Origin of the sequence: Chlorogloea sp. CCALA 695 (genome assembly GCF_003003885.1) — a bacterium.
Taxonomy (GTDB): domain Bacteria; phylum Cyanobacteriota; class Cyanobacteriia; order Cyanobacteriales; family Chroococcidiopsidaceae; genus Aliterella.
The window spans coordinates 1-44,003 of sequence record NZ_PVWN01000037.1 but is presented as its reverse complement, the minus strand read 5'-3'; the positions used below and the strand labels follow the sequence as shown (position 1 = coordinate 44,003).

At 42.5% G+C, this 44,003-nt stretch carries 49 protein-coding genes and 2 riboswitches; of the genes, 23 read left to right on the top strand and 26 right to left on the bottom strand.

Annotated elements, in window-relative coordinates:
* The 6 genes from C7B70_RS28830 to C7B70_RS16915 form a co-directional block, all read left to right on the top strand.
* Nucleotides 1–346: hypothetical protein (locus tag C7B70_RS28830; protein WP_369831894.1), on the top strand; the 346-nt coding region annotated here is incomplete at its 5' end.
* Nucleotides 346–516 (top strand): hypothetical protein, encoded by a 171-nt coding sequence (locus C7B70_RS26420; RefSeq protein WP_158260512.1) that lies wholly within the window; start codon nt 346–348, stop codon nt 514–516. The genes C7B70_RS28830 and C7B70_RS26420, both read left to right, overlap by 1 nt.
* The gene (locus C7B70_RS28825; protein ID WP_106370188.1) at nt 440–691 is read left to right on the top strand and encodes a transposase; all 252 of its coding nucleotides are present in this window, start codon (nt 440–442) and stop codon (nt 689–691) included. The genes C7B70_RS26420 and C7B70_RS28825 overlap by 77 nt, the downstream gene beginning before the upstream one ends.
* Nucleotides 692–825: 134 nt before the next feature.
* Entirely contained in the window at nt 826–1,542 is a 717-nt protein-coding gene (gene drmC / locus C7B70_RS16925; protein ID WP_199192321.1) for a DISARM system phospholipase D-like protein DrmC, read from the top strand.
* An 89-nt stretch (nt 1,543–1,631) separates the two neighbouring features.
* The gene (locus tag C7B70_RS16920; RefSeq protein ID WP_106370182.1) at nt 1,632–1,925 is read left to right on the top strand and encodes a type II toxin-antitoxin system RelE/ParE family toxin; all 294 of its coding nucleotides are present in this window, start codon (nt 1,632–1,634) and stop codon (nt 1,923–1,925) included.
* Between the two features lie 25 nt (nt 1,926–1,950).
* Complete coding sequence (locus C7B70_RS16915) at nt 1,951–2,253, top strand: HigA family addiction module antitoxin (RefSeq protein WP_106370181.1); 303 nt, start codon at nt 1,951–1,953, stop codon at nt 2,251–2,253.
* Nucleotides 2,254–2,492: 239 nt separating this feature from the next.
* On the opposite strand, the gene C7B70_RS27085 is transcribed toward C7B70_RS16915, so the two are convergent.
* Nucleotides 2,493–2,846, bottom strand: coding sequence for a hypothetical protein (locus tag C7B70_RS27085; RefSeq protein ID WP_199192320.1), 354 nt, complete (start codon nt 2,844–2,846; stop codon nt 2,493–2,495).
* Nucleotides 2,847–3,300: 454 nt separating this feature from the next.
* A complete protein-coding gene (locus C7B70_RS16905) occupies nt 3,301–4,515 on the bottom strand; it encodes an acetamidase/formamidase family protein (protein ID WP_233220968.1) in 1,215 nt (404 codons plus the stop codon).
* Nucleotides 4,516–5,043: 528 nt separating this feature from the next.
* Here C7B70_RS16905 and C7B70_RS26015 point away from each other — a divergent pair.
* Complete coding sequence (locus tag C7B70_RS26015) at nt 5,044–5,223, top strand: hypothetical protein (protein ID WP_146134081.1); 180 nt, start codon at nt 5,044–5,046, stop codon at nt 5,221–5,223.
* 161 nt (nt 5,224–5,384) lie between these two features.
* On the opposite strand, the gene C7B70_RS16900 is transcribed toward C7B70_RS26015, so the two are convergent.
* The 8 genes from C7B70_RS16900 to C7B70_RS16865 all read right to left on the bottom strand — a co-directional run bounded on the left by C7B70_RS16900 (nt 5,385) and on the right by C7B70_RS16865 (nt 12,539).
* Entirely contained in the window at nt 5,385–6,077 is a 693-nt protein-coding gene (locus C7B70_RS16900) for an urease accessory protein UreF (RefSeq protein ID WP_106370180.1), read from the bottom strand.
* Nucleotides 6,078–6,148: 71 nt separating this feature from the next.
* Complete coding sequence (locus tag C7B70_RS16895) at nt 6,149–6,658, bottom strand: urease accessory protein UreE (protein WP_106370179.1); 510 nt, start codon at nt 6,656–6,658, stop codon at nt 6,149–6,151.
* Complete coding sequence (locus tag C7B70_RS16890; protein WP_106370178.1) at nt 6,655–7,512, bottom strand: urease accessory protein UreD; 858 nt, start codon at nt 7,510–7,512, stop codon at nt 6,655–6,657. The genes C7B70_RS16895 and C7B70_RS16890 overlap by 4 nt, the downstream gene beginning before the upstream one ends.
* Nucleotides 7,509–8,132 (bottom strand): urease accessory protein UreG, encoded by a 624-nt coding sequence (gene ureG, locus C7B70_RS16885; RefSeq protein ID WP_106370177.1) that lies wholly within the window; start codon nt 8,130–8,132, stop codon nt 7,509–7,511. The genes C7B70_RS16890 and ureG overlap by 4 nt, the downstream gene beginning before the upstream one ends.
* Nucleotides 8,133–8,138: 6 nt before the next feature.
* A complete protein-coding gene (gene ureC / locus C7B70_RS16880) occupies nt 8,139–9,851 on the bottom strand; it encodes an urease subunit alpha (RefSeq protein ID WP_369831895.1) in 1,713 nt (570 codons plus the stop codon).
* A complete protein-coding gene (locus tag C7B70_RS16875; protein WP_106370175.1) occupies nt 9,848–10,228 on the bottom strand; it encodes an urease subunit beta in 381 nt (126 codons plus the stop codon). The genes ureC and C7B70_RS16875 overlap by 4 nt, the downstream gene beginning before the upstream one ends.
* 13 nt (nt 10,229–10,241) lie before the next feature.
* Nucleotides 10,242–10,556, bottom strand: coding sequence for an urease subunit gamma (locus C7B70_RS16870; RefSeq protein ID WP_106370174.1), 315 nt, complete (start codon nt 10,554–10,556; stop codon nt 10,242–10,244).
* A gap of 213 nt (nt 10,557–10,769) precedes the next feature.
* A complete protein-coding gene (locus C7B70_RS16865) occupies nt 10,770–12,539 on the bottom strand; it encodes an iron uptake porin (protein ID WP_106370173.1) in 1,770 nt (589 codons plus the stop codon).
* A 125-nt stretch (nt 12,540–12,664) separates the two neighbouring features.
* On the opposite strand from C7B70_RS16865, the gene C7B70_RS16860 reads away from it, so the two are divergent.
* Complete coding sequence (locus C7B70_RS16860; RefSeq protein ID WP_106370172.1) at nt 12,665–13,066, top strand: glutamyl-tRNA amidotransferase; 402 nt, start codon at nt 12,665–12,667, stop codon at nt 13,064–13,066.
* Here C7B70_RS16860 and C7B70_RS16855 read toward each other — a convergent pair.
* On the bottom strand, nt 13,047–13,736 hold the full coding sequence (locus C7B70_RS16855) for a cysteine hydrolase family protein (protein ID WP_106370171.1): 690 nt from the start codon (nt 13,734–13,736) through the stop codon (nt 13,047–13,049). The two genes, C7B70_RS16860 and C7B70_RS16855, sit on opposite strands and share 20 nt — an antisense overlap.
* Nucleotides 13,737–13,943: 207 nt before the next feature.
* On the opposite strand from C7B70_RS16855, the gene C7B70_RS16845 reads away from it, so the two are divergent.
* Nucleotides 13,944–15,025, top strand: a protein-coding gene (locus C7B70_RS16845; protein ID WP_106370185.1) for an ISKra4 family transposase whose coding sequence is annotated in 2 segments (ribosomal slippage) — nt 13,944–14,100 and nt 14,100–15,025 — 1,083 coding nt in all. Because the reading frame shifts where the segments join, the coding sequence is not laid out codon by codon here.
* On the opposite strand, the gene C7B70_RS16840 is transcribed toward C7B70_RS16845, so the two are convergent.
* From C7B70_RS16840 to uraD, 10 genes are all read right to left on the bottom strand, one after another.
* Nucleotides 14,996–15,286, bottom strand: coding sequence for a cupin domain-containing protein (locus tag C7B70_RS16840; RefSeq protein WP_106370170.1), 291 nt, complete (start codon nt 15,284–15,286; stop codon nt 14,996–14,998). The two genes, C7B70_RS16845 and C7B70_RS16840, sit on opposite strands and share 30 nt — an antisense overlap.
* Complete coding sequence (locus tag C7B70_RS16835) at nt 15,286–16,845, bottom strand: ABC transporter ATP-binding protein (protein ID WP_106370169.1); 1,560 nt, start codon at nt 16,843–16,845, stop codon at nt 15,286–15,288. The genes C7B70_RS16840 and C7B70_RS16835 overlap by 1 nt, the downstream gene beginning before the upstream one ends.
* 10 nt (nt 16,846–16,855) lie before the next feature.
* Nucleotides 16,856–17,539 (bottom strand): cysteine hydrolase family protein, encoded by a 684-nt coding sequence (locus tag C7B70_RS16830; RefSeq protein WP_106370168.1) that lies wholly within the window; start codon nt 17,537–17,539, stop codon nt 16,856–16,858.
* Nucleotides 17,523–18,557 (bottom strand): formamidase, encoded by a 1,035-nt coding sequence (locus C7B70_RS16825; protein ID WP_106370167.1) that lies wholly within the window; start codon nt 18,555–18,557, stop codon nt 17,523–17,525. Before C7B70_RS16825 ends, C7B70_RS16830 begins: the two co-directional genes overlap by 17 nt.
* Nucleotides 18,558–18,573: 16 nt before the next feature.
* Entirely contained in the window at nt 18,574–19,500 is a 927-nt protein-coding gene (locus C7B70_RS16820) for an ABC transporter permease (protein WP_106370166.1), read from the bottom strand.
* Nucleotides 19,501–19,530: 30 nt separating this feature from the next.
* Complete coding sequence (locus C7B70_RS16815) at nt 19,531–20,628, bottom strand: ABC transporter permease (RefSeq protein ID WP_106370165.1); 1,098 nt, start codon at nt 20,626–20,628, stop codon at nt 19,531–19,533.
* Between the two features lie 2 nt (nt 20,629–20,630).
* Nucleotides 20,631–21,812: a BMP family ABC transporter substrate-binding protein gene (locus C7B70_RS16810; protein ID WP_106370164.1), complete on the bottom strand. Its 1,182-nt coding sequence runs from the start codon at nt 21,810–21,812 to the stop codon at nt 20,631–20,633.
* 358 nt (nt 21,813–22,170) lie between these two features.
* A complete protein-coding gene (locus tag C7B70_RS16805) occupies nt 22,171–23,631 on the bottom strand; it encodes a uracil-xanthine permease family protein (RefSeq protein WP_106370184.1) in 1,461 nt (486 codons plus the stop codon).
* A gap of 632 nt (nt 23,632–24,263) precedes the next feature.
* Nucleotides 24,264–25,169, bottom strand: a complete 906-nt coding sequence (gene puuE, locus C7B70_RS16800) for an allantoinase PuuE (RefSeq protein WP_106370163.1) — start codon at nt 25,167–25,169, stop codon at nt 24,264–24,266.
* Nucleotides 25,170–25,179: 10 nt separating this feature from the next.
* Nucleotides 25,180–25,677, bottom strand: a complete 498-nt coding sequence (gene uraD / locus C7B70_RS16795; RefSeq protein WP_106370162.1) for a 2-oxo-4-hydroxy-4-carboxy-5-ureidoimidazoline decarboxylase — start codon at nt 25,675–25,677, stop codon at nt 25,180–25,182.
* Nucleotides 25,678–25,875: 198 nt separating this feature from the next.
* Here uraD and C7B70_RS16790 point away from each other — a divergent pair, with 198 nt between their 5' ends.
* A complete protein-coding gene (locus tag C7B70_RS16790) occupies nt 25,876–26,898 on the top strand; it encodes an aromatic ring-hydroxylating dioxygenase subunit alpha (protein ID WP_106370161.1) in 1,023 nt (340 codons plus the stop codon).
* A gap of 119 nt (nt 26,899–27,017) precedes the next feature.
* On the opposite strand, the gene uraH is transcribed toward C7B70_RS16790, so the two are convergent.
* Both uraH and hpxO read right to left on the bottom strand, forming a co-directional pair.
* Complete coding sequence (gene uraH / locus C7B70_RS16785; RefSeq protein ID WP_106370160.1) at nt 27,018–27,371, bottom strand: hydroxyisourate hydrolase; 354 nt, start codon at nt 27,369–27,371, stop codon at nt 27,018–27,020.
* Between the two features lie 3 nt (nt 27,372–27,374).
* Nucleotides 27,375–28,538, bottom strand: a complete 1,164-nt coding sequence (gene hpxO / locus C7B70_RS16780) for an FAD-dependent urate hydroxylase HpxO (RefSeq protein WP_106370159.1) — start codon at nt 28,536–28,538, stop codon at nt 27,375–27,377.
* A 29-nt stretch (nt 28,539–28,567) separates the two neighbouring features.
* Nucleotides 28,568–28,644: riboswitch (Glutamine riboswitch) on the top strand.
* A 37-nt stretch (nt 28,645–28,681) separates the two neighbouring features.
* Between hpxO and C7B70_RS16775 the strand changes: the two genes are divergently transcribed.
* From C7B70_RS16775 to C7B70_RS16750, 6 genes are all read left to right on the top strand, one after another.
* Nucleotides 28,682–28,927: a hypothetical protein gene (locus tag C7B70_RS16775; RefSeq protein ID WP_106370158.1), complete on the top strand. Its 246-nt coding sequence runs from the start codon at nt 28,682–28,684 to the stop codon at nt 28,925–28,927.
* A 765-nt stretch (nt 28,928–29,692) separates the two neighbouring features.
* Nucleotides 29,693–29,938 (top strand): hypothetical protein, encoded by a 246-nt coding sequence (locus C7B70_RS16770; protein WP_106370157.1) that lies wholly within the window; start codon nt 29,693–29,695, stop codon nt 29,936–29,938.
* A 20-nt stretch (nt 29,939–29,958) separates the two neighbouring features.
* Nucleotides 29,959–30,354, top strand: coding sequence for a hypothetical protein (locus C7B70_RS16765; protein ID WP_106370156.1), 396 nt, complete (start codon nt 29,959–29,961; stop codon nt 30,352–30,354).
* Between the two features lie 87 nt (nt 30,355–30,441).
* Nucleotides 30,442–31,641 (top strand): ISAzo13 family transposase, encoded by a 1,200-nt coding sequence (locus C7B70_RS16760; RefSeq protein ID WP_106370183.1) that lies wholly within the window; start codon nt 30,442–30,444, stop codon nt 31,639–31,641.
* A gap of 65 nt (nt 31,642–31,706) precedes the next feature.
* Nucleotides 31,707–33,437, top strand: coding sequence for an iron uptake porin (locus C7B70_RS16755; RefSeq protein ID WP_106370155.1), 1,731 nt, complete (start codon nt 31,707–31,709; stop codon nt 33,435–33,437).
* A 9-nt stretch (nt 33,438–33,446) separates the two neighbouring features.
* Complete coding sequence (locus C7B70_RS16750; protein WP_106370154.1) at nt 33,447–34,178, top strand: aspartate/glutamate racemase family protein; 732 nt, start codon at nt 33,447–33,449, stop codon at nt 34,176–34,178.
* Here C7B70_RS16750 and C7B70_RS16745 read toward each other — a convergent pair.
* Together C7B70_RS16745 and C7B70_RS16740 are read right to left on the bottom strand one after the other, a co-directional pair.
* Nucleotides 34,175–34,591, bottom strand: coding sequence for a gamma-glutamylcyclotransferase (locus tag C7B70_RS16745; protein WP_106370153.1), 417 nt, complete (start codon nt 34,589–34,591; stop codon nt 34,175–34,177). The genes C7B70_RS16750 and C7B70_RS16745 overlap by 4 nt on opposite strands.
* A gap of 12 nt (nt 34,592–34,603) precedes the next feature.
* Nucleotides 34,604–35,308, bottom strand: a complete 705-nt coding sequence (locus C7B70_RS16740) for a GntR family transcriptional regulator (protein ID WP_199192319.1) — start codon at nt 35,306–35,308, stop codon at nt 34,604–34,606.
* A gap of 128 nt (nt 35,309–35,436) precedes the next feature.
* Between C7B70_RS16740 and C7B70_RS16735 the strand changes: the two genes are divergently transcribed.
* From C7B70_RS16735 to C7B70_RS16715, 5 genes are all read left to right on the top strand, one after another.
* Entirely contained in the window at nt 35,437–36,609 is a 1,173-nt protein-coding gene (locus C7B70_RS16735; RefSeq protein ID WP_106370151.1) for an ABC transporter ATP-binding protein, read from the top strand.
* Nucleotides 36,610–36,616: 7 nt separating this feature from the next.
* The gene (locus C7B70_RS16730) at nt 36,617–37,903 is read left to right on the top strand and encodes a PotD/PotF family extracellular solute-binding protein (RefSeq protein ID WP_106370150.1); all 1,287 of its coding nucleotides are present in this window, start codon (nt 36,617–36,619) and stop codon (nt 37,901–37,903) included.
* A gap of 131 nt (nt 37,904–38,034) precedes the next feature.
* On the top strand, nt 38,035–39,612 hold the full coding sequence (locus C7B70_RS16725) for an iron uptake porin (protein WP_199192318.1): 1,578 nt from the start codon (nt 38,035–38,037) through the stop codon (nt 39,610–39,612).
* Between the two features lie 26 nt (nt 39,613–39,638).
* The gene (locus C7B70_RS16720; protein WP_106370148.1) at nt 39,639–40,496 is read left to right on the top strand and encodes an ABC transporter permease; all 858 of its coding nucleotides are present in this window, start codon (nt 39,639–39,641) and stop codon (nt 40,494–40,496) included.
* A 2-nt stretch (nt 40,497–40,498) separates the two neighbouring features.
* A complete protein-coding gene (locus C7B70_RS16715; protein WP_106370147.1) occupies nt 40,499–41,317 on the top strand; it encodes an ABC transporter permease in 819 nt (272 codons plus the stop codon).
* Between the two features lie 52 nt (nt 41,318–41,369).
* On the opposite strand, the gene C7B70_RS16710 is transcribed toward C7B70_RS16715, so the two are convergent.
* Nucleotides 41,370–41,687 (bottom strand): hypothetical protein, encoded by a 318-nt coding sequence (locus tag C7B70_RS16710; RefSeq protein WP_106370146.1) that lies wholly within the window; start codon nt 41,685–41,687, stop codon nt 41,370–41,372.
* Between the two features lie 34 nt (nt 41,688–41,721).
* A riboswitch (Glutamine riboswitch) is annotated at nt 41,722–41,777 on the bottom strand.
* A 355-nt stretch (nt 41,778–42,132) separates the two neighbouring features.
* Between C7B70_RS16710 and C7B70_RS16705 the strand changes: the two genes are divergently transcribed.
* Nucleotides 42,133–42,387 (top strand): amino acid ABC transporter ATP-binding protein, encoded by a 255-nt coding sequence (locus tag C7B70_RS16705; RefSeq protein ID WP_199192317.1) that lies wholly within the window; start codon nt 42,133–42,135, stop codon nt 42,385–42,387.
* Nucleotides 42,388–42,390: 3 nt separating this feature from the next.
* A complete protein-coding gene (locus C7B70_RS16700; protein ID WP_106370145.1) occupies nt 42,391–43,635 on the top strand; it encodes a Zn-dependent hydrolase in 1,245 nt (414 codons plus the stop codon).
* Nucleotides 43,636–44,003: the final 368 nt, after the last annotated feature.

Genomic DNA, 44,003 nt, shown 5'->3' with positions numbered 1-44,003 from the left:
TGGTTTCATCATTGTGGTCTGTTTTTCAGCCCTATTAAATAGCTCTTTTTGTGGCTGGTTTGATCGCAAATTGCTGTTAAATCGCTTGCAACAAAGCGCCGACTTCCCAATCAAATCGATTGGGAAGTACATTTTATCGATAGCACCATTGTCCGCGCTCACCAACACGCCACCGGAGCAAAAAGGGGGAACAACTTGCAGGACAACAATCGCTCAGTGTCCAGGATTTTCAAGCCCAAGAGGCACTCGGACGCTCAAAGGGCGGCTTCAGCACCAAAATCCATATCCAAGCCGAAGGCATGGGCAAACCAATGCAGTTTGTCTTAACGCCAGGACAATGCAGTGATGTCAAAGGATTCTCCCTGCCTTAATACTGCACTAAAGGTTAAGCGCATTAGGCGAGGAAAACCCAAGCAACGCCCTCGTTATTTATTAGGCGATAAGGGCGCTTGTCGCGCAGAGGATTCGTCGTACTTTACGTTGTCAGCACACCACGCCCATCATCCCCAAGCGTAAAAACGCTAAACACAAACCTCGCTTCAATCGTGGACTGTACCGAGAGCGCAACCGCATTGAACGGCTAATCAATCGACTCAAGCAGTTTCGTCGGGTCGCTACTCGTTATGAAAAACGAGCCGAGAATTATCTAGCAATGCTGACGATTGCAGCAATTCTTATTTGGTTGAAATAGCTCATTACGCTACATCCAGACTTTGCAGATACGCCCTAGACTTTCTTTCACTTTAATGGAGGTAATGCCAGCCATTGGGACAACCCTAAACTACACTTCTGAGTTTACGTCATTTGTCACTTTATCAATTTAAATTGGTATCAGCTATTGCTAGTTATATTCCAGCAGCACTGAGCCAAGAAATGCTTGAAAAACTCAATTGTTTAAGTGCTGAGGGCTTGTCGTGCAAGCATATTGCTTACATTCTGCGGCTGTTAGCTGCCGAACCCACGGTATCTCAAGAAATGAGCGATCGCATCAACTTAGTATGGAGCGGTCCAGAAACAATCGGTTCCCAAAGTCGAGATACTAGCATTGTCGTGTGCGAACTGTTTAGTGCGGCTAAAAAAAGCGTGCTTGTTTCTAGCTTTGCAGTTGATCGGGGCGAAAAAGCTCAAAAATTGTTCCAAGTTCTTGCCGAACGAATGGATGCTAATCCGCAACTTGAAGTCCAGATGTTTCTCAACATTCATCGTCCTCATGGCAGCCAAGTAGTAGATTTAATCTTACTGCGAGAGTTTGCGAACACCTTTCGTCAGGAAATTTGGTTGGGGAAGCGATTGCCACAAGTTTTTTACGACCCGCGATCGCTCTCTATAAATACTCAACAAAAAGCTTGCTTACACGCTAAATGTATTGTTGTAGATAACCAGCATTCATTTATAACCTCAGCAAATTTTACTGAAGCTGCTCACGAGCGCAATATTGAAGTAGGGGTGTTACTAACCGATCCAGTAATCGCTCAATCTTTACTAATGCAATTCAATTCGTTGTTGACTCAAAATATATTGCGCCTTGTACCTGGTCTTTGACAATTGCTCACTTTTAGTACAAACATACTATAAACTATAGTTTGCTATGCTGTAGCACGATAGCATGATGACCGTGATAAGGTGTTAGTATGATATTGTCTTTTAAGGACGTAGGCACTCAAGATATTTTTAATGGTGAAAATACAAAGTCCGCACGTAAAACCTGCCCTCAAACTTTATTTGATGTGGCATTTAGAAAGTTAGACCAAATCGATTCTGCCGTTGAACTGAATGACCTTCGCGTTCCACTAGGCAATAGATTGGAAGCCTTGAAAGGCGATCGCACTGGTCAGCACAGCATTCGGATTAATGACCAGTACCGTATCTGCTTTATTTTGACAAACAATGGTGCTACTGAGGTTGAAATTCTTGACTACCACTAAAAACACTTATTTACAGGCAACTAAGATGGTTCGCATTCCTACCCACAGAGTTCCAACGCATCCTGGAGAAATGTTGAAACAGGAGTTTCTTGAGCCTCTAAACATTACGCAGGTTACTCTTGCTCAAGAGATTGGAGTTTCCTACCAACGGATTAATGAGATTATTAATGGTAAAAGGGGAATTACTGCTGCAACTGCGTTGCGCTTGGCTAAATTCTTTGGAATGTCACCCGACTTCTGGCTAAACCTTCAGCTTCGATGGGATTTGTACCATGCACAAAAGAAGGAAGCAGCAGAAATAGAGAAAATTGAGCCGCTAAAATTGTAGAAATTAACACAGTTATTTATAAAAACCTCTTATGCTTTAAAAGGTTGACTCCACCTCTGCCAATTTTCTTTATTGAACGGCGATCTCCACTTTTCAATCAGTCCTCGCTCCATCTGCTGCCTGACCCTTGTTTGCACAGGCGCATCCCACCAGAACGCTATATTGACTACACATGAGAGTCCGTGCTGGTAATGCAGGCTTTTGTAATTATCTAAATACCTTTTACAGTCGTGAGTTCCTTACCAGCGTTTGTTACTCCCGCACGTCTCACCGATGTATAAAACTAACCCAGCCGCACTATCTACCACAAAATATATACACGCCTCACCTGGGCTATCCGCTGGTAAGCGATAAAAAAACATTGGACATGGGCGGAGCTTAAAAGGGTCTATTTTGTCCAGGTCAAAGTGCGCCTTAGTCACATTAAACAAAGTCCCTTTCACAGGCTGATTTTCTTTGGCTCGTTGCTGGTGAGCAGAAATTTTTATCTTCCACTCTGCTAATGCGTCCGCATCCATGCTTAGGCTTTCTGGTTTGCTAGCACTCGTAGGAATCGCAATGCCTGCAAACAGCTTAAGTTGATTGGTTTCCAAAAGATTAACTTTAGTTCCAACTAAGTCATTATAAATCCCCTAGAACTAATGCGATCACCCTCTAGTTTTTGGGAAAATCGTAATACAAGAGGTGAGCGCTTTTTAAGGCGATTGAAATTGTGGTGAATTCTGTTTTTCTTGTAATTCCTCGGATATCACTGCAATCAAAGCATCCTGCTGGTTTCTCCTTGCTCCAAAGGGTTAATAGAAACTTAAAAGTCTAATTGCCATTTCATGACAACCTTTTTAGCATTACGTCTCATTAGGTCGCACCTATTGCCTCCCTTTAGGAAACTTGGTTTAAGTAGTAAGTCGGGGAATGTCAATAGTGAAAATACTTAATTCCTCTAGCTGATGCAGCAAATAATTCAGTAAATTTGCTGTATTTAATCAAACCCCTTGTTAAGAAAATGCACGCGCCTAATGAATGAAAACTCTCAAAAAGTCATGTTTTCTATTGCTGCAAGCGTTTTCCTTGTTTTAATTCTCGGAACAATTGCTTGGGGATTGTGCCATGAATTCCTTTGACGATATCTACAACTTGGGATACGTCAAAATCAATTGCCGCACTACCAAATAACAGTGCATCTTGTTTGGTCATACCATACTTTTCACTAGCAATATCTAGGTATTCCCGTACAGATTTCTTCATAGCTTCATCTAAATCCTTATCCAAACCAATTGCAATCCAAGCATCTTTGGTTTCACCCATTGGTGTATTTCGTTTCATATTTTTGTGGACAATTAGCTCAAAGGTAGGAGTCAAAGAACACTCAATCGCAGTTAAAGCAACTTCACCATTTCCTTGAGCGCAGTGCGGATCTCCTGAATAAAAAAGCGCCCCTGGAACTTGTACAGGTAAATACAAGCTGGAACCACGCCCTAACAGTTGAATATCAACGTTACCACCATAGTTTCCTGGCGGAATTGAATTCGCTGCTTCTTCCCGATTAGCAGGAACTACTCCCATAAGACCTATAAACGGTCTGAGTGGGATTTCTAAAGGAGGTAAATTATTTTCAAGCTGAAAGATACCTACTTCGCGTCTAGCATCAATGGCGATAACTTTGGAATAGACAGGAGCATTGTTTATCGGGTATTCGTTAGGAAGCGCACCTTTGCTATGACGATTAGAAATCACGCCGTAAGGAGATCTATAATCAATTCCAATCGTTTTAATTTCTAGTACGTCTCCTGGTTGTGCGCCTTCTACATAAACTGGCCCCGTAATTACGTGAGGACCTGGACCAGTCTTTTTCACCGCTGCTTTTACCCGCGTCTGATCTGGTAAAATTTGACTTTTAGAAATTGCGCTTTTTGTGTTTTGCGGAATTCCACCTTGGGCGAAGAATGCAACTGTGTCTCCCTGATCTGGCAATATGCCTTCATGAGAAACTGTCTGCATGATGATGCGATCCCCTGACTTAACTCGTAAAATCGGACGGCTATCTGGCTTGAATAATTCTCCCCAAATTACGTTTTCAGAAGTAGACAATACCTTGTAAGTTTTACTTGCTGCACTTACGGGTGACGACAAAACCGCAGTTAGGCATAATAGCATTATTCCTATTACTCCCGCTATAAGTTGCCAATGGCGTTCTCCTCTAGCTTTTATTTGTAAGAGAATATTGTATTGCCACTGTACTAATAATTCTTTACTTCTTTTCACTTTTTTCTTCCTCACATTAATGATTATTATTACTTGTTAAAAATTATAAATTTGATAAAACTACTACTTTTTTACAACAGAAAATGTCCAAGTAATTTTTCAAGTCATCAAATACTTCTTAGGAAATACTTGTAATTTTTCTAAAATGAAAGCATCAAATTTAATTTCCTAATCTCTATTGGTTCTATTTATAACAAGTAGGTTGGCGCAATTAAACTTACAATGGTTTTCAATCATTGCAAAAGTTTCAGGCAAAGCTATCTTATATTTGATTCGGCCCACCTACTTACAAACTGTTTCCAAGTTTGTATTAATCAATACAGTTAGGCGACAAAATTTTTTGAGAACAAATAATCTTAGCAAAAGGAAGTTAGTTATGTAGCCACTTCAGCTATTTCAGCTATGAAATTGGCAAAGCAAACATAAAAAAGCACACAAAATTAATTAAAAAAGTGAATAAGTTTCAATATTATAGTTTTGTATGATTACTCTTCAGTTTTTGGAAAGACTAGAACTGTAGGGAAAATCATGCCCGGAGCCACTTCTGACTTCGCACCTTATGAGCCACTTCCCCGTCGTCCTAATTCCCTCATCAATCTAACAAGCAAAGTCAGCGCGTCTACCGACACCCATCTTCACCGAGTCCCTACCCCAAGACCCTTAATGTGGTTTCAAAACTGCGATGATTTCGGGTCGGAGAGATTATGATTTTAGATCGCTACAATTAGTCTTGATAGCAGAGCAGGAATTATCAGCAGAAAAGGAGCTTTATGCAACATAATCCATACAAGCTCTGCTATTGCTGGGGTTTTGTTGATAGTGAGTGCTTTATTAAAACTGAAGTTTACAGTCCAAAAATTTGAGAATGATTAATTAGCAAATTGCCTTTGGTTAAGGTGTTTGTGGCGCATCTGAGCAATATCTATAACTGGAGTACAAGAGCGCATATCCTCTAAAGTCATATTTGAAGCATTATTAATAATCGGTTCGATATCTAGGGTGATCGCATTTATTACCACCTGTGCTTGAATATGTCCGATTACCCCTAAACGAATTGCAGCAAGTGCCAAACTGGTAATAAAGCTATGCACAAAAGCCAGCACAGTATCGCTTTCACTTAACAGTACAGTGCGCCCAAGTACAGCAAATATTACTGGATGCAAGCATTGAATTGTGCCTGCGGCTGTATCGGTTGCTAAAGTTTCTAGTTGAGTGTCCTGCCAAATTGACTGAGCTACCATTAATAAAGCTCTACCACTTTTGCGCTGTGCTTCGCGGGTTTGGGCAATGGTCGTTGAAGCAAATAAACGCAAGTCAGCGCGACGAATCTCTACCAAGTTATTGTTTACACTAGCGCGATGGGCATGGAGTAAAGCCACTAAGTCAGATGTACCTATCTTGTTGTACAGCAGCAGTCGGAGAAATTCTTGGAAGTCGTCAGCCGTTTTAATTTGGCCAGAGTAAACTAGCGATTCTAAGCCGTGAGAAAGTGTAAAAGAGCCTGACGGGAAAGCTGAGTCAGATAGCTGCATCAGCGCCAGTTGACGAGCAATTAAGGGCATTTTAGTGAGGATGAGGTAGTTTTTGCAGAGGTAATGATTGTTAGTTGTTTGAATACAACTCGGTATTAGCGTTAGTGAGAGTGAGATGAAAAAACAAGCTTTTGATCGGGCGAGCGCGATTCGTAGCTGACGCATAAGCCAGGAATATTAAATTGTTCAATCGTCGCCACTATTACTTCTTGTGGTGCTACAAGTTCGACATAAATCTTACCCGCATCTAGCAAAATGGGGTAGTGATGGTTGCCCAGTACGTGACCTAAATGAATAAGCTCACGTGCGCGATCTCCTACAACGCCAGTAAAACTAATAACAATTACTTTTTGCGCTTCTATATGTACGACCAACAACTGCCCCTGTTCAGTTCGAAATATATCACCTGCGTTTAAAGAGACTTCGCGTTCTTTGATAATACCTACCGCAACACCAGAAGTTGAATGAGTATAGATGCGCCCTTTAGAATTATTATCTGGATGCAAATACACCTCCAAACAAGAACCTGCAACGCGCTCCTGCTCGATTTGCCGTGCTAAAGTTGCATCAACGTTATAGTTACCCAACCAAGTGCTTGCTATTTGAGTCATTTGGGAATCTCTGGTAAAGCTGGGCGGTTTCTTAATTTCCGTACGCAGTTGAGAACGTGCTGAATATAGATTTTAATTATTCCGGTACTTTCTGCCATTACTCTAATTATTAACCCGTTGCAGTTTGGTAAAGGAGAACTAGCTAAGGCGATCGCACTCTTTCCATGTACGATAAAACTTTCAAGCTCTGTACTCAACTTTTTTAGTTCAACTTCTGGCAGTACAAGAATTAAGTTAGCAATTATTGGTAGGACAGAAAAAATTTTACTATGACAAAACGGGTTAAGTTTGCCCTCTAGTCGCATAGTATCAGCAAAAATTAGGTCGTCGGATGGCGTATTTACTTCCATGCGGCTAAAGTAATATTGAAAATTATAAAACTCTCCTCTTGCCAACCTTCCAGGTACAATAATCTCGCTAATAAATAGTTGTCCCGTCGGATGGAGTTTGACGTTAATACTTTGCTCTAATGCTGAGTCGGGATAGAAAATTAAAGGTTCGCACTCAAATTCTAAACTAGCTTTGTCTCCTACTTCAATTTCATAGCAAGTTTTAGCCAATTCGCCTACAGGCATACTGTGTACTTTGGTTGCAGCTTGGTCGGTTAAGTACAAATTAGTACCTGCATCCAGTTTGAGCGCAATGCGTAGATTGTCTTTTGCTAACAACCCCGGTGAGGAATTCATGATGTAAAGGTAGATTTGGTTTAAATCCGCAGGCGCGAGAGCCAGAGGACGCGATAGACGATAGGGATAGGTAACGTACTGACGGCGCACGTAGGGAAACCCGTTTTGGCAGTCGTACCCCATCCACAAAAACAGATGCTTGTCTAAAATTTCTATGGCAGCATTCATAAATTACTGCTACGAAATAGCAAGGTTTCGCAAATATAATCTACTACCCGATCTAACCCTTCACCCGTTTTACAGTTAGTATAGGCGACGGCTTTATCAATTCGGCGATCACTTGTTTCTTTACGAATCAAGTCTAAGTCTGCTCCGACATAGGGAGCAATATCAATTTTATTAATTACTACTAAGTCTGCTTGCAAAAATCCCGCCCCATTTTTACGGGGAATATCATCCCCTGCACCTACATCAATCACAAAAATGTAAGCATCTACTAAGTCATAACTAAAAGTAGAAGCCAAATTATCGCCGCCACTTTCCACAAAAATTAGATCGAGTTGGGGGTAGGCTATTTCTAAGTCTTTAATCGCCAGCAAATTCATGGTGGGATCTTCGCGGATTGCTGTGTGCGGACAGCTACCTGTTTCTACGCCGACAATTCGCTCGGTGGGCAAAAAGCCTTTACGCTTGAGACGCATCGCATCTTCAGTGGTAAGCAAGTCATTAGTGACAACGGCAAGCTCTATTCCCTGCTTCATTAATAAGGGTATTAGGCACTCCAAAAGGGCAGTTTTACCACTACCGACCGGGCCGCCCACACCTAACCGCGCTACGGATTTTTTCATAGATCCTCACCTAAACATATACAGCCGACCGAGGGAGACAACGCTTACAGGTTCGCAAGTCGCTATTTCGCCATTAACTCGAACTTGAAAAGTATCGGGATCGACTTCTATTTCAGGGCAAGCACTATTGTGTAACATGTCTGCTTTAGAAAGTCCTCTCGTCCCTTTTACTGGTAACAGTTTTTTGTTTAAACCTAGTTTTTCTGGCAGCCCTTTATCTAAAGCCGCCTGCGTTACAAAACCCACCGCAGTAGACTGGCAAGCTTTACCAAAACTACCCCACTGCGGACGATACAAAATTGGTTCGCAAGTCATCAAGGAAGCATTAGATTCACCCATTGGCGACCAAGCGATAAACCCGCCTTTAATTACTACTTCTGGTCTAACACCAAAAAATCCAGGTTTCCACAGCACAATGTCCGCAAGTTTTCCTGGCTCAATGGAACCTACATAGCTATCAATACCGCAGGTTTTAGCCACGTTAATTGTATATTTTGCTAGGTAACGCAGAGCGCGGCGATTGTCGTTTTGCTGACTGTCTTCGGGTAATGTCCCGCGTTGGTCTTTCATTTTTGAGGCTAACTGCCAAGTGCGGCGAATCACTTCCCCAATTCGTCCCATACCTTGACTATCAGAACCCAGCATACTAATTGCACCCATATCGTGCAAAATATCTTCGGCGGCGATAGTTTCGGCGCGAATTCTCGATTCAGCAAAGGCTACATCTTCCGGTACTTTGGGATTGAGATGATGGCATACCATCACCATATCTAGATGTTCGTCAAAGGTATTAACAGTATAGGGATTAGTGGGATTGGTTGACGAAGGCAAGCAATGAGAATAACTTGCAACTTTGATAATATCTGGAGCATGACCACCACCTGCACCTTCGGTATGATACATATGAATCGTTCGCCCAGCAATCGCAGCTAAGGTATCTTCAACGTAGCCGGACTCGTTTAATGTATCGGTGTGAATTTGTACTTGAAAGTCATATTGGTCGGCGACAGATAAGCAAGTGTCAATCAGTGCAGGCATTGCACCCCAATCTTCATGAATTTTTAGCCCAAATGCCCCGTTTTCAATCTGTTCTATCAAGCTACTAGGTTTACTAGAGCTACCCTTGCCTAAAAACCCAAAGTTAATCGGAAACGCCTCTGCTGCTTGGTGCATCAGCCCTAAATTGTAAGCACCACTAGAGCAAATACCCACTGTAACAGGTCCTAAACCCCCGCCTAGCATGGTAGTTAACCCGCTAGAAAGGGCTTCGGCGCAAAGTCCCGCACTATCAAAGTGGACGTGACAATCAATGCCGCCAGGAGTGGCAATCAAACCTTCCCCAGCCCGCACATCTGTATTGGCACTAATAATTAAATTTGGCGTAACTCCGTCCATGATGCCAGGATTGCCAGCTTTACCGATACCGACGATTAGACCATCCTTAATCCCAATATCAGTTTTAACAATTCCTAAAATCGGGTACATTAAAACAACATTAGTAATTACCAAGTCTAGCGCTCCCTCCGCCCCAGGAACTCCCGGAGCCATCCCTAGTCCATCGCGGAGGGTTTTGCCGCCGCCAAAAACGCATTCATCCCCATATACTGTGGTATCGCGTTCGACTTCGATAATTAAAGAAGTATCGGCTAGACTTATGCGATCGCCTGTAGTTGGCCCAAACATTTCTGCGTAGCGTTCGCGGCTCATTTCCATATTTATTGCTCCTCTTGATTGCTAAAACCATTTGCAAGCATTTTTTCTATCGCCCGTCTGCGCGTATCTTCGTTGTCTAGGTCGCCGTCTACTAAATTATTGAGTCCGTACACTTGACGATTGCCAGCCATAGCTACTATTTGCACTTGTTTGGTATCTCCAGGTTCAAATCGTACTGCTGTCCCAGCGGGGATATCTAAGCGGAAACCCAAAGCTGCAACTCGGTCAAATTTGAGGGCTTTATTAACTTCAAAAAAATGGTAGTGGGAGCCAACTTGAATCGGGCGGTCGCCAGTATTGGCAACGGTAATCTGTTTCAACTCGCGATCGCAATTAAGCTTAATTGAGCCGGAAGCGCAGAGAATTTGACCGGGAACTGTCATAAATAAACATTGCCTACTTATTTGCTGTGCCGATAGGGTTATGAATACTCACTAGCTTAGTGCCATCGAGGAAATGTGCTTCTACTTGAATCAAAGGGATCAATGTAGCAACTCCCGGCAAAACATCGTCATTCGTCAGAATAGTTGCACCTATAGACATTAATTCTGCTACTGAGCGGTCTTCACGAGCGCCTTCAATAATAAAATCGGTGATGTAGGCGATCGCTTCGGGGACATTGAGTTTTAGTCCTTTGTCCTTGCGCCGTCTGGCTATTTCGGCGGCGGTAAAAATAGTTAGTCGGTCTAATTCGTGGGGCGTTAGGTACATAAATTCAATAGTTCTAAAAACTACGGCATTGAATCGTTAACCAGCTTGACGTTGTGTAACAGAGAATAAAGAGAAAACTACCAATGGCAGGATTATACCTCGCATGCCTCTGTCCTTGATCAAAGCTCAGGAACCATCGCAAGACGCTATGCTATTCCAAATCGTCGGAGATGTTGAGAGTTTCAGTGCGATCGTTCATTTACTATTCTCTTTCTAGAAACTAAACTGAGCGCGTAAATTGGCTACATAGATATTGGGGTTGCCACTAAAATTGTTGGGATTGGCAATGAGGTAAAATGCGGGGACAAGGGCGATATTCTCCGTCAATGGATAAAAGTAATTTGCTTCAAACTCATACTGAATACCACCATCACCACCACCAGAAATTAGGTATTGACGACCATCTAAAATCGAAAATGGGATAATGTAGGAAAGCGTGAATAATGTTCCCTCCTTGCCTAAGTTAGGCAAAGCAATCCCGGCTTGAATTGCTTGGGCGTTGATGTCTTGGTCAATGGGGTTTAAGTTGGTACTGGCATAGGTGTAGCGTCCGAAGATGCCGAAGCTTCTGGCGATTAACCAATCAAAGTTGAACTCAAAGACATCCGCCATAGAACTATCAAGCCCACCATTAGCGACTTCTCCAGTGATGGGGTTGAAAACGGCGGAAACACCATCATCGGCTACCCCTTGATAAGTTGAATCGGAAATAGCACCGCCAACTACTCCATTTATTTGTTGGGTACGAGCGCGATTGTACAAAAATCTAAGGTTTAGGCGATCGCTTGGTGAAAATGTTACTTCGGCGGTGGCGGTATAATTGCCCCCAAATAAACCAAAGTTGGGATCGCTAGAAGTATTAAATCCTGGTGCTATGGAATTGGACAGAAATTCGTCATTTTCGCCTAAATAACCTACAGCTAATCGAAACTGTTTGCTTGGTTGCCAAATTGCTACACCTCCCGAACCGCGATCAATAGAGTTTAACAAGGTACTGCTATTGGAGTCAAAACTGTTTGCACCGTTCAAAATGAAGGTAAAAGCATTGTTATCAAAGTAGCGATACCAGTTAATTCGAGTTCCGAGTACCACCTGAAGCGTGTCAGCGATAGGAAATTGATAAAACAATTCTCGAATGACAACAGTATTGCCTTGTCCTTGGATACCAGCAGTTTGAGCGAAAAAGGGAACGCCAAAAGTATTGTAAAGTCCCGCCGAGGTAAATTGATTCGCTGGGGAGTCGCCATTTCCGGCGGCTAGTTGCACGACTAAACTATCTTTACCTGTAAAAGAAGTATTAAAACTTAGCCACACTAAGTTACTTAAAGTAACTTCGGGATCGTCGGTTCTAGTGGCAACAACGGGTCTAAGCGTCACGGCATCTCGCGCCGCGCGTCTGGCTACAACCCCGCCAAAGCTTGCTGGAGGAGCTAATTCTGTGGATTCTAATAAAACATCATCTCCGGCAAATGCTCCGGTTATGTTAGCCCAAACTAGCCCAGTTAACTTGGTAGTTGTGGAAAACTGATTTGCTTCTAGTTCTGCGGTTTGAACTTCTAATACATCTATACGTCCTCTAAGACTTGCAAGTTCTGCGGCAAATTGTTCTCTTAATTGGGCGATCACAATTAAATCTTCTTTAGTAACTAAATCTGTCGTTGCCGTAGCAATTAATTCATTAATCCTGTCTAAGCAAGCATTTAAACCCGCCGCGAATTCATACCTGGTTAAAGTGCGGTTTCCTCGATAAGTACCATCAGGATAACCTGCAATGCAGCCGTAGCGCTCTACTAGCGATTGCAAAGCCTGAAATGCCCAATCGGTCGGTTGAACGTCGGATAACTGCGAAACCGAGGTAACTTGCGCCATTGCGTTATCTTGTTCAACTGGTGCGAGTTCTGCTTTAACGCTTGATAAAATTAGCCATTGCGTTGCTAACACTGCGGAAAATTGTAGTAATACACTCAAACAAAATTTTGTCATTTCTCCTCACATTGATAATTGGGAATATAGCGATCGCGCATGATTCGTAATCATTAACCGTAGGGGCGCAATTGATTAAAGAAATGCCAGTAAAATCGGTACATATTTTTTCGGTAAAATTAACTATGGAAAATGTGCAACTTGCGGTAAATGGAACTTTGATGTTTGGGTTAGAATTGAACGGTAACTTATTAGCTGTTGGGGCGGTATTTGTCCGAGAGGCATTTACAGAAGCAAGTTACTGTTTGTGGTCAATTGACGATCGTCATCCTGCCATGATTAAAGTTAAAACCGGAGGAAATGCGATCGCTCTAGAAATTTGGAATGTTCCTAGCGCTGGATTAGCGCAAATTCTCTGGAAAGAACCACCAGGATTGTGTATTGGTAAAATATGTTTAGCAGATGGTGAAATAGTGTTGGGAGTTCTGGGCGAACCGAGTTTGTGTGACGGTAAGCGAGAAATAACTTCTTGGGGCGGTTGGCGAGAGTATATTAATAATTCAGGGATTAAGCAAAAGTCAATTTAGCTTGCCAAGTTCTTAAACCTTGTAAAACCTCTGCTGCTGTTGCTGTCCAGCCGATAATAGCGCCTTGAGCGCAAATCATCTCCAAAGTAGCTTGTTTAAAATCGGGAAAGTAACTAGCTGTAGCATCTTCTACTAATAAACACTCAATACCGCGATCGTTTGCTTCTCGCATAGTTGTTTGAACGCAGACTTCGGTTGTTACTCCCGTAATAATTAAATGGGTAATTCCTTGTTCGTTCAACAATTTTTCTAAATTAGTTCGACAAAAAGCTCCTTTACCAGGCTTAGAAATTACAAACTCTCCACTGGCAGGACTAAGTTCGGGAATAATAGCGTTACCTGGTTCGCCCAAAACTAAAATCCGTCCCATTGCTCCCACATCGCCAATTTTGAGATTTCCTCTACCTCGTTGCCGCTTAGAATTAGGACAATCGGATAAATCTGGTGCATGACCTTCAATAATATGAAAGATTGGCAACTGCAAGCTGCGAAATGTCTGTAATAGTTGCTTTACTGTTGGTACAATTTGACGTAAGTAACTGATATCGTTGCCTAAAGCTTCGCCAAAACCCCCCGGTTCTAAAAAATCTCGCTGCATATCAATAATCAGTAGTCCTAGACCTTTGACAGGTAACTGGTAATCGTAAGGTTGAGCAGATATTAAGACCATATAGATATGGGTTTTTCCCAAATAACTAGAACAATACAACCGGAATCGCTGGTAACACTGTGGTTGCTTTGAGGTGGATTGATAACGAGAGTCCGGGAGCATCTCACTTTTGCAATAAGTATTAATACTTAAGATATTCAAGGGAATAGGGAACTAGAATCGCAGCAAAAATGTAGGATGAGTAAAAATAGACATGACGTGCAGGATATGACCCCAGAGAAAGCTAAAGAACTAAAAGCCTATTTACAAGCTATTGCTGCCATTCTCTATGAGGAAACCCTACCAGAGAAATTGAATACCTTAGAAGAAATTGAGCAGACAGTGCGCCAAAAGGTACTCAAGCACGTTAGTCCAGAAATTGGTGTTTTTTTATCCGAGCGGTTACAGGGACAACCGTCGGTAGAACAAGACAATTAAAAAGCAGCATTGGGGTTTTGAAGCTTACGAAAAACCAGGCGAAAAAGCTAGAAGTGAAATCAAACACGCAACTAAGTCCACATTTAGAAAAATGCTGTTTGCTACTGAGTGCAAATGTATCCTATGCCAATACTGCTAGAGATTTGGAAAGCCTTACAGGTCTGAGAATATCCCACAGTACGCAGCAAAGACTTGTCCAACGACATAAGTTTCCAGAAGTCTGGGTCAATCAAGAAGTAGAAGAGTTGACCGTTGATGGAGGAAAAGTTAGGCTCCGCACCCCCAAAGGTCAAGGGTGTGAGTGGAGAGATTATAAAGCTGTAAATCTTGACGGACAAGCAGTTGCCGCCTATTTCCAAGATAACAAAGCTCTGCTCCATTGGGTGAATCAGCAACAACTGTCAGAAATTCTCACCTGTATTGGAGATGGACATGATGGCATCTGGAATTTGGTCGCTGGGATTGCCACCAGCGACAGCCGTCTCGAAATCTTAGACTGGTATCATCTAGTAGAAAATCTCTATAAAATCGGTGGCGACAAGAACCTTTTAGCAAGGGTAGAAGCCTTCTTGTGGCGGGGAAATGTTGCCGCAGCTATTGCCGAATTTGACTATTGGTCACATCCTCAAGTAGAAAATTTTATTGCCTATCTTTATAAGCATCAGTCTCGTATCCCCGATTACTGGTATTTTCAGACTGAACAGATTAGTTCGATTGGCTCTGGGGCAATTGAGTCCACCGTGAAACAGATTGGTAGGCGTGTGAAAATCTCCGGCGCACAGTGGAATAGACAGAATGTGTCGCAAGTTCTCTTTCATCGCACTGCTTATCTTAATGGAATGCTATCTACAACTAACTATTTGCAAAAGTGAGATGCTCCCGAGAGTCCCCGCTAAATGTTCGCCATTTTCATCGGTTTGCGAACCGGAAAGCACGAAAATGTATTCAAAACCTTGATGATCGTGTCTGGGAACTTTGGCTAGGGGTTGATATCGCAATAGCGCCGCCGCCGCACTTGTACCGTCCCCATAAAGTCGGTAAATTTCAACGCCATCGCGGAAAGGTTGCCAGGGTAATTCCTCTTGGTGCGAGGTAATATTGAGTAAGTCTTTGAGAATTAAAGTTGATTCCATTAGTGTCCCGCCATGCTTTTACCAATAGTTGCAAAATCTGCTTGGGAAGTCGCACTTTCATAGACAAATTTGCCTTCGCTAATTACGACAATGCGATCGCTTAGTTTTAATAGTTCGTCCAAGTCTTCGCTTACTAGCATCACCGCTACACCTCGATTTCGCGCTTCGACAATTTGGGAGTGAATATAATCTACTGCCGCAAAATCTAAGCCAAAGCAAGGATTAGCCGCAATGAGTAAATTAATCTGTTCCGCCGCGAGTTCCCTTGCAAGTACCGTCCTTTGCACGTTTCCCCCGGACAAATTTCCGACAGGTGTATCTGCTGAAGGAGTTTTAATCGAAAAAGTTTGGATTAAACTTTTAGCCGCACTTCGGATTGCTGACATCACAAGTAACACTCCGCCAAGAGATTGAGGCGACTTGTCAAAGGTTCTAAAAGCGAGGTTTTCTGCCACACTCATAGAAGCTACGCAAGCATTGCGTAAAGGTTCTTCTGGTAGTACAAATACTTTGTGTCTAGATATCTGTTCGCGGTTAGCTTTATAAGCTTCTTTATTTACTAAAACTTCTCCAGAAGTAGCCAAACGTTGACCTGCCAAGACTTCTACTAATTCCCTTTGACCATTGCCTGAAATTCCCGCAATACCGACAATTTCCCCACTGTGGACGCGAAGATTAACTCCAGCAACGGCTTCTGTACCATTATCTTTGTTGGCATGAAGATTTTTTATATCTAATACAGGGTTAACTTCGGTAGTTTCTACCTTGGCTACTTGTGTGGGCGATCGCCTTTCCCCCATCATCATTTGCGCCATATCTGCAACGGTTAACTCTTTTACTAATCCACTTCCGGCAAATTTGCCTTTACGCAAAACAGTAATTTCATCTACAAAAGCCGTCACTTCCCGGAACTTATGACTAATCATTAATACGCTCAATTGTCCTAAATTGACTTGTTGGCGCAATAATCCCAAAACTTCATCGGCTTCAACGGGCGTTAAAACTGAAGTTGGTTCATCTAAAATCAAAATCCGATTTTTTAAGTACAGTTGCTTGAGAATTTCGAGTTTTTGCTTTTGTCCCGCCGCTAATTGAGTAATGGGGATATTTAAAGGAATCTGAAACGGAGCGGTTTGCATAAAAGCATTTAATTCTCGCTTTTCGGTTTTCCAGTTAATCAAATTAGGGCTATCAAACTTGGATAAAACTAAATTCTCGGCAACAGTCATCGCTGGTACAGAGGTAAAATGCTGATAAACCATTCCTACACTGTACTTGTGAGCATCGCGGGGACTATCGATTTGACGTACTTGATTATCAATCAATACTTCGCCAGAGGTGGGAGTATAAAACCCCATTAGGCATTTAACTAAGGTACTTTTACCTGCGCCATTTTCACCCAATAAAGCGTGGAAACTGCCCGGTTTGAGCGTCATTGAGACGTTATCTAGGGCCGTCATTGTCCCAAACTTTTTTGTCATATTCACTACGGCTAATTCTGGGGGACTTAGGTTGTTGAGACGTAGCATTGTAGTTGAATTGTCTATAGTTTTTGCCATTATTTACACCTTATTGGCTAATAGCTTGAATAAATGCAGTGGAAGATGCGATCGCCCCAAACACTCCTCCTTGCATTTGAATCATTTTTAGAGCGGCTAAATGGTTGCTGTAATCGGTGGCGGCGGTGCAATCAGTAAGAAGTAAACATTCATAACCGCGATCGTTGGCATCACGCATTGTTGTATGTACGCAGACATCGGTAGTAATGCCTGCAAGTACAATGTTTTGGATATTTTGACGTTTTAGCAACAAATCTAAGTCGGTGGCGTAGAACGAACCTTTACCGGGCTTATCTATGACTACTTCCCCTGGTGCGGGGGCAAGTTCGCTAATAATTTCCCATCCCGATTCGCCGCGCACTAAGATGCGACCACAAGGGCCATTATCGCCAATTCCTGCTCCTATTTGACGCGATCGCCATTGTTTGTTTTCTGGTAAATCGCTTAAGTCGGGGCGGTGTCCCTCGCGGGTGTGCATGACGTGATAACCAAGACTGCGCGCTACTGCTAAAACCTTTTTAATCGGTTCAATGGGTGCGCGGGTCAAAGATAAGTCGTAGCCCATCTTATCCACATAGCCGCCAACTCCACAGAAATCTGTCTGCATATCAATGATTAGCAGCGCTGTATTTTCTTTTCGCAAGTCACCATTAAACGGGTATAGATAGGGTTCAGCCTCAACAAAACGTCCCATCTTTAGCCTCCGTTAATACACTGTTTGGCTCTTGATAAGTTCGCGTGGGAGGAGGAAAACCGCAGGAAGTGCCATCGGTATGAATTACCTCGTCTTCCCAAGGCAATCGATAGCATCCGTTAACTAAGTCCTGCATATAAGTGTAAGGACAGTCTTGTGCGCCGCCTTTTACCGCCACGTAGCCGCGATGACCAAATTGATAAATGTTGTTTTCAACACCCCAATGTCGCCGCGCTTCCTTGACTAATTTGGGTCGCACTTCTGCTGTAATAATTTCATCAGGACGGCTGCTACCTGTAACTATAGGTGTACCATCAAAGCTGACAATCATCCCTTCGCCCATTGAGTCAAAACTACCATCACTACCGCACATACAAACGGAAGCTGTGTACATTAAGTTGCTAAAAGCATTAGTTTGATTGGTAATTTGCCAAGAATGACGAATTGGGGCGGTATAGCCTGCGGTGCGGAGCATAATATCTGCTCCTTTGTAAGCACATTCGCGCGCCATTTCTGGAAACATCCCATCGTGACAGATAATTAAAGCAAGCGTGCTACCGTTTGGGCCTTCGCAGACAGGAATACCAAGGTTTCCAGGCTCCCAAGGTTCTACAGGAATCCAAGGATGTAACTTGCGATAATAAAGTTTAATTTCTCCCTCGTCATCGATAATAATGCCGCTATTGTAAGGGTTGCCATGGGGGTTAAATTCCATAATTGAGAAGCAACCCCAGATTTTATTGTCCCTACAGGCAATTTGAAAAGCAGTTACTTCTGAACCATCTAAGCGACACATAATTTCTGGATTAGTGTCCATTGATAAGCCATGTAAGGCGTACTCTGGAAATACGACTAAATCCATTGAGGGTAAATTACGCCGCGCTTTGCCTACTAAATTACAAATGCGCTCGCATTGTGCTGTTAAATGGTCTGGAGTAACTACCGTAGGCAATTGCAACTGTACAAGTCCAATAACTACGCCGTCTGGTGACTTATTTAAACCGCCTAGTCCACTCATTTTTTGTCCCCTAATTTTAATTAACCGTTCCCAAAGATCCTGGCGCACCCGTCAACTTTCGTTTGGGCGAACACGTAAAAATCATGATTAGCAAAGTCAAGATGTAGGGCGAAGCATTAAATAAGTAGTAATAAGAATTCACCCCCACCGATTGCAAAGCCGGGCCAATAGCTTGTGCGCCGCCAAATAACAACGAAGCATACAAGCATTGAATTGGATTCCATCGAGCAAAAATTACTAAAGCAACCGCCATTAATCCTTGTCCGCTAGAAATGCGTTCTGTCCAACTCCCAGGATAGTAAAGAGATAAATAAGCCCCACCAATTCCCGCTAAAAAACTTCCAGCAACGATACAAAGCATTCGCACCTTAGAAATTGAGATTCCCATTGCTTTTGCTGCGTCGGGACTATCGCCCACCGCCCGGATATATAAACCCCAACGAGTTGATTTAAAAAACCACTGCATTAAAGGAGCTACTAATACGCCGATTAAAAATAACGGGCTAATTTTAAAAGCCGATTCTACTTGAGGTAAATTGCTCCAACTGCCTAAGTCTAGAGTTGGCAATTGAGGTGCAGCAGGTTGGATAAAAGGTTTGCCAAAAAAGAAAGCAATCCCACTACCAAAAATAATCATTGCAATACCCACTGCAATATCATTGACTTTGGGTTGCTGCGATAGCCAAGCATGAATTAATCCCAAAACCATCCCCGCTAAACCTGCAACTAATACACCCAGCCAAGGCGAACCCGTAAGATAAGAAATTGCATAAGCACTCATAGCGCCAGTTAATAGCGTTCCTTCCAAACCTAAATTTATCTTGCCGCTTTTTTCTGTCAAACACTCACCCAGACTAACAAAGAGAAAGGGAGCGCTCCCCCGTAAAGTACCTGCTGCGATCGCTAATGGTACACCCCACCAGCCCAATGATTCTGTAGCCATTTTGATAATTGGTAATTGGTAAATTGATAATTAAACAGCAACGGTTGGTTGCGCTCCTGGCGGACTTTTAGCTATTTGTCGCTCTTTAAATATTGCCAAGCGTCCATAAAGAGACTCGCTGTACAACACCACTAAAAAAACTAATCCTTGAAATACTAAAACTGTTGCATCGGGGAGGTTGTGAATGCGTTGTAAAATTCCCCCACTAGCTAAAATCCCACCAAGTAAAACTGCTACCAAACTAGCCGCCAATGGATTGTAACGAGCAATAAAAGCAACTAAAATCCCTGCATAGCCATAGTTAGAATTTAAAGATTCATTCGCTCTCCCTTGAACCGCCGCAACTTCTACCATTCCCGCTAATCCCGCGCAAGAACCCGCTAAAAAACAAATTGCCATCGTCAATTTGCCTACAGGTAAGCCTACAATCTTTGCAGCGCGGATATTTCCCCCCGCAGTTCGAGCAGCAAAGCCAAAAGTAGTACGCTTAATTAAAAAGTACGTTGCTACGCAAGCAATTAACCCGTAAATTAGCCCATAATGCACGCGAGTACCGGGAATATTGCCCAGCATATCCGCCGCCGCAAGAGGGTAACTTGCAGCTTTATTTAAACTACTAGGATCGCGCAATGGCCCGCCAACGAGATGATTGAGTAATGCGATCGCAATATAATTTAAAAGCAAGCTACTAATTGTCTCGTTCACTCCTCGGTAGTAACGCAAAGCCCCTACCAATGCTATCCACAAACCACCACAAATAATCCCCGCTAGAGCCATCGATAGCTGCACTACTATAGAAGCTGCTCCAGACAAGCCTAAACCCACCACTATAGCCCCTAAACCACCCACAACGAGCGCCCCCTCATTGCCTATAATTATTAATCCTAGCTGGGCTGGAAGGGCTGTACAGAGGGAGCTTAACATTAACGGTGCAGAGCGAATTAAGGTATTTTGGAAGGAATACCAACTGCCAAAAGCGGCTTTATAAATTGAGGCATACACTCCAAAAGGGTTTGCACCTACAAAAGCACAGAAAAGTCCAAATAGCACCAATGAAAAAGCAATAGCTGCAACGGGTATGCAAATCGATTCTAGAGTTTTACGCCACAAGTTGTAATTATTAATCATGTTTAACCTTGGACATTGCCAATAACGCCTGCGGCTAACCAATTCATTTTTTCTAATTCCGCATCTTGCTGTTTGCGTTCTTTACCTGCGGGGATTACCACTTTGCCTGTATTGTCTTTAACTTCTCCTTTGTAAATCACCATGCTGCCATCAAGAAACTTTGCTTTAGCCGCATCCGCATCTTTTTTGGCGGCGGCACTAACAGCAGTACCATAGTCTGATAATTTCAAAAAGCCGTCTTTTAAACCGCCACGTACTATATGCGGAATCCCTCCATTCATCAGCGTTTTACCACTGCGAATCATATCAGCGTATCTAGAATATATATTTGTCCAGTCCCATTCCGCCCCTGTTAAATAACCTTTTGGTGCTAGGGCAAGTTGATTTGCATGATAGCCACTAGAGAAAATTCCTCTTTTTTCTGCCGTTTCCATTACAACTTTAGGGCTATCTACGTGACAGGTAACAACATCTATGCCCTGATCTGCCATACTATTAGCTGCTTCTGCTTCTTTAACAGGTATTGACCAATCTCCGGTAAAAATTACTTGGGTTGTGACGTTCGGTTTGACACTGCGCGCACCTAGAGCAAAACTATTGATGTTACGCAAAACTTGGGCGACGGGTTTGGCAGCAATAAATCCCAATTTGCTACTATTGGATGTATGAGCAGCAACAATACCTGCTATGTATTGAGCATCATCAATATAGCCAAAGTAACTACCAACATTGTTGGGATGCTTCCCTTCTTCATAACGTCCACCACAGTGTAAAAATTGTACTTCTGGGTACTCTTTGGCAATTTTGAGAATGTGGGGGTCAAAATAACCAAAAGATGTCGGAAACAAAACAGTTACTCCGTCTTGCTCGATCATATTCCGCATTGTTTCTTCTACGGAAGTATTTTCTGTAACATTCGCTTCTTCTACAGATTTCACCCATTCTAGTTTGGAAACTCCGGCTTTTCCTTGGGCGTGAGCTTGATTGTATCCATAGTCATCTTTAGGTCCAACATAGATAAATCCCATAACAACGGGCGAACTTGCGCCTGTTGAAGTCGCTTGAGTTTGTTTTCCGGCACTGCAACCAGTACCGAATTTTGTTGTAGTTGCAAAAGCCGTAGTAGCTAAAATACCTCGGATAAATTGACGGCGGCGTATGTATAGAAAATTGCTATCGCTCATAATTATTGGCTCGCCTTTGTTAAAAACACTGAGTTTCTATCGCCTTTGGAAAAGATACTAGCAGGAAAATACAAAGTTGCGGCTGCTAAAAAATCCGCTCAAGTGTCTGATTTTGTAGGGACTAGCCAGAATCTGCAATATTCAACCAAAGGGCGAACGCTAATTTTTGCTTTTTGAAATGCTTACCCAGCAAAGATTTCGACCTGGATTGCTCCCTATGACAGACTCGCTAGTTTTGCCTCTGGTAAAAGCAGTACCATTTTGTTGAAGATTTCGAGTTTAATTTTGACTTGCGCTCTTTAGCACTGCCCCCTATTATTGGAACTAACTTTTCCCTCAAACCAACATTGAAACACTTCTATATGTCTGCAATCTCCCCATCCTCTGAAACTACCGTATCTGCTGATGTTGGATTTTGAGGTAACAGCCAACTGAGAAGAATAGCTGTTAAACCACCTGTCGAAGTAGCCGAGGCAAACATATTCTTGATAATAGGGGGCTGATTTGTAAACAACTCTGGTACGAACACTACACCCAATCCCAACGCTAACGAAACTGCAATGATAATCGTGGCACGACGATCTAAATTTTCTGATGCAATAATCTTGACTCCAGCAACAGCAATCGAGCCAAACATAACCGTAGTTGCTCCACCTAAGACGGGTTGGGGAATGGACTGGAAAGCCCCACTGACGATGGGCAACAGTCCTAATAGTGCCAAAATACCAGCAACAAAAAATCCAACGTAACAACTGCCCACACCAGTCATTTGGATGACACCTGTGTTTTGGCTAAAGGTAGTAATGGGAAAGGTATTGAGCAATGCTGCTAAGGAGGAATTTAGACCATCTGCCAGCACGCCAGCTTTAATCCGGCGGATGTATACGGAACCTTTAATAGGTTCTCTGGAGACAACGGAAGTAGCGGTCATATCACCCACAGATTCAATGGCAGTTAGCGGATAGAGAATCAAAAATGGAATTAGGGCGCTGAACTCGAAACTCATGCCGTAGCGGAACGGAACAGGCACGCTAATTAAGGGAAGATTGCTGAGAATATTAAAATTGACCATGCCCATAAATGCGGAAACAATATAGCCAGCGAGCAAGCCAATGGCGATCGCTCCCATCCTGATATATTGATTTTTAGCAAGCGTCAAAACGATTACAATCAAAAATACGCTACCACCCAGTGCCAGGTTCTGAGCATTCGCAAACGTATTATTTTGCAATGCCACCGTACCGCCCGCCATACTTGTAATACCTGTTTTGAGCAGACTCAACCCAATTAGCATCACTAGGGTTCCCGACACGATCGGCGTGACAATTTTGTTGAGCAGGTGCAAAAAGCGACTTAAGATTACATTGGCGAACGCACCAAAGAAGCAAACACCGAAGATCAGTGCTAGTGCCTGTTCTGGTGTCCTTCCGGCTTGAATAGCCGTGCCTGCCACTCCCAAAATAGCACCGAGAAAGGCAAAGCTAGTACCCTGCAAGCTGAGCAAACCCGACCCTATAGGACCAAAGGTTTTGCACTGAATAAAGGTGCAGATGCCAGAGGCAAACAGCGACGTACTGATAATAAAGCTGGTATTAGCAGGATCGAGTCCTATGCTGTTGCTGATAATCAAGGGTGGTGTTACAATTCCGACAAACGCCGCTAAGACGTGCTGTATAGCAACAAAAATCGACTCAACTACTGGCGGTCTGTCGTATAGTCCATAGATCAGTTCTGAACCTGTTGCCGATATCTCTGGAAAACCTTGGGCTTCAGGTAAGCCAGATTCCTGGGAAATATTAATCTGTTTTCGCTGTGTCATATTTTTGCGCTTGTCTCCCAAACTTCCTTGCACGCTTTCTTTAAAGCTGGATCACCGTACTGTAAGCGAGAGTTATGGCACTAAGATGTATCTCAAATTACATAACTAACTCGACTTGGTAGTGCTAAAGATGTAATGATAAAAAAGTAAAGTTTCTTGCTGATTGTTTCCGATCATGCCTGCTTGTCCCATCTGTGCCTCTTCTCAAACTGTCAAAATAATTAGTCGTCCCTTTTTTTTGACCAAGCCCCGACTTGTTGGCAGACCGATGTATACAACTTATTAAAGTAGGTTTGTAACCATCGCATTTGACACACCAGTAATTCTAGCGATGCCTGCCAGAGGTAGTTTCTCTGATAACAACTTATTTATTAATTCTTTAGTCTCCTCTCCAATTATCTTATTTTGAGGATTACGAACAAAGTAACTATCACACTACTTGCACTTAAAATTTTGGTTGCCATTGTGAATAAAGCCGTTTTTAACTACTCTATTAGCATCACAGCGCGGACAGAAGATGATGTTTTCTAACATAGTTCTTTTTAGAATTCTCTAAACTATATCCTTACCTATTCAGGACTACCGTTTATTTCTCTAGCTTTGAGTCTAATAAAGTTAATTCATTAACTTTGTTAAGGTTTGTGATGCTGATGCCAGTGACGAGCAATATCGATGCGGCGGCAAAGCCAAACGCAATCGCGTCCTTGGATATAGTCGAGAAAACGAGCTAGAGAAGCAAATCGTCCTGGTCTACCAATGAGGCGGCAATGCAGCCCTATACTCATCATTTTTGGGGCAGTTTCGCCCTCCGCGTACAACACATCAAAGGCATCGCGCAGATAAGCAAAAAACTGATCGCCGCAATTGAAACCTTGGGTGGTAGCAAAGCGCATATCGTTGTTATCAAGAGTGTAGGGAATAACTAAATGAGGTTTGTCATAGTCATGCACCCAGTAAGGTAAGTCATCAGCGTAGCTATCTGAGTCATAAAGAAACCCACCCGCTTCTACTACCAAACGTCGAGTATTGGGACTGTTGCGCCCAGTGTACCAGCCGAGCGGGCGGCTACCTGTAATAGCAGTGTGAATGGCGATCGCTTTAAGCAAATGTTCCCGCTCCATATCCTCGCCAAAGTATTTATAGTCAATCCACCGATAGCCATGACTTGCAATTTCCCAATCGGCTGCAATCATTGCTGCTACAACTTCTGGGTTGCGCTCTAACGCCATCGCTATGCCATAAACGGTAACAGGTATAGTGCGCTCAGTAAATAAGCGGTGCAGTCGCCAAAAGCCTGCTCTACTGCCGTACTCATAAACCGATTCCATATTTATATGTCGCAATCCGATTAGTGGTTCTGCGCCTACAATTTCCGATAAAAATGTTTCGGAAGTGCTATCCCCATGAAGAATACAAGTTTCGCCACCTTCTTCATAATTAATCACAAACTGCACGGCAATCTTTGCTCGATCTGGCCATTTTGGATCGGGCGAGTTGCGTCCGTAGCCAATCATGTCTCGTGGATAAGATTTTGACATTTTTGATCTCTTACTCGACTAAATTTAGAGTGCGAAACCAAGCAATTTTGTTTATTTGGGCGATCGCACTAGCTATTTCTACTTCTACAGTATTTTTCAAACGGCGCTCAAACTCATCTAAAACACTGTCTTTGGTGTGATTTTTAACAGCAATTATAAATGGAAAGCCAAATTTGTCCTTGTATGCCTGATTGAGCAATTGAAAGTAATCGTACTCTTGAGCAGTTAATCTGTCTAAACCAAGTCCAGTTTGTTCTTCGACGGAATTTTCTGCCATTAAAGCCTTACTACCTAGGTCAGGATGCACTCGAATTAAAGCTAGTTGCTCATCAATGCTCATTACGCTGACTACATCGACCATTTTTTGGTGTAATTGAGTTGCATCTACAAACGGGCGATAATTCCAAGCTTTTTGAGCAATTTGTGGTGTATGTTCAAATACCGTCCCCAAAACATTGACAAATTCCTCTTGACTCATTTGGTTTAACTGAGTGATGGACTTAAACATAGTTACTGTTGAAGTTTAAATTTTTAGGGCGATCGCATTTATATTTTGCAACACTTTTATCCTCTCTTGAATACTGTATACAAAATCTGTGATTTCAGATACAGAATAAAAAGTGAAAATGTTGATTAATGTGGGCAGTATGCAATTAGTTAACCAACTAAAATCAAACCTGAGCAAATCCCGGCTTCCTTAATTATTATGTTAGTTACAAAACAACCTGTACTCCGAAAGTTTTGGTATCCAGCAATTCCAACTACAGAACTTTCAAGCAGTCCTAAGCCTTTTGAGCTACTGGGTGAGAAAATAGTTATTTGGTTAAATGCAGCCGGGAAACCTGCCGCCGTTCAAGACCGATGCTGTCATCGTTCGGCGCAACTAAGTATTGGCAAAGTGGTAGATGGCAATATTTGTTGTGCTTATCATGGCTGGCAATTTGATAGTGAAGGCGCGTGTGTATGCGTACCACAATTGAAAAAAGACGAGGTAATTTCTGCCAGCTATAAAGTACAATCCTATCGATGCACGGAGCGTTACGGCTATGTATGGGTGTGTTTGGGAGAGCCACTAATTGATATTCCAGAGATTGACGAAGCTACAAAGCCAGATTATCGGTTGCTGCATGAATTTTATGAACCTTGGAAATGTGCAGCATTGAGGGTAATGGAAAATGAATTTGATTTAGCTCATCCTACTTTTGTACACACTACTACTTTCGGCAGCGAAGAACATCCCATTCCTGAATTGATGAAACTTACAGAAACAGAATGGGGATTGCACGTACATGGTGTTTTGGGGGTTGTAAACCCAGAATTACAACAACAGAATTTGAAAATGGAAGCGAAACAAACCTTCCGTACCCTAGACATGACTTGGTTTATGCCTTTTACTGTCAAGCTGCAAATTACTTACCCAAACGGATTGACTCACATCATTATTAATACAATGACACCAATTAATGATTCAACTTCCCAAATGGTACAGTTTTGCGTCCGCAACGATACCGAGGCAGATACAAAAAGCAGCGATGTAGTTGCTTTCGACCGTGCCGTAACCTTGGAAGACAAGCATATATTAGAGACAACCGATTATGATGTACCTCTAAGCGTGAGTCAAGAGCAGCATATGTTTACAGATAAACCAGGAATAGTTATGCGGAAAAAGCTGGCGGCTTTACTAAAAGCACATGGCGAAGTAGAACAAACTAAAAGTAATAATTGCTAAATTTAGCAAAAAATCTGGCATCACCCAATTCAAGGCGTGAAAACGATAAATTTGTGACTTCAAAACCAACGCTAGAGACGTTGTATTGCAATGTCTCGTTGCTAAATTCATACATTTAATCAACTTCCTCGGTAAGTGCTGTATGACCAAGGCGAAACTAATAAAGGTACGTGATAGTGAGCGGTAGTGTCTGCAATGCCAAATTGAATAGGTACGCGATTGAGAAATGGCGGATTAGGTAGTATCTCTGGATAAGACGCAAAGTAATCGCCAACTATAAAGACTAATTCGTATATCCCAATCACTAAATCTTCTGTTAGCAAAGGGTTGTCTGTACGTCCGTCAGCATTAGTTATGGTCGTTTTGTGCAAAGTTTTTTGACCCGATTCACTCAATCCCCACAATTCTAAACGGATGCCTTTTGCTGGACACCCGTGCGCCGTATCTAAAACGTGCGTAGTAAGTTTTCCCATTATTTAGTTTAATGGTCCGGCTAGAATTGTTTTAGAAATCGCATCCATAATATCTGTCCCATCCTCGTGTTTTAGGGCTTCGTACCACTGTTGAGTAACTTCTGGTGCTTTGCCATGAGTCATATCTGATCGCTTCCTAGCTCTAGTAATAATGTCTGCAACACGATCTTTTCGGGCGGTTTCGTAACGTTTTAAAGCATCGGCGACGCTAAGATTTGTAGTTTGTAAGTAATTTGTCAATACTAAAACATCCTCCATCGCCTGACAGCCACCTTGTCCCAAGTCTGGTGCTGTACCGTGCGCTGCATCGCCTAATAATGCTACGCGATCGCGTACCAATGTTTGCAATGGTTCAATGTCATGAATTTCCACGCGATTAGTCTTCATGGGATCGAGGCGCTGAATTAATTTTTGCACGGGTTCTGCCCATCCTTTAAAAAAGCTGCTTAATTCTTCTCTATAAGTTTCTGGCGAACTTACGCTACCTTTAGGCATTGGGACATCAAAGAAAAAATAATAGCGATCGCCTCCTACAGGCATCATAGAGGCTCGTTTGTGTTCGCCCACATACACTGCCCAAGTGTTACCAGGTGCTAGATCATCACTTGCAGTTACTAATCCATTCCAGTTAACATAACCCACATAGCGCCGCTCGATTGCTTTACCTAGAACGTAGCTACGAATTACTGAATGAGTTCCATCCGCACCGATTAGCACATCGCCTGTAGCTTTGTGTCCATCCTCGAAAGCAGCTGTAACGCTATTGGAGTCTTGCTCAACTCCAATACATTTAGCATTAAGGTGAACGTTATTTGCCCCCAATGTATTGAGTAGCATTTCCTGTAAATCAGTCCGTGCTACCGGATACGGTTTTTGTCCTACGCGATCAATTAGCGGCTGTAAACTAAAATCTGTGAGCTTTTCCCCGGTATGGCTGTAGTATACCGTGCGCTCCATTTTCCCGCCAATACTAGCAATTTCTTGGCTCAAACCCAAACTATTTAAGACTTTGACCCCATTTGACCATAGCGAAATTGCCGCTCCTGCTGGACGTATTTTATTAACTTTTTCGTAGATTTCTACTTTATACCCCGCTTGACGCAGCGCGATCGCACTGGTCAAACCGCCCATTCCTGCCCCAATAATTACAACTTTTAAATCTTTCATGCTAAAATGTACCTAAATATACAGAATATTTCGTTCATCTTCTATTTAAAAAACTTTTTACATTAAGGAGAAGACGGAAGTAAGGTTAATCCTGAAGGAACGCGCCTCAATCCACAACTATTTGATTTAGGAGGGAGGACGTTATGAACGTTCAATGGCAACGATATAAAGAGCTAGAGCTAGTTCCCGATACCATCTCTGTGCCAAAGCGCCAAGGTTTGCAATTACTTCCCTTAACGGCGGTTTGGCGAATTTTTGTAAACGCTTTAATGTGGGAACACTTCTACGAGCAGCGAACAGACTATCTAGAAAGGTGTTGGGAACTAAATAATCCAGGCAAGAGCGAGGTTTCTTTAGCGTTGCAAAAGCTTTTGAGGTTGATGAATTAAACATACACGGCTAAAATAGCTGTTTTTACCATCTTGCTATTGACAAGTTAGTACATTTTTAGGTGTTCTTTGCTGTATACTGTGTTCAGTATCTAATATTTCAACTGATTTTTTCAGTTGAAAGAGCAAAAACTAAATATTTTCAGGGGTATTACAAAGATTTTTCTTTACTTAGTAGTTCTCCTTTATTTTTTGTCTGTAATTTGGCAAAAGTTACCTTAAGCAATTATAATTCAGCAGATTCGTAGAAGTTATTATTATAACTTTAAACAAACTTCTTTAATTAGTTTGCTACTTAATAAATTAGCTCAAAATCATTAATCAAAATAGTAGTACAGAATACAAAATCTATTTTTTACTACTGGTTTAATTGGAAAAGTAACTAGCAAATACTACTTGTAGCAAAAGTTGCAAGTGAGAATTTAATGTTTGCTGAAAACTATGTAAAAGCTAAAAATGAGTATACAAAAAGCAGACTAATGGATATATCTTGAAAATATCACACAGATTCAGTGCATTAATTTTTGTTCTGCATTTTTTTATGCCTAAGTGTTTTGCTTAGATGCCCTAACAATGCAACAGTGGATAAAGGTAATAAATCTATCTTTTTCGATCCGTCAGGCACAGCAATAAGTGTTGCGAACATTTATGAAGCAACTTCAATAACCCAGGAAGATATAGTTTCTGACGCGAGTAAATTTAGCAAATCAGCTTTAAAAAAGCTCCGGGGTTTAGTAGTTTTTCGTACTCAAAAGTGAAGATGGATTGAGAGTATTAACTTTAACTCAATGGCAGAATCCTGATAGTTACAAAACATTTTTAGCCCAGCCAACTACAGAATTAACCAAAACCGATAAAGAGGCAATGGAGGCAATTACACCCACTTGTACCCTAGCGCTGACCACTGACGAAATTCAAGCACCAGAGGGGATAGTTCCGCCGCTTAGGAGCAAAAAAAATTTAGTCCAATTTGATGAAATTGCGATAAAAGCTTCGGAAGACAAAACTTAATATCAATTTTCTTTAGCACAATGGTTTTGCTAAATCTAGCAATAGCTGATGGAGTTCAGGCACAGCCATTTAATGTCACAACGTTACTGGGAATTGCTGCCGTTGAAACCACCAACCCAGGAGAAATTATTGAGCAACTAAAAACTCAGCTTGAGACAATTTTGACCCCAGAGCAACGCGAAAAATTTCAATTTGCGATTATTAACAGCAAAGTAAGCGCCCGTAAAGCGTTGAAAACTTTATCACTTACGCCCAAACAAAAATCTGAATCGGTAGCAAGCTTTAAGTCTTTGCCCAAAAAAGATATTTTTACTTCCATGACTCCAGAGAAAAGAAAGCAGTTAATGTTTCTCAATAAAGGGCAACGCCATAGTCACTTTGTCTGTGATGGCTCATTAAAAGCGCAATCACATTAGAGTATTCCAAGAAATAAATGATCCTGAAAGCTGAGATACTGAGGAAACAATCAGCGTGCAGTCTATACTATGCCTCCAGAATCCCTAATCCAACTGACCGACAGTCTTAAGTCTTTGTATATCAAAACAGCCAAAAGGTTAAAGGGAAGCGACCGACGGCAATTTATGGCAGAAGTCGTTAAAAGTTTAGGTTTTGGAGGGCAAATAATTGCGGAAGGGGAATTGGGATGGAATAGACGCACAATCCGCAAGGGGATGCAGGAGTTAGAGCATGAAATGTCGATTGCTGACAGCTTTAAACTAAGAGGACGCAAGCCGATTGAACATCAACTTCCAAACTTAGTAGAGGACATACGGTCAATAGTAGACCCACAAAGTCAAACAGACCCTACCTTCAAAAGCACCCGATTATATACTCGTCTTTCGTCAGCAGAAGTACGCAGGCAACTGATTGAAGTCAAAGGATACAGGGATGAACAACTGCCAACAACCGAGACTATTCGACAACGATTGAACTTGTTAGGTTATGGTTTAAAACGTGTTGCCAAAACCAAACCACTCAAACAGATTCCAGAAACAAAAGCTATATTTGAGTCAGTTAATCGCATTAATGAGGAAGCAGATGATAACCCAACGACGCTAAGAATTTCCATCGATGCCAAGGTGGCAGTTAAGGTTGGTGAATTCGACCGAGGGGGTAAAACCCGTGTCAACACTGTTGCCTTAGACCATGATTTTCCTTCAGCCGCTTCCCTCACCCCTTACGGTATCTTTCTTCCCGAATTAAATGAGCTATCTTTATTCTTTGTCAAGTCCAGATTGACCGCTGATTGTATTGTTGATTTATTAGAAGACTGGTGGTTGAGTGTTAAAAACCGCTTCACTCACATCCGCAGATTGGTCATTAATCAAGATAATGGACCTGAAAACCACTCTAGACGTACTCAGTTTATGTTTCGCATAGTCGAATTTGCCAACAAATTTCAACTGACGATTCAACTGGCTTATTATCCCCCGTATCACAGTAAATACAATCCGGTTGAGCGTGCTTTTGGATGGCTAGAACAACATTGGAGTGGTAGCTTGCTTGATACTGTTGATGCAGTCTTACGGTTGGCTTCAAGTTTAAGCTTCAAAGGGAAAAATCCTGTTGTTATCTTAGTTGAGAAGACATATCACAAGGGGGTTAAACTTAATGACTTAGCCATGGCAGCAATTGAAAGACAACTCCAACGTCTACCAAATCTGAAAAAGTGGTTTGTAGAAATATTCGGTAAGCCTACTTAAGTTTTTGAATCATTTATTTCTTGTAATACACTTAATTGAAATAATTTTTGGTGTGGGGAATATCAATGAATAATCAACTGTTTAAACTGGTTACTCCAACAAGAGTTTTAATATATTTATTAATGGTAGGTTTGGGAATGTCCGCGCGATCGCCTGTTGTTGCCCAACAACTCAAACCAACTTCGGAAGATGACGTAAATTTACAGCAGACAGAAGAAGTATCACAAGTTACGTCTGTATCTCAATTATCAGATGTACAGCCTACAGATTGGGCATTTCAAGCCTTGCAGTCATTAGTCGAAAGGTATGGTTGCATTGCTGGGTATCCCGATAGTAGCTACAGGGGAAACCGCGCTTTAACTAGATACGAGTTTGCGGCAGGGTTAAATACTTGTTTGGATAGAGTTAATGAATTGATTGCAACGGCAACTACAAGCTTAGTCACTAAAAATGACTTAATTACTCTCCAACGTCTGCAAGCGGAATTTGCTGCCGAACTTGTATCAGTGCGCGGACGCACTGACGCTTTAGAAGCGCAAACAGCCGAACTAGAAGCTAATCAATTTTCTACCACAACAAAATTGACTGGTAACGTATATGTTAACGTTACCGGGGCTTTTGCTGGCGGAGATATTTTAGCTGAGGGGGAAACAGCTTTTAGGACGCAACCTAGAACCAGTACCACTGTTCGGCAAATTACAGAAGACCCGAATATTACTTTAAGCAACTATGTTTTTCTCAACTTTACGACTTCATTTACTGGCAAAGATAGCTTAGTTACGCAATTAGTCACAGGAAACGGCAACTCTCCAGCTAATGAATTTGTTTCGGCGGGCTTATTTAACACCCTTGGCGTACCTTTTACCGACCAAACTGGTGTGACAGGAGCGCCGGGTAACGTCGTGCTGCGAGAATTGTTTTATAACTTTCCCCTTGGCGATCGCTTGCGGGTAGTGGTGGGATCGAGAGTCAACTGGTATCGCTACTTTGACAACAACCGTTTTACCTTCTTTTCGGCAGGTGCAGGCAGCTTCAATTCTAGTGGTAGCACCTTACTAAACGCTGTAGATAGAGGTTCTGGTGCAGCCGTATTATGGCAAATCAGCGATCGCCTGCGCTTGAATGTGGCTTACTTAGGCGAAAACACCGAATTTCTCAGCAGCAACTTATTCAACTCCTCTAGCAATCCCCGTCAAGGCCTATTTAGTCCCACTAATACACTGACCGCAGAGTTAACGGTTGCTCCAGTTAAAAGTGTAAATTTGCGATTTTTGTACAACCGCTCTCATGTTAGAGCGATCGCCGGGCAAATTGGTGGCGCAATTGGCGAACCTATTTATGGATTTGCCGATGATGGTTTTGATGGTGCTATTGATAATGCTATAGGTGATACTTATGCGTTCAACTTCGATTGGTTAGTTGCTGACGGCTTTGGTCTATTTGGCCGCTATGCTTACGGTAGTACAAATATAAAACCCCTAACTGTAGGTAGACCAGATGGCGAAGTAAATGCTCAATCAGTTCAATTAGGGGCAGCATTTCCTGACTTGGGCAAAGAAGGGGCGCTATTTACCCTCTCTTATCTCATTCCTTTTTCTGTAATAGATGGGCGAAACTTTCTGGTATCCGGTGGCGGTGATGGCGGAACACAGTATGAATTTGAAGCCACTTACTTCTATCCCCTAAGCCAAAATATTGCTCTAGTTCCAGCTTTCTATTGGATCGGCAACCCTAATAATTTCGGCGACAACCCAAATATCTATGTAGGTAATCTACGCGCTCAATTTAGTTTTTAAAAATCCTAGATGAAAATCAAAGTCATCAACCCTAACACTACTGCCAGCATGACTGAGAAGATTGGCATAGCGGCTCAAGCGGTGGCAAGTTGCAGTACAGAAATTATTGCTTGCAATCCGTCAATGGGGCCAGTTTCTATTGAGGGACATTACGATGAGGCGTTGGCTGTAGTGGGATTGCTAGAAGAAATCCGCAAAGGAGAAGCAGAAAGTGTAGATGGTTACGTTATTGCTTGCTTTGGCGATCCGGGTTTACTAGCGGCCCGTGAATTGACGCGAAGTCCTGTTATTGGCATTGCTGAAGCTGCTATGCACACAGCTAGTTTAATTTCTACAGGCTTTTCAATTGTCACTACTTTAAGTCGAACCCGAATTATTGCCCAACACTTAGTAGAAAACTATGGCATGACTAAATTTTGCCGCAATATCCGCAGTACGGATTTAGCCGTTTTAGAGCTAGAGATAGATGGTAACGCTAGAAAAATTATTACCGACGAATGCCGCCAAGCTTTGGTTGAAGATGGGGCAGAAGCGATCGTCCTAGGCTGTAGTGGGATGGCGGACTTAGCAAAAGAGATTAGTCAAGAGATTGGCGCACCTGTAATTGATGGAGTTGGAGCAGCAGTTAAATTTGTGGAGGTTTTAGTTAGTTTAGGGCTAGAAACAAGTAAAGTTGGTTCTTTAGCTTTTCCAATTCCTAAGCCCTATACGGGGACATTGCAAGGGTTTACGGTTTTTTAAACTTTGCTGCCAACACCTGTAGATTGCTTGTAAGCTGCCCAACCGCCGTAATCGGAAATATCTAGCCAGTTATATTGTTCTACTAATCCTTGTGGGTAGAGCATGGCAGTAATTGCTTCACCATCGTTCAAAATTACATCGGAGGGGTACATATTTGGCGGTTCGGTAGCTAGTAAATACTCGTATTGTTCGGTTGTGAGTTCGTACACTTCCCCAGGAATAGAAATCCCTTGGTTATCGACTTCATATATAGCTGGATGCCAACCATCTCCCGCCGCGTGTAAGCGGTAACTAGGACAAGTTGCCGCAGTTTTGACAAATTTTGCTGATTGTAAGTTTTTGTGGTCTGGTTGTCCTCGCAAGGCTGAACCGCAGATAAATACGAACTTGGAATTGACGGAATTTTGAGTCATGGGTAAAAATCCTTATTGGGCGGCTTTGGTGTCTTGCTGTAATTGCTCTACTTCTTTGATTACGCGTTCTTTACTAGCGATTAAATGCTCTCTAACAGCTTTAGCTGCGGCTTGAGAATTGCGCTCGCGCACTGGTTCATAAATCTGTCGATGTTCGGTACGAATCTCTAACACTTCCGGATTATTTTTTGTGGTTTGAATCCTCAGTAGTTGCATTTTATCAAATACTCGATCTAATAACGATACTAGCCAAGAGTTTCCCGAACTTTTCGCTAGTAATCGATGAAAGCGATAATCCAAGTCGAGCAAGCGAAAACTGGTTAATGGCGATGGTTTGCTCATTACTAGCTTTTCTGCCTCCTCTACCATCTTTTCGAGTTCTTTTAGTTGCGCTTTTGTGGCATTTCGACAAGCTTCCGCTACTGATAGCTGCTCCAGGGCAATGCGGCAATCGTATAACTGTGCCGCATCGGTTACAGAAATAGTTGCCACGCACAAGGTATCGTTGACATCATTAGCAATTAAATTCTCATGTTGAAGTAACTGCATTGCTTCCCGAATTGGCGTTCGGCTAACTTGTAGCTGTTTTGCTAGTTGAACTTCTACTAATCGCTGTCCCGGCGCTAGTTCTCCTGAAAGAATTGCTGTTTTTAGAGCTTGATAAGCTTGCTCTTGCAGTGATTGATTGCGTTTAAGACTTCGCGGCGATAGTGACAATATCTTCCTCCTTACTAATTTCTGTAAATGTACTTGTCTATACATTTATTCTTAAACAATATTTGTATACAGTATATAACAGCTTTTTCAAGCACTGCAACCAGCATAATCTGCAAGGAGCATGACTCGTGACGACAGAACTTAAGCCTAGATATCTCAATAATTCTACAATTCAACAAGTATTGGCAGAAGCTGCCGCCGGAGTTGCTTTGCGCTCGGTAACAAAAAAATATGGTGCAGTTACCGCCGTAGAAAATCTTACCTTAGATATTGCTGCCGGAACTTATTGCTGTTTGTTGGGGCCAAGTGGCTGCGGGAAAACTACAGCCCTGCGAATGGTTGCAGGACACGAAAATATTACAAGCGGAGATGTTTTGATTGGAAATCGTCGGGTTAATGATATTCCCGCCGCCAAACGCAACACCGCGATGATGTTTCAAAGTTATGCTTTGTTTCCTCATAAGACAATTTGGGAAAATGTGGAATTTGGGTTGAAGATGCGGAAATTGAAAGAAAGCGACTTGCAAACTAGAGTTGGAGAGATGCTAGAACTCGTGGGTTTAAGTCATGTCGCCCAGCGAAAGCCTACAATGCTAAGTGGCGGACAACAGCAACGAATCGCTTTAGCTAGAGCTTTAGTTACCCGTCCTCAAGTTTTGATGCTGGATGAGCCTTTGAGCGCTTTAGATGAAAACTTGCGAGTACGGATGCGTACAGAGTTACGCAAAATTCAAAAGCAATTTGGCATGACGTTTATACAAGTTACGCACCATGTAGAGGAAGCATTTTCGCTTTCTGACCAAATTGTAGTGATGAGTCACGGACGCATAGATCAAGTTGCAACGCCGGAAGAACTGTTTGATACTCCAGCTTCCCAGTTTGTCGCCAAATTTATGGGAGACAACAACATTTTTACAGGCAAAGTAGTAAAAAGTATTAGTGATAGCAGCTTGGATTTAATTCAACTAGAAGTAGCAGGTGTTGGCTCGATATTTTGCCGAGGACACGCTGTAGCAGTGGGAACAGAAGCCGCGTGTTCAATTAGACCCGATTTAATGTTTATAGCTCCTTATGCTCAGATTCCGGCTAAGTCATCACTGAGTGCAAACGAAATATCGGCGAGGATTACAGCCGTAGAAATGACCGGGTATGTAACGCGAGTTTCCTTGATGCTCGAAGCCACTGGGCAAGAGTTACTTTACAAAGTTCGTACTGAAGATTGGCGAATCAATGACTTGCAAGAAGGTCAGTTAGCAATTTTAAGTTGGTCGAAAGATAACTGTATTTTTCTAGCGTACTAATAACACTATGACTAAAATTAGTCGGCGTAAAGCGATCACCTACGGATTGGCGGCGGGGGGAACTATGCTGACGGCGGCTAGTTGCCAACCCCGAAGAGGGCCAACCATAATTACCAACAAGATTAAAGATGTAACCTTACGCTTGATTGGTTCCGGTGCAGCCCAAATTAACGATATCCGCGTTCAGGCGGAGAAAGATTTGGGTTTTAAAATTAATATGCGTGCTTTGAGTACCGCCGAGAATATCCAAATTGCAATTACTCAGCCCAAACAGTACGATATTTTCGATGGTGAATATTTTAGCTTGCCCCTAGTTGTTCCCTCTGGAAACCTGCAAGCCATTGATATCAGAAAAATTAAAGAGTTTGACAAAATAACGCCGATTTTTACAACCGGTGAATTGTACCCCGGTGCAAAAGTAAATACTTCTCAAGGGACAGCCCCCCGTAAAGTAGTGTTTCTTAAAGATAAAGATTCAACCGAACTTGCTACCGCGCCGACCGACTGGGCGACAATGATCCCCTTTCAGTACAACGCTGACACCTTGGGCTATCGTCCCGATTTAGTCGATACAAAAATTGAGTCTTGGGCAGATTTATTTGACCCTAAATTTAAGGGCAAAACTTCTCTCTTAGATATTCCCTCGATTGGGATTATGGATGCGGCGATGATTATGGAGTCATTGGGGCTGATGCAGTTTGGCGACAAAGGCAACATGACCAAAGAGGAACTCGATAAAGTAACGGATCTTTTGATTGAGCAAAAGCAAGCGGGACAGTTTCGGGCTTTTTGGAAAACCTTTGATGAATCGGTTAATCTCATGTCTTCCGGAGAAGTAGTGTTGCAATCAATGTGGTCGCCAGCAGTTACCGCCGTAAAATCTAGGGGGATTCCCTGTGTTTATGCTCCTTTAAAAGAAGGCTATCGAGGCTGGGGCGGGGGTTTGGGCTTGTCTAAAAATCTCTCAGGGATTCAACTAGATGCCGCCTATGAATATCTCAACTGGATGCTAGATGGCTGGGTTGGTGGGTTTTTGAGTAAACAAGGTTATTACAGCGCAGCGCCCGAAAATGCTCGAAAGTTTATGAAGCCGGAGGAGTGGGATTTTTGGTACGAAGGGAAACCCGCAGCTATAGATATGATCGATCCTTTTGGCAAAAAAATTGAGTCTAAAGGCGCTTTGCGTGATGGTGGTTCTTTCACCGAACGCATGGGGAACGTAGTTTGCTGGAACTCATTTATGCAGCAGCAAGTTTACCTCGTTTACAAATGGACAGAATTTATCGTCGCGTAGAAGATGTAGAAACGTAGCAGTGCTACTTCTCTACAAAAGATTTATTAACTGGTGTGAGGGAGCAAATGTTAAATTTTCTTAGGCATTGTCTAGGACAAAGTTGTGCTGTTTTTGGTTCTCTAGGAATCTTTATGCAAGTTACCAGTGCGAACGAATCTCCACTTACAGAGCAAGTAGATCCCTATACCTTACAAGCACAAGTAACTTCTGTCTCTCAGCTATCTGACGTTCAGCCGACCGATTGGGCATTTCAAGCATTACAATCTTTAGTCGAGCGCTATGGCTGTATTGCAGGTTATCCCGATGGCACTTTTAGAGGAAACCGCGCTTTAACTCGTTACGAATTTGCGGCGGGGATGAACGCTTGTTTAGACAGGGTAAATGAATTAATTAGTAGCGGAACTTCTAACCTAGTTACAAAAGCAGATTTGGCTACCTTGCAAAAACTCCAAGCAGACTTTGCAACCGAATTAGCTGTAATTAGAGGGCGGGTTGATAGTTTAGAAGTCCAAACAGCAGAATTGGAAGCAAATCAGTTTTCTACCACAACTAAACTGATTGGTCATGCTGTTTTTGCGATCGCCGGAGCCTTTGGCGATGACAAGGCTGTTACTTCTGGAGCGGGAGTTCTCCCCCCTACTCCCGGTGAATTTGGTACGCCTGGAGGCGGTAGCACGCAACCAGCGCGAGAACCTGTAGATAACAATATATTTGCCTCGGCGCGGGTACGGTTAATTTTGGATACTAGCTTTACAGGCAAAGACCGCCTGATTACTAGGTTGCAAGCAGGCAATATACCCGCCCTGGGAAGGGCGACGGGTACAGCCATGTCTAGACTGGCTTTTACAGCAGATAGCAATAATGCGTTTTCTATTAACCAATTAGAATATCGCTTTCCGATTGGCGATAAAGCAACGGTATTTTTAGAAGCTTTTGGATTTTTAGATTTGTTTGTGCCTACTTTGCATCCCCTTGATGGCGACTACGATACGGTACTATCTGGTTTTGCTTTGCGAAGCCCCATTTACTTTCCTAGCGGCGTGACGGGAGCGGGATTTAATTACAACATTACTGACTCTATCAATATTGGCGGCGGTTATTTAGCCGGAAATCCCACCGCTAGTAATCCCGATACAGGCTTATTTGGCGGTCCTTACGGGGCGTTGGGGCAAATTACGGTTCGACCTAGCGATCAGTTTGCGATCGCACTTACTTATCTGCGCGCCTACGATGACGGTAGCGGGAATGCTCCCCCAGGGGGCTTTTTTGGTAGCGAAAATTCAGCTTTTCCTTTTGGTCTCAATGCTAGTTCTACCAATGGTTATGGCGTTGAAGCAGAGTATCGTTTTAGTCCTAAGTTTATCTTGAGTGGTTGGTATTATTTTGCTGATACGGCGGCGCAAGGCGGACCGAGCGACGGTTCGGATGCAAACATTCAATCTTGGGCAGTAGCTTTAGCTTTCCCTGATTTGGGCAAAAAAGGCAATTTAGGAGGACTTGTTGTCGGTATGCCTTCAAAAGTTACGAATAATGACGTTGCAGTATTTGAGGATCGGGATACTTCAATTATGGTTGATGCGTTTTACAAGTATCAAATTACAGAAAATATCGGCATTACGCCCGGTCTAATTGTGATTACCAATCCCGACCATAACGATGACAACAACACAATTTATGTAGGAGTGCTGCGAACAAATTTCAATTTTTAACCAAACCTATCACTTGATTTAAACCCATGCTGAAAACTTCTAACGCTTTAAAGCCTTACTTACTGGTTGCTCCCCAGACGCTAGTTTTTTTACTGTTTTTGATTTTGCCGATAATTGCGATCTCTATTGTCAGTTTTTGGAACTTTAACGGCTTTTCGATGACCCCCGGCTTCACCCTGAATAACTATTTGGGCATTTTTACATCTAAAGTCTACCTGGCAACTTATCTCAATACCTTCAAGTTTGCGGCGATCGTTTGGTTGCTCTGCTTGGCTATTGGTTATCCGGTAGCTTACTTTCTAGCTTTCCAGGTCAAAAGTTCGCAATGGCAAACTATTTTGTTTCTAATTTGTACCGTTCCTTTTTTGACTTCTAATGTAATTCGGATGATTTCTTGGATTCCTTTTTTAGGACGCGAGGGATTGATCAATCAAGGTTTGATGGGATTAAGGCTAATCAATCAACCAATTGAAGCGTTGCTATACTCGGATTTTTCAGTAATTTTAGCGATGGTACATCTTTATGCTTTGTTTATGGTTGCGCCAATATTTAATAGTATGATGCGAATCGAGCGATCACTTATCACAGCAGCAGAAGACTTAGGCGCGTCCCCTTTTCAGATTCAACAGCAAATAATTTTACCTTTATCAGCGCCAGGAATTGCGATCGGTTCTATCTTTATCATCACTCTTGTAATGGGAGAATTTGCCACTATGCGGATTATGAGTGGTGGTAAATCTTCCTCGGTAGGATATTTGATTAAAAATCAAATAGACAGCTTGCAGTATCCATTAGCAGCGGCTAATGCCATTGTGCTGCTAATTATTACGCTGCTAATTGTGTTTGGAATTTTGCGTACTGTTGATATTCGTAAGGAGCTTTAGACATGACACAGGGTACAAAAAAATCTCTTTCTGCTCATCTACTAACAGCATTTTTTGGGCTATTTGTTTTATTTTTATACGGGCCAATGTTCGCTATTTTTATCCTTTCCCTTCAAGGCCCCGAAGGACAATTAACTTTTCCCATGCGCGGGTTTAGTTTTCATTGGCTAAATGCAGTATTTGGACCGCAGCGTGTGGGAAATTTTGTCGATGCTTTTGGACGTTCTTTCAGCTTAGGTTTGCTGGTAACAGTGTTTACTGTTGTATTTAGCGTGATGGCGGGGTTAGCTTTCCGGCGACGCTTTTTTGGTTCTAATGCCGTTTTTTACCTGACAATTTCTAGCCTAATTGTGCCGAGTATTTTAGTATCTCTAGGCATTGGAATTGTGTTTAGCTTAGTGGGGTTAGACAATCAATGGTTTTCGTCGGCGCTGGCGGGACATTTGACTTGGACTTTACCCTTTGCTTTCCTAATTATGCTGGGAATCTTTGGGCGTTTTAATCCAGCTTACGAAGAAGCGGCCCGTGATTTGGGAGCAAGTGAAATGACAACGTTTTGGCAAATTGTCTTCCCTTTAATCGCCTCTAGTGTAATTGGTGTCGGGTTGCTAGGCTTTACGCTTTCCTACGATGAATTTACCCGTACTTCGTTAATTTCTGGAGAAAAAAATACCTTACCCCTAGAAATCTTCGGGATGACAACTAATGTCACATCTCCCGCTCTTTATGCTTTGGGGACGTTAACTACAGTGTTTTCTTTTGTCTTGATCGGAGTCGCACTCGTGGGAATTAGATTAATTTCCCGTCGTCAGTCACAATAGAAACTTGTGTCTGTCCTACCTCAAGGTGAGACAGACGTGCCAACTTAATTGTTTATCTTTCGATCTGTTGCCAAGTATAAGGCTTAAAATTTCCTATTGTTACGGCTGGGCGATAGTAAGACTCCTCAATCCAAATTCTTACTTCTGCTTCCGAATCAAAAGTAATTATTTCATTGGTTGCCGGATTGTTTGCTTTCCACCAAGTACGACCTCTGCAGTCGGTTTCTCTCCATACTCGAAGACCTTGGATATTTTGTTCGGTCATAGCTGCAACTATTTTTTGCCAAACTCTACTTAACCATGACTCGCGGTTTATACGGTTTGCTTCTAGTTCTCTACTATTAATTAGTTTTAGGTCTTTGTAATTCATTAATTCCGCCTCCTGAAGCGTGATCATTTTTTGAGGCGCGTTCCTTCAGTCCGATCTTACTTCCGTCTCTTTTACCAAGAGATGAACGCTTGTTTTTATTTCTGTATTCATTGTAACGAAAAAGTTGTTAATTTACTATCTATAATAAATTTTAATAAATGGCTGCGATTCTGATGTATAGCAAGATACAGTATTATCTTTTTACTTAGTGTATACAGTATTCAGTGCCAAAAAAATTCTCCCCCTGGATAGACGTATGGGTTAAACTTTCGATTTTTTTTATTGTGTAGGATAACTTAAGCTTATTTCTCAATGGGGCGATAGTTAGGGTGAGTGTATCGCTAATGGCGATTACTTCTAGTTTAGCAATTGGGATAACAGGAGCATTATGTAGAACTTCAAGAAATCTTTTATTAAATGGATTAACAGCTACCTATGTAAAGTGATGTTATTTAACGAATTAACCTTCGCTCTTACTTCAGACATGGTACGGGAAGTATTAAACGTGATGCGAGGTCTAGCTAATTCGGGAGTGAGAATAATATGCGTAACTCACGGAGTAGGGTTTGCGCGAGAATTAGCAAATCGCGTAATATTCCTCGCTGACGAAATACTGGTAGAAGACACTACCCCGATAGAGTTTTTAAACCGTTTCAAAGCAGAAAAAACAAAGAAGTTTTTAGCCCAAATTTTGCATTAAAACATGATTGTTACATCAGTTCCATTAATAAATAGTGATCGCCTAAATCGCAACATCGCCCAATTAGCCCAAATCGGTAAACTACCAAACGGTGGTGTAAGTAGAGTAGCTTTTACTCGTGAAGATATCCTCGCTCGTCAACTTGTACAATCTTGGATGATTGATGCTGGGATGACTGTCCGTATTGATGCGGCGGCTAATATTATCGGTACTTACGCCGGAAAAATAGCAGACGCAGGGGCTTTAGCTACCGGATCGCATATAGATACTGTCCCTGTTGCTGGACACTACGACGGAGTGCTAGGAGTGCTTTCAGGAATTGAAATGGTGCGAGTGCTGCATGAAAATAACATTGTCTTAGATCATCCTATCGAAGTTATTGTATTTACTGACGAAGAATGTACTGTTATTGGCTGTAAAGCAATGGCGGGTAATACCGTAAACGATCCAAATTATTACCGCCGCAATGATGAGACGGCTATTGAAGTTTGTTTAGAAAAAGCTGGCGGAGATTGGTCAAAAATAGCCACAGCTAAACGCAAACCGGGCGAAATCGCCGCCTTTGTAGAGTTGCACGTCGAACAAGGGGGAATATTAGAAAATACCGGGGAGGCGATCGCAGTTGTTATTGGTATTGTGGGACAGTATCGCCACACAGTCACAATTACCGGGCGACCAAACCACGCAGGTACAACACCAATGAATAAGAGAAAAGATGCCTTAGTAGCTGCGGCGCAGGTAGTGTTAGCAGTAAACAAGCTAGGAGTAGAAACACCTGGGGAACAAGTCGCAACGGTAGGATACTTGAATGTTTTACCCAATGCAGTAAATATTGTCCCAGCAAAAGTTGAGTTAAAAATCGATCTGCGCGACTTGTCTCAAAAGCATTTAGATAATTTACTAAGCGAACTAAAACAGCAGTTAATCCAAATTGCTGAGGCGACTAAAACAGAAATAGTTATAAATCAAGCTTTACACGTCTTGCCTACTTTGGCTCAAGCTAAGATTCTTGATGCGATTTCTCAAGTTTGTCAGCAACTCAATTTAAGCTACAGTTATTTACCTAGTCGTGCGGGACACGATGCTCAAGAAATCGGGCGCTTTGCTGACATGGGAATGATTTTTGTCCCTAGTCGGGCAGGAATTAGTCACGCCGAAGATGAGTACACATCTCCAGAGCAATGCAGCCAAGGTGCTAACGTACTACTGCAAACTTTCTTGAAGCTAGATCGGCTTTATCAAGCTTAACTTTCTTATGACCGCACATAAGGCGTATGCAACAGATTCGCCGCCTTGCGTTTAGCCGCCTCTCCCCGTCTGTCATCTCGCGCTGTTGCCACAGGACTAGCGTGACCTGCTAGTTTCTGCACAGTGCTAATGTCTGCCCCCTGTCCAGTAAATTACTGATAAATGTACGCCAAAAGTCATGCGGTGAGAAGGATGTAAGGTCTGCTTCGTTCCCCCGTTGCTGCAAAATATCTAACACCGCCTGGTCAGTCTATTCACCGCGCCTCAAGTCTGCTGCCTTTGCGCGTCGGGTAAAATAGCGCTCCAGGCTCATTCCCTCGCCAAATCAACCAATCTGTCAGCGCTGCTGCGACCCCGTCATCTAGGTA

Bases quoted from the DNA above. Each gene is read 5' to 3' on its own strand.
- C7B70_RS26420 (WP_158260512.1), top strand. From the start codon at position 346: ATGTCAAAGGATTCTCCCTGCCTTAATACTGCACTAAAGGTTAAGCGC.
- C7B70_RS16920 (WP_106370182.1), top strand. From the start codon at position 1,632: ATGATATTGTCTTTTAAGGACGTAGGCACTCAAGATATTTTTAATGGT.
- C7B70_RS16915 (WP_106370181.1), top strand. From the start codon at position 1,951: ATGGTTCGCATTCCTACCCACAGAGTTCCAACGCATCCTGGAGAAATG.
- C7B70_RS26015 (WP_146134081.1), top strand. From the start codon at position 5,044: ATGCCCGGAGCCACTTCTGACTTCGCACCTTATGAGCCACTTCCCCGT.
- C7B70_RS16900 (WP_106370180.1), bottom strand. From the start codon at position 6,077: ATGCCCTTAATTGCTCGTCAACTGGCGCTGATGCAGCTATCTGACTCA.
- C7B70_RS16895 (WP_106370179.1), bottom strand. From the start codon at position 6,658: ATGACTCAAATAGCAAGCACTTGGTTGGGTAACTATAACGTTGATGCA.
- C7B70_RS16890 (WP_106370178.1), bottom strand. From the start codon at position 7,512: ATGAATGCTGCCATAGAAATTTTAGACAAGCATCTGTTTTTGTGGATG.
- ureG (WP_106370177.1), bottom strand. From the start codon at position 8,132: ATGAAAAAATCCGTAGCGCGGTTAGGTGTGGGCGGCCCGGTCGGTAGT.
- C7B70_RS16875 (WP_106370175.1), bottom strand. From the start codon at position 10,228: ATGACAGTTCCCGGTCAAATTCTCTGCGCTTCCGGCTCAATTAAGCTT.
- C7B70_RS16870 (WP_106370174.1), bottom strand. From the start codon at position 10,556: ATGTACCTAACGCCCCACGAATTAGACCGACTAACTATTTTTACCGCC.
- C7B70_RS16865 (WP_106370173.1), bottom strand. From the start codon at position 12,539: ATGACAAAATTTTGTTTGAGTGTATTACTACAATTTTCCGCAGTGTTA.
- C7B70_RS16860 (WP_106370172.1), top strand. From the start codon at position 12,665: ATGGAAAATGTGCAACTTGCGGTAAATGGAACTTTGATGTTTGGGTTA.
- C7B70_RS16855 (WP_106370171.1), bottom strand. From the start codon at position 13,736: ATGGTCTTAATATCTGCTCAACCTTACGATTACCAGTTACCTGTCAAA.
- C7B70_RS16840 (WP_106370170.1), bottom strand. From the start codon at position 15,286: ATGGAATCAACTTTAATTCTCAAAGACTTACTCAATATTACCTCGCAC.
- C7B70_RS16835 (WP_106370169.1), bottom strand. From the start codon at position 16,845: ATGGCAAAAACTATAGACAATTCAACTACAATGCTACGTCTCAACAAC.
- C7B70_RS16830 (WP_106370168.1), bottom strand. From the start codon at position 17,539: ATGGGACGTTTTGTTGAGGCTGAACCCTATCTATACCCGTTTAATGGT.
- C7B70_RS16825 (WP_106370167.1), bottom strand. From the start codon at position 18,557: ATGAGTGGACTAGGCGGTTTAAATAAGTCACCAGACGGCGTAGTTATT.
- C7B70_RS16820 (WP_106370166.1), bottom strand. From the start codon at position 19,500: ATGGCTACAGAATCATTGGGCTGGTGGGGTGTACCATTAGCGATCGCA.
- C7B70_RS16815 (WP_106370165.1), bottom strand. From the start codon at position 20,628: ATGATTAATAATTACAACTTGTGGCGTAAAACTCTAGAATCGATTTGC.
- C7B70_RS16810 (WP_106370164.1), bottom strand. From the start codon at position 21,812: ATGAGCGATAGCAATTTTCTATACATACGCCGCCGTCAATTTATCCGA.
- C7B70_RS16805 (WP_106370184.1), bottom strand. From the start codon at position 23,631: ATGACACAGCGAAAACAGATTAATATTTCCCAGGAATCTGGCTTACCT.
- puuE (WP_106370163.1), bottom strand. From the start codon at position 25,169: ATGTCAAAATCTTATCCACGAGACATGATTGGCTACGGACGCAACTCG.
- uraD (WP_106370162.1), bottom strand. From the start codon at position 25,677: ATGTTTAAGTCCATCACTCAGTTAAACCAAATGAGTCAAGAGGAATTT.
- C7B70_RS16790 (WP_106370161.1), top strand. From the start codon at position 25,876: ATGTTAGTTACAAAACAACCTGTACTCCGAAAGTTTTGGTATCCAGCA.
- uraH (WP_106370160.1), bottom strand. From the start codon at position 27,371: ATGGGAAAACTTACTACGCACGTTTTAGATACGGCGCACGGGTGTCCA.
- hpxO (WP_106370159.1), bottom strand. From the start codon at position 28,538: ATGAAAGATTTAAAAGTTGTAATTATTGGGGCAGGAATGGGCGGTTTG.
- C7B70_RS16775 (WP_106370158.1), top strand. From the start codon at position 28,682: ATGAACGTTCAATGGCAACGATATAAAGAGCTAGAGCTAGTTCCCGAT.
- C7B70_RS16765 (WP_106370156.1), top strand. From the start codon at position 29,959: ATGGTTTTGCTAAATCTAGCAATAGCTGATGGAGTTCAGGCACAGCCA.
- C7B70_RS16755 (WP_106370155.1), top strand. From the start codon at position 31,707: ATGAATAATCAACTGTTTAAACTGGTTACTCCAACAAGAGTTTTAATA.
- C7B70_RS16750 (WP_106370154.1), top strand. From the start codon at position 33,447: ATGAAAATCAAAGTCATCAACCCTAACACTACTGCCAGCATGACTGAG.
- C7B70_RS16745 (WP_106370153.1), bottom strand. From the start codon at position 34,591: ATGACTCAAAATTCCGTCAATTCCAAGTTCGTATTTATCTGCGGTTCA.
- C7B70_RS16730 (WP_106370150.1), top strand. From the start codon at position 36,617: ATGACTAAAATTAGTCGGCGTAAAGCGATCACCTACGGATTGGCGGCG.
- C7B70_RS16725 (WP_199192318.1), top strand. From the start codon at position 38,035: ATGCAAGTTACCAGTGCGAACGAATCTCCACTTACAGAGCAAGTAGAT.
- C7B70_RS16720 (WP_106370148.1), top strand. From the start codon at position 39,639: ATGCTGAAAACTTCTAACGCTTTAAAGCCTTACTTACTGGTTGCTCCC.
- C7B70_RS16715 (WP_106370147.1), top strand. From the start codon at position 40,499: ATGACACAGGGTACAAAAAAATCTCTTTCTGCTCATCTACTAACAGCA.
- C7B70_RS16710 (WP_106370146.1), bottom strand. From the start codon at position 41,687: ATGAATTACAAAGACCTAAAACTAATTAATAGTAGAGAACTAGAAGCA.
- C7B70_RS16705 (WP_199192317.1), top strand. From the start codon at position 42,133: ATGTTATTTAACGAATTAACCTTCGCTCTTACTTCAGACATGGTACGG.
- C7B70_RS16700 (WP_106370145.1), top strand. From the start codon at position 42,391: ATGATTGTTACATCAGTTCCATTAATAAATAGTGATCGCCTAAATCGC.